This is a genomic window from Leptospira alexanderi serovar Manhao 3 str. L 60 (assembly GCF_000243815.2).
Lineage (GTDB): Bacteria > Spirochaetota > Leptospiria > Leptospirales > Leptospiraceae > Leptospira > Leptospira alexanderi.
Map to the genome: position 1 here is coordinate 127,501 of NZ_AHMT02000024.1, position 42,500 is coordinate 170,000.

The window sequence follows — 42,500 nt, forward strand, 5'->3', positions numbered from 1 at the left end:
AAAGAAATTCTCAAAGAAGAAACGATAGAAGAAATTCCTGAAGTTTTGCAGATTCTTTTTTGTAGTTGGATTTCCATTCTTCGCTTCCAAGAGGTCCGACTGTGTTTGTAAGCGCAAAGAATGAATGGAAAGGAATTCGAAAGTCGTGACAAACTTTGGCTAGTCCAAAACATTCCATGTTTTCAAATCCTATATCGTGTTCCCTTAGATATTCCAAAACTTTTCCGGAAACGTTCTCGATTGTGATCGAACCACTTGCGTTCGTTTTTGAAATCAGAATTTCTTCCTTGAATGTAAATTCGAAAGGATGAGGGAATTCGTACGAATCCGGAACGATTTCCGGGATTCGAATCCTTCGTTCTATTTTTCCCAGCTCTTGATTTTCGATTTGAAACGAAAATCCGAATCGATTCTTCCAAAAACTCGGGTGTAGCCAAGGATAAACTCCGGCAGAACCAACGAACAAAATCTGGGTAGGAAGAGCCAGATTTTTATTTTGATGTTCCAGGAGAAATTTTTGAAGACGCAGCCCCGCTTCTAAATTTCCGACTCCACAGAGAAGAATAGGGTATTTTCCAGAAATTGAAATCTGATCCAATTCTTCGGCAATAGCGGAACAGATGAGTGTTTTTGAAGGTTCAATCCTCATCGTTTTCATACAAAGATTGAATCACGTCGTGATATAAGGTAAAAATGACGTTACGTTTGAGTTTCATCGTCTCGGTCATTTCCTTTCCTTTTTCAAATTCTTTTGGAAGAATATAGATATGGGCGATCTTTTCGAAGGTTTTAAATCCGGCTTTTGTGGAGATTTTGTCTTTTACGATGTTTTTAAAAAATGAACTTACTTCTTTGGAAGAATTCCATTCCGTTGGATTTTCTGGAAGTTTTTTTCCTTGTGATTGAAATTCCTCGTAGACACGGTCGAAAAAGGGAACGATCAAAACCCCGAGATTCTTTTTATCCTGTCCCACGACGATCACTTGGTTGATGAATTCTGACTCTGTGAGTTTTGCTTCGATCGGAGCGGGCTCTAAATTCTCCCCTCCGGAAAGAACGATCGTGTCTTTCGCTCTTCCAGCGAATTTTAATTCTCCGGTATGGGTCCAAGTAAGAATGTCTCCGGAATCGAGCCATCCGTCTTGTAAGGCGTTGGCGGTTTTTTCGGGTTCCTTATAATAACCGACGGTTACGTGCGGTCCCTTATGCCAAGCGATCCCTTTTTCGCCGGGGGTCGTTACGATTTTACCATCTTCTCCTACAAGTTTGATCGCAGTTCCGGGTAACGGAGCGCCGATGGCGTCATTTTTCGGAAGAGGAAATTCTCCGATTGCTCCGATTCCTGTTGTTTCCGTCATTCCGTAAGTTTCAATGATTGGGATTCCTGCACTTCGAAAGAAAAATTGAATATGTGGGGGCATAGCTCCTGCACCGCATAATGCGAAACGAATTCTTCCTCCGAATAAATCTCTCACCCTTTGTAAAATTTTGTAGGAAAGAATTTTAATCGGATAGAGAAAAAGAAGAAACGCGCTCGCTACAAACCGATCGATCGTCTTTTGCCTTGGGTTTTCGATTTCGGTGGTTGTATAGGAATCTCGAATCGTATCCTGAAGACTCGTTGTGATCTCCGCCATTCTTACGGCAGCGTGAAATAACTTTTGTCTGAGCGGGGGAGCTTTTCGAACCGTGTCGTGGATTCTTTTATAAAGCCCTTCCCAAAGTCTCGGAACTGAAACGAGTACGGTGGGCTTTACCTTTTGCATATCCGCAGGAATTGTGGGAATGGAAGAACATGCCATAGAAGCTCCCCAAGCTATAAGGGTTGTCTCCAAAAGTCTTTCGGCAATATGCCATGGCGGAAGAAAAATAATGGTTCTATCGTTGCAAGAACATGGAACGAATTCTTGAAGTTGATGAATTCCCCAGGTAAAACTTCTGTGGTTCAACATCACACCTTTCGGCGCACCTGTCGTTCCGGAAGTATATATGATGGTCGCGAGATCTTTACCGATTAAAATCTCGCCTCTTTGAGTGTAGAGTTTGTCTCCTTTTTTAATTCGGGATCTCTCCCCTTCTAAAAGTGCATCTTCTAAAAAGAAAAATTTTACACCGGGAAGTGTAGTGCGGGCATTTTCCAGATCCTTCCATTTTGTGGGAGGATCTATGAGAAGAATCGTTTTTACATTTGAGAGACTAGACTTATCTTCCAGTAGCTTTTTTAGGACTTTCTCATTCTCTAAAAAGAGGAGTTTGGCTTCGGAATGTTTTAAAATATATTTCAGATCGTCTAACGTGGCATCGCAACCACGAGGAACATCCACACATCCGATCGTGACCAAGGAGAGAGAACAAAGAGACCATTCGTATCTATTATCGCAAATGAGTCCCGCCGTGTTTCCTTTCTGCATTCCAAGATTGATCAGGAACACAGAAAGATTCTTGAGATTCTCATACCAATCCTGATAAGAGATTCCACGAAAGTCGCCATCTTCTTGCCGAACCCAATACATAGGACGATCCGCATAAACGGAGGCTACGTCTCTGAGTAGATGGTAAAGACTCACTTTTTCCATAAAAATCAGGGGAATAATCCCAACATCTCCTTCGTTCCGGTCATGAGATTGATGTTCTGTAGGGCTTGTCCTGCGGCGCCTTTTACGAGGTTGTCCAAAGCGGAAACAACGACTAACGTATTTCCTCTTTTTCTTGCCGAAATATCCAAAAAGTTCGTATGTTGAACTCTTTTCAGTTCGATCTCTTCCGGAGTTTTTAAGATTCTAAGGAAAGGTTCGTTTTTACAAGAATTTTGTAGAACAGAAATCGGATCAGCGGAAGATTCGGTATCAAACTCTAATACGATCGTCGAAAGAATTCCTCTATAAACCGGTAATAAATGGGGAGTAAAAACGATTTCTGGTTCGGGAAGTCCCGAATTAGTGTAAATGTATTCTTTAATTTCTGGTTCGTGTTGATGGGAAAGAATCTTATAAGCTCGAAAGTTTTCGTACACTCCTGTATAGGAGTAACCGGCGTCTTCGGTTCTTCCACCCGCGCCGGAAATACCCGATTTGGAATCGGCTACGATCCGAGGTCTTAGATTTTTTCTGAGTTCGTTTAATAAAAATACAGGAAGAATTACGGAAGTGGAAAAACAACCCGGGTTGGAAACGAAATCTGCGTTTTTCAATTTGTCCCTAAAAATCTCAGGAATCCCGAAAACGGCCTTATCCACGTAGGAAAATTGAGTATGTTTTAATTGATAAGCTTTTTCAAAGATTTCTTGATTGTGAAGTCTATAAACCCCGGAAAGGTCGATTACTTTGTGGCCGGAGTCTAAAAATTTAGGAGCCGACTCGATTGATACATTGTTGGGCACAGCTAGAGCGACTAAGGATTTGGACGGAATGGTGGCCTCATGTTTGTGAAAGGTAAGATTTTTGGGAAAAGGAATTTCGGGAAAAACTTCGGCAAGTGTTTTACCCGCAAGTTTATCACTCGTGATGTGAACGACTTCGTGTTCCTTTTGGCGGGAAAGAAGCAAAAGTAGCTCCTTTCCGGTTAAACCGCCTGCTCCTAAAATGCTAATCTCTGCCATGATCTTTGTTGTCTTTTTAGCCCCTTATAGAAAGATTTTAATTTCTGGAAAATACTGTAATTAAAAAAAACGCCGAATGATTTCTCATTCGGCGGTCAAGGGTTCCTAAAAAGAAAGCCATTTAGTTTAGCCAACTGCCTGTTCTAATTTTTCCTCTTTGCGCGGCTTTTTGTTTTCCTGAGCCTGCAAGGGCAGGCTATTTAAATCTCTGATCATATTTTCAATGGTTAAGGCAATTTCGGGATTGTTTTTCAAGTATTCCTTGGCGGCTTCTTTTCCTTGTCCGATTTTTTCCGTATTATAGGAATACCAAGCCCCAGCTTTGTGAATGATATCATGCTTTACACCAAGATCAACCAGAGAACTCTCTCTGCTGATACCGGCGTTAAAGATTATATCAAACTCCGCCTGTTTAAATGGAGGGGCACACTTATTTTTGACGACTTTGACCCGAACTCTGTTCCCAACGGATTCTTCTTTTTCCTTGATCGTTTCGATTTTTCGAATGTCCAAACGAACCGAACAGTAAAATTTCAGAGCGTTTCCACCTGTGGTCGTTTCCGGAGAACCGAACATGACTCCGATTTTCATCCGAATTTGATTGATAAATATGACCACGGTTTTAGATTTCGCAATCGTTCCGGTAAGTTTTCTAAGAGCTTGGGACATGAGTCTTGCTTGTAAACCCATGTGCGAATCTCCCATATCCCCTTCAATTTCCGCTTTCGGAACAAGCGCCGCTACAGAGTCGATTACAATCAAATCGATTGCATTGCTTCGTACTAAGGATTCGCAGATTTCCAGGGCTTCTTCTCCATTATCCGGTTGAGAAACCAAAAGCTCGTCGATATTGACTCCGAGTTTTTTTGCGTAAGAGGGATCCAACGCATGTTCCGCATCGATGAACGCTGCGACTCCACCTCTCTTTTGAGCTTCCGCGATTGCTGAAAGAGTAAGGGTCGTTTTTCCGGAAGATTCAGGTCCGTAGATTTCCACAATTCTTCCAATCGGATAACCTCCGATTCCAAGTGCGATGTCCAAATCCAAAGAACCGGAAGGAATTACCTGAACGGTTTGTCTGGAAGTATCCGAACCCAATTTCATTATCGAACCTTTTCCAAATTGTTTTTCAATTTGGTTCATCGCTTGTTCGATCGCTAACTTTTTGGAATCGTCTACATTTTGAGCTTCTTCTTTACTTTTCTTCATAATACCTTCTCCCATGTTTTTTGCCTCCTCTCTTATACGGTTCTGAGAAGAAACACACCGTCAAAACAACGGTTATCTTTTTTAAGTATGGCTTCTGATCCGGACAAAAAGATGTCCTTTGGGTTCAAAAAAACGAGCCTGTTTCGATTTTTTTCACAAGCTCAGGTTTATGTCACCCGGTTTTCTGAAAACTAATGTAAAATATATGTAATTATTTGTATAGCAAAAATTTGAGTATTATTGAGAAAGAATCGATTTTTTTTCCTGATCCAAGTTTTTTTTAGTTTGGATTGCCTTTCGGAGTGTTTCTCGATTGCGAATCCAAAAATTTCGAAAGAAAAAAATAGTAAGGATGAAAGCGCAGACCAAAAGAAGAAAATTGATTCCGAGACGAAGCCAAAAGGAAATTCCCGACTGGGAAGGAAAGAAAAATAACGTGCCGTCGATCAATCGAATCTTTTCACAACCCTGGCAATTTGTATTTCGAGTTTTGAAAAAGGAGTTCAATTCTCCTAAAGTTTTTTCAGTTTTGATTTTCCATTCGGAAGATTCTTGAGAATAGAGAAGGGTTTCGTCTTCCGAGAAATAATAAAACGCACATGTTAAACCGGTTTTTAGGAATTCCACAGATGTAATTCCAGTTCGTCTTCCGAGATAAAAATCAACGTAGTAGCCTTGAATCGTAAAACTACGAATCTGGGAAAGATTCGGAAATTCTGCTCCGTAAGAAACCTGATAAAACAGAGTGGACTTTTGATTTCTAATTCGTATTCCGCCTAGATTCTGGATTTTTTTGAATTCGGTTTTGAGCTTTTCCTTGGTGGGGAAGGATGGATTTTTCAATTGGATAGAAAGAATTTTTTTTAAATATGCTTCTAGTCTGGATTCTTCCTCTTTTTTCCAAACGGGAATCCACTCGACGAGCCAAGATTTTTCCACGGCTGCCGGATCTCCTAACAGCCGTTTCATCGCTGTGATTCCACTTTCAATACGAAATGTTTCCGCAACTACCGATTGGTTCCAAAATAACAGGAAGGTGGATACAAAAAAAACCGTTTCATAAGAAGCCTCTGAATGATATTACGATAAAAAACTGTCCCAAAAGAAACTCAAGTGCCGTCGTTCTCTAAGGATCGCTTCCGCAGGTTTTGGGACGCGCTGTAAATTCAATTCTTGTCTCAAACCGGGATGGAAATGAAATTCAATGTTTATCCTAAAACTTAAAGAACGGAAATGAAGATGAATCAATGACCGTAGTAAAATCGATTTGTATAAGTTTATTTTTCTGAGATTTAAGGTTTCGTTTCAAGTACTTTTCGGTCGGTTGGTTTTGTCGGAAAAATGAAAAGGAGAATTGTTGTATCTATAGGTAAAATTGGAGTTCCCACAAATTACGTCCCGGGTGGTTTGAGCAAAGTCTTTTTCGTCGTTACATTCCTGTAGGAGTTCCTACAAAATAGGGTTTAAAATTTAGATTTCAGTAATTTCTCTTTAGAACTTGATTTTAGTTTTCAGCGTTTCGATATACTTTCTTCTTCGATACTGTTCTTGATTCCAAACAATCGGTCCAGAGTCGCTTAAGTTGTTCTGATCTTTTTTATATCCAATACGATTTGGTACTTCCATAGTTCGTTAAAACTGATAACTGTGAAGGCCGTTGTATTTTTGTCTTTTAAATTTTGTTGATTCTGTATTTCCTTTTTTTAGTTCAAAAAAAGTCATATGTTTCAAGTCTTTCTCCGCGAAGATATCATACTATCTAACATTTACCTGTGGCTTATATGTTAAAATCTTTCTATCGATCATTTTCTCCTATACAAGAGGAGAATCTTGGAAATTATTATAGAAACCAACTTTTAGGTTTTTACTATGTCCGAATGCCCGCTTTGTAAGTTTCATCGGTCCGGCGATCTCTCGGAAGTTCTTATGAGATTCGGAGAATTTTCGGTGCGCCACTGCGAGGAAGAAAAAAAACTCAAAGGTTATCTTTATATAGAACCCCGTTCTCATTGGACTTCATATCAGGATTGGACTAAGGATTCTTTTTCCGATTTTGGAAAAGCCTTAGAGTTTGCGACAAAATGGATCTATAAAAACCATGCTCCGATTAAGGTTTATACTGTGACGGTTTCAGAAATGGTTCCTCATATGCACTTTCATTTGATTCCAAGGTATTCTGACGATTTAAAAGGAATCGATTATATCCGGCTTGCATTGCAAGGAAAATTACCGGAACAAAATTATATTCGAGATTTATAATGGAATTTGTTTCAAGAATTTGAGGGAAGTATATGAATGTTTTGAAATCTAAAAGTATTCTCCTTTTGTTTTTCGTTTCCTTTTTATTGGGTGGTTGTATTTACAGAGATATACGTGTTCCAGGGCTAAGTACCAACTTCACTCAGTACGTTTTAAACTCGGACGATTTTCAAATTTTAGGGACCGTAGAAACCGAAGGAGTTTACACTTCTTGGCTCATGTTCTGGGTGACGGGTGAAACCGGTTACAGAGAATTGTTGGATAAGTCCAAGGCGCTCGGGGGGGACGAAATCATCAATTATCGTTTTGAAGTGGAAGAAACGAGTATTCTTTTGGTCGTCTGGAATCGAATCAAGTGGAAAGCAACCGCACATGCGATCAAATACAGAGAAAAAATCAAAAAGCCTTGATCAAAAAAGAACTACGGACTCTGAATTTCTTAGGAGTCTAAAAGGATAGAATGCAGACAAACAAAGCCCAACTCATCCTGGAAGCGGGACTTTCCAGAAAAGCGGATTTCGTAGAAATATTCGAGGAGGAGACAAGGTCTTCTTCCGTAAGTTTAAGAGATCAAAAGATAGAACAAAGTTTTGCGGGAATCGATTACGGAATCGGAATTCGACTCATCTATGGAACCGACGTTCTCTACGCACATACCAACAACGAAGACTCGGAACATTTGATTTCTCTCATAGACCTTTTAGCGGATTCCAGAGGAACCGCAAAAGGGAAAGGACAAACGCTCGTATTAAAAGGTGATTTGAAATCACCTTCGTTTCCGGCAAACGTAAGGGATCCTCGCAAAGTTTCTCCCCATGAAAAGTTGGAAATTTTATTTTGTGCGGATCAAAATGCCCGAAGCATCTCTTCGAACATAGTTCAAGTCAGCGTTTCCGCATTTGATTCCGTTTCCAAAATAGGAATCTACAATTCGGAAGGATTGTTTCTTGAAGATTTGAGAGTAAGAAGTCGCTTTAGCATCAACGTCGCCGCGGAAAAAGAAGGAGAAAGATTCGTTGCTTCCGAAAATCCAGGAGCTAGAAAGGGATTTGAATTTTTCAATACACTTCCCGTAGAAGAACTTTCTAAAACTGCGGCTGAAAGAGCTCTTTTGATGTTGTCCGCTGGATACATTCAAGGAAAGAAAATGCCTGTTGTGATGGGGAACGGTTTCGGCGGAGTTATTTTTCACGAGGCTTGCGGACATCCGTTGGAAACAGAAGCGATCCGTAAAAAATCTTCTCCTTTTGTGGATAAGCTCGGGGAAAGAATCGCGCAGTCCTGTTTGACCGCTATCGACGACGGAACGATTCCGGATTCTTGGGGAAGTATCTCTGTGGATGACGAAGGCTCGGCTCCTCAGAAAACCGTTTTGATAGAGAATGGGATTTTAAAAAGTTATCTCGCCGATCGAATCGGAGCGGAAGAAGTCGGAGTTCCCAAAACCGGAAGCGCTCGAAGAGAAAGTTATATGTATGCTCCCGTTTCTAGAATGAGAAACACATACATCGCTGCGGGAAAGGACTCCTTTGATTCCATGTTGTCCGGAATCGAATACGGACTTTTTGCTAAAAAGATGGGAGGTGGTTCGGTCAATCCGTCTACGGGAGAGTTTAATTTTTCCGTGGAAGAAGGATACGTTATCCGAAACGGAAAGATCACAGAACCGGTTAGAGGCGCGACGCTCATCGGCAAAGGAGACGAGATTCTCCCTAAGATCAGTATGGTAGGCAACGACTTGGAACTTGCGGCCGGAATGTGCGGCGCGGCTTCGGGATCGGTTCCGGTCACAGTGGGACAACCCTCCTTGAAAGTGGACGAGATTCTCGTGGGAGGTCGTTCATGAATCTGGATAGTTCCGTTGAATACGTGTTAGACGTTTGTAAGAAGAAAAGATTGGATCAATACGATCTCGTCGGTTCCGAGTCCAAAGAGGTGGGAATCGAACTTTTTCGAAAAAGAGTGAGCAATACCGAACTTTCCAATTCTAGAGGAATTGGAATCCGTCTCATCCAGTCCGGAAAACCGGGTTATTCTTACAGTGAAAAATTATCCGAAGAAGCGTTGTTTCAGATGGTGGAGGACGCGCTTGCGCAGGCTAAAATTTCGGATCCGCTTGATATTGATCTTCCGGGACCGTCCAAACTTCCCAAAATCAACATTCGTTCTTACGAGGAATCTTTAGAATCTCTCGGTTTTGAATGGTTGAAATCCACGGGTGAGAAGTTGGATGATCTTGCTTGGTCGGTCGGGGGTAAAATCGAGAATGTTCCGTATTCTTATGCAGGTAAAACTTGGAGCCGATTCATATTAGCAAATTCGAATGGACTTTATCATAGCGAAAAATCGAACCTGATTTCGGCGGGAGTTGCATTGGTCGCAACCGACGGAAAGACCAAAAAAATGGGGGGCTATACACGCTCCGGTTTGGATTTAGATCGTATTAGCCCTGAGTTGATCGTGTCCACGGCGGCGGAACGTTCTTTGGCTCTTTTGGGAGCAAGGCCTGTAAAAAGCGGCTCCTACAATATCGTTCTTTCTAATCGAATCAGTCCTCAAGTTTTTGGAATGTTTTCTTCTCCGTTTTCGGCGGATAGCGTGCAAAAAGGTCTATCTAGACTGGAAGGCAAAATCGGTTCGCAAATCGCATCACAAAATTGGAATGTGTTTTGCGATCCGCATATTTCGGATTATCCAGGTTCGAGACTTCTTGATGCGGAGGGGGTTTTGACGAGTAAAAAAGCAGTAATCGAAAACGGAATTCTGCAAACTTATCTCTATAATCTGGAATCCGCTAAAAAGGAGGGAGTCGTTCCTACCGGAAATGCGGTTCGTTCGTATGGGGGTAGGGTCGGCACTTCGTTTAACAATTACGTGGTACCCAAAGGAGATAAAACTCTCGAAGAATTATTGGGTAACTTTTCGGAATGTATTTACGTTTTAAAACTCGAAGGAGGTTCGGGATGTAGCGCGGTTTCTGGAGAAATCTCGATTGGTGTACAAGGGATCTATTATAAAAATGGAATTCCCGTTCATCCGGTGGATAGCATAACGATGAATCTGAATTTTTTTGATCTTCTTTTTAGAATCGAGGGAATCTCGAACGAGTACAATGATTCCTATTCTTCTATCAAGGTTCCGGATATTCTCATTAGGGAAGCAAGTATAGCGGGTTGAATTAGAGTTTTCACTTGCTTCTCTTTTTAAATTAGGATTTTTTGTTCGAAACAAACTTTTCTATTTTGGGAGAAACCTTTTGAACTCTTGGATCCGCCTTTTACAAGCTCAATTTCTTTTTTTACGAATCGAAAGCACTCGTGGAAAAAACTCCTTTCGTATTGGAGTAGTGATTCGGTTTTTAGAATCTATCCCAAAACTCAAAACAATTACAGCAATCCGCAGAGATTTTGTTAAAATCAGATGGTTTTGGGACATGCTTTTAATTAAGATCTATTTTCTTAATTTTTATTCTGATACGATCCAAACTCGGAAGCTCAATTTCGGACGTTTTAAAATTAAAAGACGGAAACTGTTTTATTTTCGAAACCTAGTAGAAAACTTTTTAAACTCTCTATATTCTTTCTTATGGAAGATTTTATCTCCTATAATTGGTCGGAATTTGTGTCAAATGCAACGATTCTTTAGGACGAATATCTTTGTATTTTTTTGGGGAATTATTTTTCTCTTTTTTGGGTTCTCCAGTTTAAACGCTCAAGTAAAGATCGAATTTAGTCCAATCGGAGAAGTCAAAAAACCTTCCCAAGTAAGAGCTCGTTTTTCTGAATCAATGATTCCTTTGGGAAACCCAAAATTTTCTTTGTATCCATTCGAGGTTCGTTGTCCTTTACAAGGTGTGCAACGTTGGGTGGATGATAAAAATTGGGTTTTTGAATTTACCGAACTTCTGCCCGGCGGAGTGGAATGTACTTTTGAAACGAAGAAGTTAAAATCGCTCGCAGGAAATTCTTTAGATGAGGGAGAAAAATTTTCTTTCAATACAGGAGGTCCCGAAATGGATTCTTCCTCTCCCTATGAAGGAGGGATCATCGACGAGGATCAGGTTTTTATTTTGGATTTGGATTCCGAGCCGGATTTTTCTTCCGCAAGCGAACATATTTATTTCGTGACCGAAGGCCTTAAGGATAAGATTGGCTTTAGCCGAGTCAAAGGTTCGATCGAAAGTGAAATTTTGAAAGCAAATTACAGGGAAGGAAAAACCGAAAAAACGATTCTTATCAAACCAGATCAGAAGTTTCCAAGTGGAAAAAAAGCCTATCTCATTTTGGAACAAGGTCTGAAATCAAAATCGGGAATCCCGAGAAGCTCTACAAGAAAAATTGAATATACTGTAAGGCAACCTTTCCAAGCGGAATTCAACTGCGATCGCGTCAATGCAAAGGCCGCTTGTATTCCCTCTTTGCCGTTGAGGTTGAATTTTAATTCTCCCGTATCCGTAGAAATTCTTCGAAAGATTCAGCTTCAAACAAGCGATGGGAAAAAGATTCCCTCCAAGGTTTCCTCCGAGAACGGAAATTATGACTATGGGGTTAGTTTTCCGGTTCCTCTTCCTCCAAAGTCCAAATTCCAAATCATCCTTCCATCTGGCATAAAAGACGACGCGGGACGACTTCTTGCCAATCAATCCTCGTTTCCCCTTGTGGTTTCCACGGACGATTATCCTCCTCTTTTGAAATTCTCTTCCAAGTTCGGAATTTTAGAAAGATTTCCGGAAGCGATTCTCCCTGTTACGATTCGAAATCTGGAAGCAGAGAATCCGGTGCGTCTCTATCAGGTGAAAACGAGTCCTGACACGGAGAGCGTTATCAAAGAACAATTCGATAAATTGAAAGAAAAGGGAAAAGAAATTTTCAACTGGGCTACCGGAAAGGGGGAAAAACCGAATCCCCCAAAACAATTTACTGGAAAAGAATTGATTCTTGGATCGGGACAGATCGCGGAAATCGTTCGATTCCTCAAAACGATTGAAAGTTTGGAACACCGCCATTCTATCTTTGATTCTTCTCAAAATTCGTCTTTCACGAACGAGATCAAACTCCAGAGCAAACAGGGAGTTCGTCGTTTTGAAGTTGTGGGAATTCCCTTGAATAAACCAGGTTTCCACGTGGTCGAAATGAAATCGGACGTATTAGGAAATTCTTTATTAGGAATCAATCAACCGTTTTATGTCCGTACGGCTGCTCTGGTGACCAACCTTTCCCTTCATTTTAAGTGGGGAAGAGAATCCTCTCTCGTTTGGGTGACAAAGCTGAATGATGCTAAGCCTGTACCGGGTGCCGACATTCAGATTTTCAATTGTAAGAACGAAAAAATTTTTGTAGGTAAAACGGGACCTGAGGGAATTCTCCTCGTGAAAGGAATTCCTCCCCGAAATAAAGTTCCATATTGCTCTTGGAAAGCGTATGAAAATGGTCTGCTTTTAACTGCAGCTTTCGAAGACGATTTTACTTTTACTCATACTCGTTGGCAGAATGGAATCGAAAATTGGAGATTCAATCTTCCGGGAGATTCTGGAGACAACAACGTTTTATTTCACCCGATTTTAGATAGAACCTTGTTTCGCGCCGGAGAAACCGTTTCCATAAAACTTATTTCAAGAACCAAAAGACAGCTCGGTTTCGAGGTTCCGGCACGAAACGAATATCCGGCGTTTGCGAAAATCGTTCATTCCGGTAGCGATAAAGAATATTCCATTTCCTTAAAATGGAACCAGGAAGGAACGAGTTCTATTCAATTCAAAATACCAAAAGAAGCCAATTTGGGGGTATATCGGATTTTATTAAGCGAATTTGCGAATAAGGATAGTGATTTGGTTTCCATCGGAGAATTCAGAGTGGAAGAATTTAGAATTCCGCTTATGAAAGCGGATTTTCAAGTTTCCGGTCCAAGTGTCGGTCCTTCCAAGTTAGGACTTTCCGGAAACGTTCGTTATCTTTCAGGAGGAGGAGCCGGTAAACTCCCTGTTCTTTTGAGAACCCGGGTTACCGTCGGGGGTGGAGTGTATTTTCCCGATTATTCCGATTTTTCATTTAGCAACGGTTTGGTGAACCGTAAATCCGAAGAAAGTGAAGAATCGACTTCGGCAGTTGGTTTTACAAAAACGCAACTCACTCTCGACGAAAAAGGTTTTTTTGAAACGACCGTGAAATCCATTCCGGAATCGAACACGACTCAAAAGCTCGAAGCGGAACTCGAATACAAAGATCCGAATGGAGAGATTCAAAGCGCATTCAGATCCTTTCCGATTTATCCTTCCGAATATCATATAGGAATTGCCCCTGAAAGTTGGGCTGCGGTTCAAGACTCGGTTCGGTTTAAGGTTGCGGTTCTTGATTTAAAAGGAACACCGGTAGAAGGAAAGAAGATAAATGTGGTCGCATTTACGAAAAAATATTACTCCAATCGTAAGCGTTTAGTCGGCGGCTTCTACAGTTACGAACATAAATACGAAGTGAACGAATTAGGGGAATTCTGTTCCGGTAAAACGAATGCGAAAGGGATTTTATTTTGTAGCGGCTCCGTAAATGCGACCGGAGAAGTATATTTCGAAGCTTCCCTTTCCGGAGAAGATGTAAAAGCGAATTCTTCCGTTTGGATCAGCGGTAAGGAAGATTTTTGGTTTGCGGCGAGCGATCACGATCGTATGGACCTTCTCCCCGAAAAAAAAGAATACCAGGCGGGTGAAAAAGCCAGGTTTCAAGTGAGAATGCCGTTTCGAGAGGCAACCGCTCTCATCACCGTGGAAAGGGAGGGAATTCTCAATTCGTATATCAAAACTCTCAGCGGTAAAGAACCGGTCGTCGAAATTCCGGTAGAGAGTTCGTTCGCTCCGAATGTGTTCGTTTCTGTTTTGGCGGTTCGTGGAAGAGTGGATAATCCGAAGGAAACTGCGTTTGTCGATTTAGCAAAACCTTCTTTTCGATTAGGGGTAGCTCAAATTCGAGTCGGTTGGAAACCTTTCGAGATTCCTGTTCGTGTGGAAACGGATAAAACCGTTTATGGGGCGAGACAAAAAGCGAAAGTAAAAGTTCAGATTAACCATCCTTCCGTACAGGTAAAAAAAGATTCAAGAATCACGTTAGTCGCTGTCGATCAGGGCCTTTTAGAATTAAAATCCAACGATACTTGGGATTTACTTCGAGCCATGATGCACCAGCGAGGAAACTCGGTGGAAACTTCCACCGCTCAACTTCAGGTAGTGGGTAGGAGACATTTCGGATTAAAAAGTCTGCCGCCGGGAGGTGGAGGCGGTGGGGCGACAACCAGAGAGTTGTTTGATACTCTTCTGTATTGGAAGCCGGATTTGAAACCGGACGGGAATGGATTTTTAGAAGTGGAAATTCCTCTGAACGATTCGTTGACTTCGTTTAAGGTCGTCGCGATCGTTCATTCTGGAAAAGATAAGTTCGGTTCCGGTTCGACTCAGATTCAAACCACAAAGGATGTTCTTATTTATCCTTCGATCGCTCCTTTTGTTAGGGAAAAAGATAATGTACTGAGTGGCATTTCTCTCAAAAATACGACGGAAAAAACCTTGGAACTTGAAATCAGTCCAAAAACTTTACCCGATCTTAAATTAGAAATTAAGAATATTCAATTGAAGCCGGGGGAATCCACAAACGTTCGTTGGAATCTTTCCATTCCGAGTAAAAAAGAAGAGATCGTCTACGAATTCCAAACCAAGGAAGTGGGAAACGGACCTTTTACGGATACGCTTCGTTTTCGCCAGAGGGTAGGGGAATCGGTTCCCGTTCGGATTTTGCAATCCACTTTTCGGCGTTTGGAAGACGGAACACTCAGCCTTCCGATTCAAGAGAATCAGGAAGCGATTTCTGGAAGCGGAGAACTTGAGATCAGTTTAAAATCTTCTCTCACCGGCGGAGCGATTTTTTCTTCCAGAGAATATATGAGTCGTTATCCGTATTCTTGCTTGGAGCAAAAACTTTCCAAAGCGGTTTCGGTCGGATCTCAGAATGATTGGGATCGGATTATGAATCAATTGAACGCTTATCTGGATGGGGATGGGCTCTTAAAATTCTTTCCGATGTCTTTGTATGGAAGCGAAATCTTAACGAGTTATGTGTTGATTCTTTCTTCCGAATCCGATTATAAAATTCCGGATTCGATTCGGGAAACTCTTTTAGAGGCGCTGAATCGATATACTAAAGGTCTGGTTTATAGGAACGGTTACATTTCGAATACGGATTTTCTTTTAAAAAAGATCATTGTCCTAGACGCGATATCCCGTTTTCAGCCGGTCGGAGACGATGTAATTCGATCCGTTCAGACGGATCCGAAAATCCTTCCTACCGATATTCTGATCAGCCTTAGAAATCTCTATTCCAGGTCCAATTCTTTTAAGAATCAGGTTCCTGCGTTAGACGTTCTTTTGAAGTCAAGATATAGAATCCAAGGAACCTCTTATAACTTTACGGACGAATCTAGTCTTTGGTGGCTTTTGTCTTCCAACGATTCGACCGTGATGAAAACGATCCTTTCCGTCGCAAAAGATCCAAGTTGGAAAGAGGATCTTCCTCGATTGATCCGCGGAGCGATCGCAAGGCAATCCAAGGGACACTGGGATATCACACCTGCAAACGCTCTCGGAGTTCTTGCGTTTCAAACATATTCGAAACAGTTTGAAAGGGATTCCGTGGAAGGAAACACTACAATCACTTTGGGAAACAATTCAAACACCTTGGAGTGGAAGAATAAAAAAGATCCCCCCACGATTTTGATTCCAATGCCGCAAAATACACAAAATCTAAAATTCGTCCAAAATGGAAACGGAAGACCGTACGCGATGATTCATACAAAGGCCGCCTTGCCTTTGAAGGAAAAATTGGAAAGCGGGATGAGAATGGAGAAAGAAATCCTGGATGAGTCCGGAAATAAGAAGTCTTCGTTTCGAGAAGGAGATTTGGTACGTGTTCGTCTGAAAATTTATACCGAGTCCGATTTATCTTGGATTGCCGTCAAAGATCCAATTCCCGCGGGGGCTAACATTTTAGGTACCGGACTCGGGAACGATTCAAGAATCAGCGCCGAACTTGCAAAGGACGATAACTCTCCTACTTTTGTGGAAAGAAAATGGGAAGGTTATACGGCGTATTTTGAGTATTTGCCCGCGGGTTCTGCGACTCTCGAATACGTATATCGAATCAATCATACCGGAAAGTTCGTCTTACCCCCTACTCGGACCGAAGCGATGTATCTTCCAGATCAATTTGCGGAAATTCCAAACCCGGATCAAATTGTGACGAAGGAATAAATTCCTGATGTATAAGAAGAATATATCCGTGTTTTTGTTTATTGGTATATTCTTTTATTCAAATGTAGTTTCTTCCGAAGAAGTTCCCTCCTATAGGGAAATTCGAGACTCGTATCATCCTTCTGACGGGACAATTTTGGATCTTCACGGAAGATTTTTGCAGACGATTCGGTTTAACGTTTGGGAAAGAAAACTTGCCTGGACGGAAGAGGGAGAAATTCCGGAAACCTTATTACTTGCTTTGTTTGCGCAGGAAGACAAACGGTTCTTTGAACATTCCGGAGTGGATCTACTTGCGATTTTAGGTGCAATGAAGGATCGAGTCTTAGGGAATTCAAAGAGAGGGGCAAGTACGCTTTCCATGCAACTCGCTGGAATTTTTCTCGGAACCAAACCGGGGCGTAGGAACATTTTCGATAAATGGGAACAGATGAGATTCGCTCAAAAGATAGAACAGACTTGGAGCAAGAACGAAATTCTCACGGGCTATCTCAATCTGATTCAGTTTCGTGGGGAGCACAAGGGACTCAGAGCGGCGAGTCGAGGGCTTTTTCAAAAGGAGCCTTCCGCATTGAGCGACGCGGAGTCCGTTCTTCTCGTTGCGATGCTTCCGTTTCCGGGAGCAAGTTCTTCCGCTTTAGTCAAACGAAGTTGTGTCCTTGCAAAAAAAATTCAAAGAGAGGAACTTTGCGAATTTTTTGAAAGTGTGGTTGATCGGATGACCACAAAGACAAGCGGTTTGCCTGCCATTGAAGGAATCGCGTTTCATGCGGCTCAAAAAATTTTTAGAGAAAATCCGGAATTTCTTTCCAGGGACGGGAAAGTCAAAACAACCTTGGATTTCGATCTTCAATGGAAGGTTACCGAACTTGCAAAAAACATTATAGACGGGTTGAAAAAACAAAACGTGGCTGAAACCGGAATTCTCGTTTTAGATAACTTATCTGGTGCAATTTTGGTTTACGTCGGAAATCTTCCAGATAGTTCCTCTTTTTATGTGGACTCGATCTCATCCAAAAGACAGGCAGGTTCCACGCTAAAGCCGTTTTTATACGGACTTGCATTTGAAAAGGAAGTGTTAAAGCCGAATTCCATTTTGGAAGATATTCCTGCTGAATGGAACGCGGTTTCCGGAATTTACAGACCTTCGAATTACAGCGATACGTATCATGGAAACGTGCAGGCGAAATATGCGCTTGCTTCTTCCTTGAACATTCCCGCGATTCACGTATTGGATCTCGTAAGCGTACAAGGATTTGTAGAAAGATTACGGGCCCTTGGTTTGAGCGGACTGAAACGGGCGGATTTTTATGGATCTTCACTGGCTCTTGGAAGCGCGGACGTTACACTTTTTGAATTGACCAATGCTTATAGAACTCTTGCGAACGGAGGGATGAGTTCGAGACCTACCTTTTATCCGTACGAAGCAAAACAAACGCTCAAAGAAAATTTCCGAGAGGGGAATTTTTGGAATAGAATTTATACGAAACAAGCCGCAGACACGTTATCCGAAATTCTTTCCGATCGAGAATACAGATCGTTATCCTTCGGTCTCAACAATCATCTCAGTACAAGATTTTTTACGGCGGTAAAAACTGGAACCTCCCAGGACATGAGAGACAATTGGTGTGTGGGGTATTCTAAAAATTATACGGTCGGTGTTTGGGTTGGAAATATGAACGGAAGCCCTATGTGGGACGTTAGCGGCGTTACGGGGGCGGCTCCTATTTGGAATGCGGTGATCGGCCTACTTCAGGAAAGAGAAAAACAACCGGATAATACGTTCTTTGAGGCCTTTCGTGATTCGCACGTACGTCAACTTGCGGAATCGTCTTTCATTCCTAGGATTTTGATTCCTGGAAACGAAACAATTTACGCGTTGGATCCCGATATTCCCGAAGGAAGACAGAAACTCTATTTTTCTGCGTCTGCGTTTATGCCCGGATTTCGATGGGTCTTGGATGGAAAAAAAATTCAGGAAGCCAAACAAAAGGATGTATTTTGGAAACCCGAGCGCGGATTTCATATTCTTTCCTTACAAGATAAGGATGGAAAAATCATTGATAGTGTCGTTTTCGAAGTCAGATAGAGAAAAAGTTTTTCTCTTGCAGGGAACCGCCTTCGCGTTAGAATCAATTCCAGACTTCTCATGAAACTATCCACTGAAACGTATCTTTTATCTCCCGCATTGGAAGAAGCGATCCTTCTCGCCGAAGTAACCTCTCGTCCTTTACTTTTAAAGGGAGAACCCGGAACTGGCAAATCTCTTTTAGCCGAATATCTCGCGGACCAAAGAAAACTTCCTCTATATACTTGGCATATCAAATCTATCACCCAGGCGAAAGAGGGTTTGTATTTTTATGACGCGGTTTCTCGATTGAATGATTCTCGTTTTTCAGAGGACTCCGAAAAAGTAAAGAATATAGAAAACTACATTCGGCTTGGTGCGCTTGGAGAAGCGTTTAGTCTGGATAAAAAATCGATCGTTCTCATCGACGAAATAGATAAGGCCGACATTGAATTTCCGAACGATCTACTTTTAGAGCTGGATCGAATGGAATTTTTCATTCCCGAAATTTCGAAACGTATTCAAGCAAAACATCGTCCTTTGACTATTATCACTTCCAATAACGAAAAGGAACTACCTGCGGCTTTTTTAAGAAGATGTATTTTTCATTATATAGAATTTCCGGATCCAGAATTTATGAAAAAGATCATTCTTTCTCATTATCCGGGGGTGGGTCATACGTTGCTCATCAAAGCTCTCGAGATGTTTTACCTCATTCGGAGAATGGACGATTTGAAAAAGAAACCGGGGACAAGCGAGCTTTTGGATTGGATTCAGATTTTAGTACACCAAGGAGCGGTCTTAAAAGACGAGATTCGAATTCCGTTTCTCGGTGCGCTTATAAAAAATGAGGAGGATCTGAGATTATTCAGAAATTAAAATGTTTATCCCATTTTTTTATAGGCTTAAGGCGGAAGGGATACCGGTTACGACGGGAGAATTTTTGGATTTTCTGAAAGTTGTGGATCATTATACAACTTATCAGAAGGTATGGATTGATCTGAACGAACTCTATCGCTTTTCCAGAGCTTGTATGGTAAAGGACATCAAGTATTTCGATTCCTTCGATCTCGTTTTTTCCGAAATTTTCGGGGAAAAGGGTGCGCTCAAACCCGAATTGAAACAAGATTTATTGGATTGGCTGAATCAGATATTTGATAATCCGAATAAACTTCCTCCTTCTCTGATTCCGCCGGATCAACTTTGGGAAGAATTTAAAAAACGTCTCGAAGAGCAAAGGGGAGAACATCACGGGGGAAGCAAGTGGGTTGGAACCGGAGGATCGTCACCTTTTGGACACGGAGGAAAAAATCCGGAAGGAGTCAGGGTGGGTGGGGAGGCGGGAAATCGTTCCGCGGTTTTTCAAGCATTAGAAAGACGTTATAAAGAATATAGGACGGACGAACAGCTTGATGTACGTCAGATCAAAACCGCTCTCAAAAAACTGAGAAACTTAAGAAAAGAGGGCGTATCCGAGTTTCATCTTCCAAAAACGATCGATTCCACTTGTAGAAATGCAGGTGACATTCAGATCGAGTTTGAGCGTTCCAGAAAGAACGGACTCAAGGTTCTTTTGCTGATGGATACGGGAGGAAGTATGACTTCCCATGCGGAAAGGGTCAATAAGCTCTTTTCAGCAAGTCATCAGATAAATCATTTCAAGGAATTTCATTATTATTACTTTCACAATATCATCTACGATGCGGTTTATTCGAAGGCGAATATGAGAACCCCGATTTCTCTACAGAAAATTTTTAAAAAGCACAGTGATGACACGAAGTTGATTCTTATCGGTGACGCGTACATGGCTCCTTATGAGTTGCTCGATCCCGCATATGGTTTTTATCACAGTCGATTCCGGATGGATTTTCGACTTCCTGAAAATCCGGAATCCGGCCTGGATTCCTTAAAACGAATTCGAAGACATTTTCGGGATTCGATATGGTTGAATCCGGAACCGATCAAATATTGGGACGCGCCTACGATTCGAGAAATCGGAAATCAAGTACCAATGTATTTTTTATCCTTGGACGGATTGGAGAAAGGAATTAAAAAACTTCTCAATTCGCTCTAAAAACTTGTCTCAAAGTCTGAAGAGCAATTAAATTAACGTGAATTCTGTATAACAAAATGCGAAAGCGATTATATGTTTCGATCGTAGAGAGCCGTAACCAACCCCACAAGTTAAGAAGGCTTTCGGGATCATAAGAATCAAAAACTGATATTTTTGGTAGTGTTCCGACAAGAATGAGGCTTTTTACTTGCAAAAAGTATGATTTTCTAATAGAGAAAAATCTCCCGAACCTTTCCACCTCCACCCCCACCCAAAAATAAGGGTGGGAACTAAGTTTCACAGAGGATTTGTCGGAATTCCGACAGATTTATCTTCGGATCCAAGTATTTGTGGGGTTGGCTATATTAGAGAGCAACACTTTAGTTTCTGATTCGCCCAAACTTTCTTAGGCCGAACTCACGTTAAATTACGATTTTTGAATTTATGAATGGGTTCCCGTTCGTAATTTCAAAAGAAAATAAAGGGTTTGAATGTGTGGAACTTCTAAACCTTTTTTCTCTCCGATTCGAATTGCGTTTCCGAGAATTGCTTCCAGTTCCAAAACCCTCCCAGCCTCGAAATCCAAAAGCATACTTGTCTTATATGGTTTCATCGTCTCAGTCATTCGGAGAAAAGTTTCTATTTGAATATCGGCTCCGGCCCCTAAAACTAAAATTTGAAACAATCTATTCGACCTATGAGAACTTTCTTTCTATTTTCTTTAAGATTTCCGTGATCGCCTGAACGTAACCGTCGTAAACTCCGCGGTCGTATTCTCCGAGAGAATGGTAATTCAGGCTTTGCATTTCTTTTAGATGGTTCCTTAATTCCTCGTACACGTAGTTCTTACGTATATAAAGAGTTTCAAATACTTTAGGATGCATCATTCACCTCTTTTTTAGAATATAAGAAAATCAGAAAATTCAATGTAAAATCATCGTTCGGTAGAATTCGGATTTTAGCCACGCATTCGCCCGTTTGTAATCCGAAAATTTTTTTTCGAATATTTTGAATTCCTTACTGTGGATAACGTTTCTTCCCTTTTTTCGAGTGACCGGAAAGTAAACGTGCAACAACTCGTGGAACACGATATATTCTAAAACGAAATTTGGGACGGACTCGAAGGATAAAATCGGGTTAATTACGATCATTTTATGTGTCGGATCATAGTGGCCGAGTCTTGTGGTCGACTTAGATTTTCCCCAAAAAATTTCGAGATCGGAAATATCTATCCTCAAATAGGATTCGTTGACGTTTTCTAGGATCAATCTTAGTTTTTGATTTTGAATAGGGGAACGTTCGATTCTCTTTTTGTTTTTGTTCGTACGATTTTTTTGTGTTGTATGACTTTCGTAAAATTTTCGGATCACGGATTCCAATTTATCCGGGATCGGTTGTTTTAGTAACTTATATAAAAGAAGGTCGATTACGGCTTCCAAATTTCCCGGTTCCGACTTCAAATAAAACGAATGAATTTTGAATTCGAGCTTTCCGGAAGAAATACGGATGGAACTTCCTAGGTTAGAATAGGGAAAAAATTTAGCTTCGATTTTTTTCCCCATTAAAAGTTCTCCTCTCGGAAGTTTACGAAATTCGAATGTTCTTTTTTCCAACAGATTTAGTGCAGCGGATTTTATAGATTCTTCGTCCAATTTTTCGAAAGTGGAAGACATGAATTTTAATTTCCGAAGTAATCTTGTATTCTAGAAAAAGAGTCGTTTACGGTTTTAGAGGACGAGATTTTAGTCGAAAAGAAATTTTGCGATGCGGATTTTCCGGGCATCAGTTTTAATTCGTAGACTTTTTCTGGAGATTGAATCTCGCTCAAAAAACGGGATAGTTTTGTATAATATGGCCCGGATCTGGAATGAGCCAGAGAAGGTCTTGTGAAATATAACTCTTTTCTGGCTCTTGTAATCGCCACGTAAAAAAGTCTTCTTTCTTCTTCGGTGTCGGTGTTTTTGCTCGAGGGAAAAACTCCTTCGGTTGCATTTAAAATGAAAACGAGATCGAACTCCAATCCCTTTGCGGAATGTACAGTAGATAAATGGAGTAGATCGGTTTCGGTATTATCCGGTTTGATTTTATCCAAACTTAGGGACGCGTGATCCATCGTAAGGTCCGATAAAAAATCCCCAAGCGAAGTATATTTTAAAGAAAATCCTAGAACAGAATCTAAATCTTCAGATCTTCGTTTGGAATCGTCGTAATTTTTTTCCAAAAGAACTCGGTAGTAGTCGATAAAATCCGAAGTGATCTTTTTTACCTCCGAATTGGTTTCCCTGTGTTTTTGATAGAGATGATAAAGGGGAGAAATATATTTATCGATTGCGGTTCCGTTTTCTTCTAAAAGAACTTCGAAAGAACCGGAGGATTTTCGGATCTTATCTAAAATACTGTTAGCCTTAGAATTTCCAATTCCGGGGATCAGTTTTAAAATTCGAACCCAAGAAACTGAATCCAGGGGATTGAGGAGCAGTTTTAAAAAGGAAAGCAGATCTTTGATGTGAGCTGTTTCTATGAACTTTCTTCCCCCGAATTTTACGAATGGAATATTCCGTTTCGCGAGAACAAGTTCGAGCTGATTCGAGTTCCATCCGGCGCGGAAAAGGACACACATTTTTTTAAAGGGAATACCCTCTTCTTTTTTTTGTAGAAGAATTTCGGTGATTCCTTCGGCTTCCTCCAATTCGTCTTCGAATTGTAGAACGCTCGGAATCGATCCATTTTCGTTGTCCGTAAAAAGGTACTTATCGTATTTTTCGGAAAAGTTTTGAAGGACTGCGTTTGCGAGGTTTAAGATCGCAGTTGTACTTCTATAATTTTTTTCCAAAAAAATCGTTTTTGTATTCGGAAATATTTTAGGAAAATCTAAAATACCGCGCACGGAAGCTCCGCGAAACGTGTAGATACATTGAGCGTCGTCACCGACTACCATCAAATTAGAATGTTCCGAAGCTAGAAGACAGGCGATATGTGCTTGGACCTTATTCGTATCTTGAAATTCATCCACCATGATGAATCTGTATTTTTCGGAAAGCGCGTTTCTGACTCCCGGATGATTGGTAAGAAGATCTCTAGTAAAATAGAGTAGATCGTCGTAATCCAAAAGGGATCGCTCTGTTTTATATGATTTATAGTCTTCGAAAATTTGGGAGATATCTTTTGTTCTTTGTAAAAATAAAGGATAATCTTTTTCTAATATAGATTGGAGAGTTTTTCCCGTGTTTTGAATTTCACCGTAAATGGAAATTAAGGTTTCATTGGAAGGAAAGCGGGATTTGGTTTTGCCAAAATCTTTTTCGTTTCTTAAAAATTGGAACACGTCTAAGGTGTCGGAGTCGTCCAAAATCGTAAAACCGGAGGATATTCCGAGAACCGGGGCAAATCTTCGTAGAACTCCGCTACAAAAAGAATGAAAAGTTCCGCCTTGAACCTCCGCACACCTTTTATCTCCGATAGAAGATGCTCTGAGAAGCATTTCTCTAGCGGCTTTGCGAGTAAATGTCAAAAGTAGAATGGATGATGTCGGAACTCCCGAGGAAACTAACTGCGCCAATCGGCTGACGATGGTTTTTGTTTTGCCGGTTCCGGCACCTGCTAAAACAAGCACCGGTCCTTCCTGGGTAAGGACCGCTTCCAATTGAGCGGCATTTAATTCTTCTTTCCAAAACATGAATGAATCGGTAACGACTCTCAATGGTGGTGGTGATGACCGCCTTCTCCGTGAACGTGTCCGTGTGAGATTTCTTCTTCGGTGGCTTCACGAATTCCAGTCAATTCGACGTCAAAAACTAGATTTACTCCTGCAAGAGGATGGTTTCCATCTACGATAACTGATTCTTCCTGAAGTTCGGTGATCGTAAAAACCTTATCCGGCTCGTCGGTTTGAAACATCATTCCTACTTGTAAATCTTCGTTGGGTGGGAATTGGGATCTAGGCACGTCAAAAACAAGATCTGGATCTTTTATGCCATAAGCCTTCTCTGCGGAAACGTTGATTTTTTTCTTTTCGCCGGTTTCCATTTTTTTCATCTCTTCTTCTAGACCGGAAATGATATGCCCAACTCCTTCCAGATAAGAAAGCGGAGCTTTACCTTCGGAAGAATCGATTAAGTTGCCTTCGGTATCGTGAAGGATGTAATGGAAAGTAATCACTCTAGTTTTCATAGATAGCTCCAAATGGGGATAAAATAAAAATTCTGGTAGGAATCAGTTAGAGAAAAATACCGGAATGTAGACCATTTTCAGAGTAAATTGAGTGCGGTTTAACTCAATCAGAATTTTATTTTAGAATTTGGAATCACAGTGAAAATTAGATTCATTTGTTCTCGTTCTCTGAGAAAGGTTTCGATTCGATTGGATAAAAAGAACCAAGAATCTTGAATGAAGATTTCATAAAACCTTGCAGAAAATGGAAGATAACCGTTTTCTGCAAGGTTTGAATCTCCAGTGTGATCTAAAAGTAGGTTATAGGAAATAATTAAAACATTTTTTTCAAAACCATAGGCCAAAGCGGTTTCTAAAACTTTCTGAGGTTCGTAAATTGGAATTTTTCTTTTGGATCCGTTTTTCGTTACAAATAAAAACGGCTGGTTTGACTTCGAGGAACTAATTGCGCCCGAATATATTTTCATACCGTTCTCTTCATCCTAAAAGCTAAAAATTCCGGGATGGAATCCAAACCCTCTCCTTTCGCAGAAAAAGATTGGATTCGGATTCTATCCCAGCAAACGAGCTGGCATTAAGAGATATCCGGAAGAGCGGAACAATTAATTTTCCGGAATTATTCTTTCCTGCAAAGCTGCCCGAATCTTCGTTAAAGAATGGATTAACTGTGTCTTTTTGATTTATTTTGAAATAAATTCAACAAAAATTTCTTATAATTTTACTGATATTTTATTTTTTTTAAATTTGGGTCTATTTTTGAATTCTGTATACTTTCAACTTGTAAACAGGTCTCTTTTTTGGGGGAATTTTTAGGTGCTTGAATTTCAAGTCCATCGGTTCTCAAGGCAATTTTTTCAGAAAAGAAACGAACAAGTCTTAAATTCTCGGATTTCTTCGCTAAAAACAAAACGAGCCTGGATAACTTCAAATCTCCGGGATTTTGGATCGAAGCCCTTGCGTATTGAAAACAAGCCTTTTGAAATTCTCCTTTTTGAAGGAATTTGCTCCCTTCTCGGACCAATGCTTTGCATTCGGAAAGACTTTTGTTGGAACCGGTTTCGAAACCGGTTTGAATTCTTAAAAAACTCAAGTCGTCCGAAAGAACACCTTTTTCAGTAATTTTAAATTCCAGATCTTTGGGTTCCGGTATGGAATGTCGGACCAACTCGAAAAATAGATCCGGAACCGAAGATTTTAGCTTTCGAGAAGAACACAATGGATCTTGCATATATAAATCTTCTCTTCCGTCCGAACCGTAAAGAATTGTGTCCTCCGGCAAAAGTTTGTAGTATTCGATTTTTACCTTTGTATCTGATGAATCGGGAAAGCCGATCTTTCGTATAATGGCTCTTTCGAAAATATAACTCGTTTTCCCGTTTCGAGAGAGAATGATCGGAGGATGTTCGCAATTGATAAAGAATAAGTCCCCGGTTTCGATTTGGTATAAGGAAAGAATTCCGGAAACGAGCATACTTCCATCAAAAGATTCGAAAACGGCCTGAAGATTGGAGTGGAGAAGAAAAAGCCAATTCTCCGGATTTCTGAATTCATAATCCTGAGTTTGTAGAAAACTTTTTACGACGGAACAGAAAATTAACGCTCCACTTGCGCCTTGAAGAGATTTTCCCATCGCGTCTGCGTTGATCAAGACTTGATACGGAATACCCGATATGAAGACCTGTTCGTTTAACACAATATCCCCTCCAATTTCGTAAGCCCGATTTTTAAATTGGAAACTCTTAAACTGTTTTCTATGAACATCAATCCGCGTGAGATCTGTTTTGAGGCTTTTGGATAGAAAGGGTTGAAACAGAAGGGTGATTAAAAAATAGTCCCCATCTTGTTGTTCTTTAAGACTTCGAATTTCCTCCAGACTCGAAGAAAGCTCTTGGGTTCTATTTCGAATCGCAGTTTCCAAAACCCGATTCCAAGACCTTAATTTTTCTTTCATTTTTACGAATTTGTTCGCGAGAATCAAAGTTAAAAAAAATAAAAACCCAGAAACTCCCAATCCGGAAAGACGAGCAATTTCGAACATTCCCCTTTGTGAAAATACGTCGATTCCTACGCAGATCAATAAAAATAGTATTCCAGAAAGAATCATCCTGGATTCGAAATTTTTTTTCAGATTAGGAAAGAGAATTTTAAAACTAAAGTAGACGAACCCGATCCAAGAAACCTGAAGAACATATCGGTTGATTGTATCTAAATGCGAGACAGTTTGTGCGAACAGGATCCAGATGAATATCACCAAGGTTCCGATTTCCAAAAGAGTGTGAAATCCGGTGCGTGCCTTTTTAAAAAGAGAGTTTAGAAATCTGCAAAAAAGGGGGAATAAGAACACAAGAAGAGAATATTCAATTTTCTTTAAGTAAAGAATTTTCCATTCGGTGAAATATTTTAAATCCGAAAGGAAAATTTGAAATAGGGCGAATAAAATCAAAAACAATCCGAAATAAAAATTTTCTTCTCTCTTTTTTTCTCTCAGGGAAAGAAATAAAAAAAATCCGCCGATTAGAAAAAAGGAACCTGACATCAAAAGCCCGCCGATTTCGCGAAGATAAAATCTTTTCCAAATTATCCCGGAGGGACCGATTTCAATCGGTCCGGAAAGAATCCCGTATTCATAGTCGAAGTAAGGTCGAACGAAAACGAGTATTTCGTTTTTTTGTAGGATTCTTTTTTCGGAAATTGAATAGATTCTGGTTCGATCGTAACCTTGAGGTGTTGAATTTTGATAATCCGCATACAACTCTTCTGAAAGCTCTTGTCCGTTCCATCGGACCTGCGCATGATCCGAAATTTTTCCTAAGGTAATAGAAAGTGGGAAATCGATGGAGGTCTTCAGTTCAAAACGTTTTCGAAGTACAATCGAATCCGTCGGAGAGTTTACGAAATTTTTTAGATTGGACGGAACGGAAACGGTTTTCCAAAGATCCAAATCGGATTCGTTTTTAAATAGACTTTGAGCGGAACCAGTATATATTTCCCAGGAGCCGGAAAGATCCTGAAAATCTTTCTCGTGAGTTGAAGATGCCAAATCGGAATAGCATTCGGCGAAAAAAGTTGAGATGGAAAGGACAAAGATAAGCTTGTAGAACAAGGAATTCTCCTCCTACTCGTAAACGGTTTTTGTCGACTTAAGAGGAGAACTAAAATGAAATGAAAAAAGTCGGAAACGGTAGTTTTAATTTACTCCGATTCCGATCGCCGCCTCAAATCCTTCCAACATCGCACGTTTTGCATCGATTCCGGAAGCATCTTTTGCACCTCCGATCAGATACGACGGAATTTCCGGGGATTTCTTCTTGAATTCTTCGTAAAGGGAAACCTCGCTGAGTTGTCCCGCACAAAGAATAATAGAATCGCATTCGATCGTGATCGGTCCGTCTTTTTTGGTTTCAACGACCAGTCCTTGATCCGTGACTTCTTTATAATTGAGAGAAGTGTAAAATCCAACATCTTTCGATTCCAATTCTTGAAGTAAGGCCCAGGCGGTTGTCGCTCCGAGTCCGGATCCGATTTTTCCGGATCTTCGAAAGATGGAGACCTTGCGATTCGGTTTTTCTTTTTGGATCTGTGCGTTCGTATAAGATTTTACATTGTAGCGATGGAAGTAGGAATCGATCGTAGGAGAATCTTCTTCCGTAAGCTTATGGGCTACGTCACAACCAATTCCTCCTCCTCCGATAATTGCCACTCGATTTCCCGGTTTGAATTTTCCGGAAAGATAATCTGCGTAGGAAGCCGTTTTCTTTTTTTCCATTCCCGGAAGGGAAAATTCCCTTGGTTTGACCCCAGTCGCAAAAATGACGGCGTCTGGCCTGAGTTCTATAATGCTGTCTAACGTGGCGTGATGACCGAATTGAATTTCCACTCCTAAGTTTTTAAGTTCGTTCTTGAAATAACGAATTGTTTCGAAAAATTCCGATTTCCCCGGAATTTGTGCGGCGAGATTGAGTTGTCCTCCGATCCTATCGGTTGCTTCCAATACGGTTACTTTATGGCCTCGGATCGCACTGATTCTTGCCGATTCAAGTCCCCCAGGTCCGGAACCGACTACCACCACGTGTTTTTTGTCCGCTACTTTCAATTTACCGATTTCAAGTTCTCTGTTGGCGGAAGGATTGACCAAACAGGAGACCAATTGTTCTTTGAATGTATGGTCCAAGCAGGCCTGGTTGCAGGCGATGCAGGTATTGATTCTTTCTTCTTGATCCGCTCGGATCTTGTTTACAATATCAGGATCTGCTAAAAAAGGTCTTGCCATGCTTAACATATCTGCTTCTTGATTTTTTAGAATTCGAGTCATAACTTCCGGCATATTGACTCGGTTCGATGCGATGATCGGAATATCCTTGATTTTTTCTTTGATCTTTCCGGAAATTTTTGCCCAGGCCCCTCTGGGAACGAGCATGGAAATTGTGGGGATTCTGGATTCGTGCCAACCGATTCCTATGTTCAGCGCATCGGCGCCTGTCGCTTTTAGTTTTTCAGCGAGAATGATCACTTCTTCAAAAGTCGGATTGCCTGGGATCAAATCAATTCCAGACATACGATAAATAACCGGAAAATCTTTTCCCACCTTTTTGCGTACGTTTTTCATGACCTCGATCGCAAAGTTCATTCTTTTTTCGGGACTTCCACCAAAGAAATCCTCTCTATGATTTGTAACGGGAGAAAAAAATTGGTTTATTAAGTAACCTTCGCTTCCCATCACTTCTACGGCACCGAAGCCTACTTCTTTCGCTTTGAGCGCAGAGTCTCCGAAATCTTCTACGGTTTTCCAGGCTTCTTCTTCGGAAAGGGCTTTTGGAATAAAGCGGTTGATCGGCGCTCTTAATGCAGAAGGAGCGACTAGGTCTCTATGATACGAATACCTTCCTGCGTGAAAGAGTTGAGCACAAAAAATTCCTTTTGGTTTGAGTGTGTTTGCCACGACGGATAGTTCTTTACAGTCCTCTTCCTTCTGAAAATTAAAGAAAATATTGGCTCCTCTTCCTTCGTGGTTGACGGCGATTCCTCCCGTCGTAATAAAACAAACGCCTCCGTCAAAACGTCTACCGTAGAATGCGATCATTCTTTCCACGGGCATCGGCATTCCTTCCAATCCCAAATGCATGGAGCCCATAATAACTCTGTTCGGAAGAGTGATCGAACCGATTTGGATCGGTTGGAAAATTTCTGAATATTTCATAACAAACCTTTTTTATGGAGAATCTTTCCTTTCTATCTTGAAAACGGATTCGAAAACGGGCAAGAGAATTATTTCACCATCGGTTTAATCTTTAAAAATCGTTTTCGATTTTTATGCAGATACATCACGGCATTTTATACCGATTTTATTTGATATCAAATAGCTTGTCTGAACCTTGTTCGGTGAGATGTATTTTTTTCGGATTAGGATCGGTGCCGATCGAAGCGCGAGAATCGGAGACGAGATCAATATTTGTATCTTATCGAAGTATCGGATAATTTTTTGAGAATTCGTCATCCGCATTAAAAGTTAGGTTTCTGTTCTGATATTAAGATTCGTTTCAGCAGGACGATTTCTTGCATGATAACTCTTTGTTTTTTTGCCACATTGACCATGAGATCCAAGCGAGTTCAAGTAGATCTTGCATATTATAAATATTGAATTTTTTGACAATCGTGATTTGACAGTTGATTATGTGGTTTTCAAGGTAAAGATTTTGTTCATTGTTTCTTTGAGTCTTTCAATTTGTATTTCTTTTGTTGCGTTCGTTTTGGGTTCTGAAAAATCTATAGAGAGAGGCGAGAGACTTCGATTTAATATTCTGATTAAATTTAGATGCATGTATGAATACTTAAGTAATTTATTATAGAGTATTTTTTGTTAAAATATTCAAAGTATGTAACTTGTTATCGGTTCGTTCATGGTCTATAATTTATTATAATTTCAATTATAGAGAGGTTACGCATGATTCAAACCGACTTGCATATAAAACAGGACTTTCTGACTCCAAACCCACATAGCAGACCGGGTGATAAAATAAAAGAAGTGAAAGGGATCGTGTTGCATTGGACGGCTTTACCGAAAGCTACGGCTCAGAACATTCGTGATTATTTTGAAAGTTTGAAAGCTCCGGAAGGTCGTTTTGCAAGCGCGCATTTTGCAGTAGGACTTGTTGGGGAGATTGTACAATGTATTCCTTTGGATGAAATCGCATATCATTGCGGTAGTAAAACTTACACTCCTGAAAAAGAAAAACGTTTAGGTCCGGATAGTCCTAATTTTTATACGATCGGAATTGAGCAGTGTGTTCAGGATATGATGGGAAAGTTTACTGAAAAAACTCTAGATAGTGCGGCTAGACTTACCGCTCAGCTATGCCTTAAATACAACTTAGACGTAAACGACCTGTGGACACATCAAGGTATAGTCGGATGGAAAGATTGTCCTCGCTGGTATAACACTCACCCGCAGGACTGGATTGGCTTTAAAAAAAGAGTGGACGATCTATTGAAAAAACGACATGAAAATTAAAATATAATGATTCATCGTAGTAGAGTATTCAAAAATAATTATTTTTGAATACTCTACGCTTAAAATCGATTCAGCGCAGAAATATAGGCTCTGGAGCAAGCCTCGATGATGTCCGTGGAGCTTCCTTTGCCGACGACCCGATCTCCTTTGTATTGCAAAGTCACGGAAGCTTCCGCCATTGCGTCTTGTCCTTCAGTGACGGGAGAAATAACGAGTCTGGAAACTTCCGGGTCCATTCCGGTCGTTTTCTGGATCGCTTTATAGATCGCGTCTACCGGGCCGTCCCCCGTAGAGGATTCTTCTCTGACATGTCCGTCGATCAAAATTCTCACACCTGCGGTTGGAGTACTTTTGGTTCCTGTGGAAACAGTAAAACCTTCCAATTGAAAACGGTCTCCCGTAGACTTTCTGGTTTCTTCGGAAAAAAGAGCGCGAATGTCTTCGTCATAGATTTCCTTTTTTCTGTCCGCAATTTCCAAAAACCTTTGGTAAGCGGCTTCTAGCTCTTCCGCTTGAGGAGAAAAGCCTAGTTTTACGATTCGATCTTTGAATCCTGCACGACCGCTATGTCTTCCAAGAACCATTCTGTTGGAAGAAAGTCCGACGGTTTCGGGTTTCATAATCTCGTAGGTTTCTCTGTGTTTGATGACTCCATCTTGATGAATCCCGGACTCGTGTGCGAAAGCGTTTGCTCCTACGATCGCCTTGTTCGGTTGAACCGGCATTCCCGTAATCGTCTTTACGAGATAGGAAGCCCGTGCGATTTCTTCCGTTTTGATCCGAGTCTGAATCCCGAACGTGTCTTTTCTAGTTCGCATTGCCATGACCACTTCTTCCATGGCGGTATTTCCAGCTCTTTCTCCGATACCATTGATTGTACATTCTATCTGGCGAGCACCGTTTTGAACTGCCGCCAAAGAGTTTGCGGTGGCAAGTCCTAAATCGTTGTGGCAATGTGCGGAAAAAATCGCTTTTTCAGCCCCTCTCACGTTTGTAAGCAAGAATTTAAAAAGACCGCCATATTCGGCCGGGGCGGTATAACCGACTGTATCCGGAATGTTGATCGTAGTTGCACCGGCGGCGATGACTGCTTCGCAGAGTTCTCTTAAAAATTCTGGTTCACTTCTGGTTGCGTCTTCGGGGGAAAATTCTACGTCGTCTACGAACTGTTTACAGAGAGTTACGGCCTCTACGGCCATTTTTAAAACTTCTTTGGGCTCTTTTCCAAGTTTGTATTTCATGTGGATCGGAGAGGAGGCAATGAACGTATGAATTCTTCTTTTTTTTGCGGGTTGTAGGGCTTTAAACGCGGCTTCAATATCGGCTTTCATGGCTCTGGCGAGAGCAGCAATGATCGGTCCTTCCGTTTCTCTTGCAATTCTTTCCACGGCTTGGAATTGAACGGGAGAAGAAATTGGAAATCCGGCTTCTATAATATCCACTTTCATCGCTGCAAGCTGAGCTGCGATTTCCAATTTTTCGTTTTCCGTCATCGCGGCTCCGGGACATTGTTCTCCGTCTCTGAGAGTGGTATCAAATATGCGAACGTGGTCCTCTTGATCTACTGCCATATGATTCTCGCAAAAAAATTCTTCTTCCAGTTTTTTGGGTTTTATTCCTTAGACAACCAATTAAACGAATAGGAATTCGCATTCTTTTAAAATGGAAATAATGAATTGAAAAATCGCGATTCCTTTTTTAGAATGATCGTCTTTCTTAAAAAAATGATCCGATTTTACGCTTCCAATTTTCAATCCACCGATTGTTCCGTTTCCGCAAACCTTTACTCTGAACTTTTCGGTTGGAAGATTCTTTCGAGTTCCCGTTCTCATGCAGAACTTGTCTGGATCGATTCAGGAATTTTAATCTTCAGCAAAGAGTCTAAAAATTGTCCCGTCAATCCCGGAACCTTAACGTTTCGAATAGGGAAAGGAGAATGGGAGAACGTAAAGGTTCTTTTACTTTCCAGAGGATTTACGATTGAGGTTCAGGATTCGAAGTATATTTCTGTTTTGGATCCTTGGAAAAATCGGCTTTGGTTTTATTTCGAAATGTAGGAGATTGGCTCTCCTTCGAGTTCAAGTGTATGTAATAAATTTCAATGTGGGTGGGAATGACCGTGTTCATGGAGTCCATGAGAATCTGCGAGCGGTAATCCTTGGATTTTTTCAGTTAGATTCGGAGTCTCGCACTGAATGGTAACGTAATCGATCCCAAATTCCGATTTTAAGATCCGGTTGGAATTGAAAATGATTTCTTCCGTATCTTTTATATCCACAACCGAAACTTTTAAAGTACAGGCATAAACTCCTCTGGTGATCGCCCAAAAATGATAATCCAAAATTTGATGGATTCCTTCGATTTCACGAATGTGTTCTAGAATATGCAGAATTTCGAATGTTTGAGGGGCAGATTCTAAGAGAATGGAAATACTTTCCTGAAAAATCACCCAAGCGGAACGTAAAATCAAAATCGAAATCAAGATGCTGATCAAAGGATCAATCCAGTTCCAGTTTGTAAGATAAATCAAAATGGAACCGATTAAAACACCCGCAGTTGAAAGAAGATCGTTTAGAACGTGGATATAAGCCGATTTGATATTGATGTTTTCGGCGCTAAAGCGAAACAAAATCCAAGCGCTGATTAGGTTGAGAACAATTCCTAAAACACTGTAAAAGATCATAGGAAAACTCAAAACATCTTTTTGATTTTGAAATCTTTCCGTGGCCTCGTAAAAAATATAAACCGAAATCCCGAAAATCAAAATCGAATTGAGAAGAGAAGTTAGTATTTCGATTCGATAATAACCAAAGGAAAATCGATGATTCGGTTTTTGAGAAGCGAGTAGTACGGCGATCAGAGATAAGGACAATGCGATCACATCCGTAATGATATGACCCGCGTCCGCAAGAAGGGCGATACTTCCGCTTTGAATTCCCCCGAACAACTCTACGAGAAAGATGGAAAAAGAGACTAGAATCGCAAGCAGGATCGATCTTTTCAGCCCTTTCTCCTGGCTTCTTTCCGCATGATGAAGTTGAAAAAAATCATCCATCAACGTGGAACGACTACAATATCCACTCTACGATTGAGAGCTCTGTTTTCAGGAGTGTCGTTGGACACGATCGGCTGGAATTCTCCATAACCCGCTAGAGAAAAGTTTCTAGGATCTAAAATTTTACTTTCTAAAAAGTAATGAAGTACGGAAAGAGCCCTTTCTCCGGAAAGTTGCCAGTTGTCGGAGAATTTTCTGGTTCGAATCGGAACGTTATCCGTATGACCTTCTATGATGATCAAATTTCCCGGATAATTTCCCAAAATTTCTTTGATCTTATCCAAAGCCGGGAGGATTTGTTTTTTTAAGTCGGCCGAGCCGGAATCGAAGGAAATTCTATCGTCGATATTGATGACGAGACGATTGTGAAATCGTTTGAGGCGGATTTGTCCTTTTTTGATTTCGTCGCCAAGTTTGTTTTCTAATTCGTTCGCCTGATCCGCCAGACGATCCAATTCTTTTTTCTGATTTTCCGAAAGATTCTTCAATCTGGAAATTTCGTCGTTTAATGCAAGAATTCTAGCTTCAAGATTCGTAACTTTTTTCTCGTATTCTTTTTGAAGAGCCTCGACCTTTTTTTGACAAGCGGCTTTTTCTTGTTCCAATTCATCCTTTAAGTTATCTAGAAGATCTCTGAATTTTTTGCCTTGTCTTTCACTTTCCTCGATCAGTTCTTTTTCTTTACTAGAACTTTTCGATTTTAAAACCGCGATTTGATTTTCCAATACCTTAAGTTTTTCTTCGTTCAGGTCGTTGTCCTTCTCTCTGAATTCCTTTTCTCTCGAAAGCAATTCGTCCAAAGATCGGATTTTAGAATCGAATTCCAAACGTTCTTTTTTGGAATTTTCGGTTTCGTTTCTGTATCTGGTTCTCAGAGAATCTAACTCGATTTCCAAGGCGATTTTCTCGTTATACACCTTGTTGTATTCCCAGGGATAATAAAACGCGTCCGCGGAAACTGGATTTATGGAAAGAATTAAACAGAAGAAAAAAAGGAAATGGAATTTCAGAAACGACTTCATCGTGATTGCACTTTCTTTCTAAGATGGGAGCGGTTTATGATCGGGTCAAATGAAAAACTCCTTTTTTGGGGCTTGTTTGGAAATTCATTGATCGGTCTGTTCGGTTTTCAATTCTGTTCACTAAAAACCATTCTTGGAGAGACGTTTATGGAAGAAAGAGGAATCGAACACGGATTATTTTCGGAAAAAGCGAATCCTTCCTCTCAGGAATGGATCGAATTTTTCTCGGAAAAAATCAAAGCCGGAGAAAATTCTTTTTTAGATCGTTTTCTCAAACGGAATCATCCCGCGGACATAGCGGAAGTTTTGGAAAAATTAGAGGAAGACGAGGCATTTTCCGTATTCAAACGGTGCGATTCCGAGTTGCAGAGTTCGATTCTCGTCGAGTTCGATGAGGAATTCCAAGCGGACTTAATCTCTCGTTTCCAAATGAAGGAAATTTCTCCGATTTTGGAAAATCTAGAGACAGATGAGTTATCAAGCCTGATCTCCGAATTTCCAAAAGACAAAGCCGAAGAAATATTAAATTCCATCGACGAAGAGGATTCTTCCCAAGTCAGAAAACAACTTACGTTTCGGGAATATTCCGCGGGACGTTTGATGAACACTTTGTTCGCTTCGGCTGTGGAAACCGATACGGTTCGAAAGGCGATCATCAAACTCAGAAAGATCGCGAGGGATACGGACGATATCTATCATTTATACATCACGGACGAGAATAACATACTAAAAGGTTACGTAAAACTAAAGAACTTATTTTTGGCACCGCTCAATACAAAAGTAAATCGTCTGATGAAAACCGGATTCACTTCGATTCATTACGATACCGATCAAGAGGAAGTCGCGAAGATGTTTCGTAAGTATGATCTGGTCTCTGTCGCGGTACTCGACGATCTCGGAAGAATTTTGGGAAGAATTACGGTGGATGATATTTTGGATATCGTTCATGAAGAGGCTTCGGAAGACATTCTTCGTTTGGGAGGAGTATCCGAAGAGGAGAGGTTATCTTCTTCCGTTCTTACTTCGGTGAGAAGGAGGATGGTCTGGCTTTTGATCAATTTGGGAACGGCTTCTCTTGCGGCATCGGTCGTTTCCTTTTTCGGAGGGACGATCGAAAAATACGTGCTCTTGGCTTCTCTCATGCCGATTGTCGCGGGTATGGGAGGAAACGCGGGAACACAATCGATCACTTTGATTGTGCGAAATCTGGCGACCGGGGATCTTACCACCGGAAATTGGAAATCCGCCATAAGAAAGGAAGGACTTGTAGGAATTCTCAACGGATTTATGGTTGGAATTGTTGCGGGTCTAATGGTTTATTTTTTTACCGGAAATTTCACTCTTTCTATGGTTATGTTTATGGCTTTGCAGGCGAATTTGACGATTGCGGCGGTAATCGGGACTTCGATCCCATTGCTGTTGCGCGTTTTGGGAATCGATCCTGCAATCGCTTCCTCGATTTTTGTAACTACCTTTACAGACGTGTTCGGTTTTTTCTGTTTTTTGGGATTGGCTACAATTTTCATTCAAATATTGTGATATTTTAAAATAAAGATAATCGGGGCTTGTCCTAGTCATATTCGAATTTTTTAATCAGAAGTCAGTTTTGGGGAAACAGAAATCAATGTCCATTTTAAAAAAAATAATCTTATTTTGGGGAACGAGTTTCGGTTTATTTTGGGTCCTTTCTTGTTCCAGCGCAGAAATTTCGGAAAACAAAAAGGTAAGATATGAATCGGTTCCAAATCCTGCCGGAGGAAACGAAATCGTATTAGACGAGGAAGGAAAAGAAGTTACTTTGAACACGGGTGATCCGGATTTTTTTTTGAGGCCCTCTAAAGATCCTCTGGAGTATTTCCGAGTCTATATTTCAAGCGATAGCTATCAATTGCGTCAATTGAGGGGTTCCAAATTTATCAAAAGAAAAGTGGATAAGGGCGGAGACGCCCTTATCAGCGAAGAGTTGGTCCGTTTTAACAAAATCAATTTTATAGACGATGGGATTATCATCGTCGTGTTAAATGGAAATACAGGGGCTTTTGAGACGATTCGTTTTAATACTAGGGTACCCAGAATCAACGACCTTGCTAAGATCGTTCAAAACGACGTGACTCGTTGGATTATGGAACATTCTGAAGAAAAGCCAGTCGTTACCAAGTTTCAGATCCACTATTCTTTGGAGTTAAAAAACAAAACGGGTAGCACTCGCGACGCGGTCAAAGAAGAACTAAAAAAAGAAGTTATTCGTAGGAAATAATTTTTTCAAATTACGTTTTAGAGAATTCTAAAACTCTAATATTCTTTGATTTTGCGAGATTTTTAAGTAAATTCTATGTCCGCGCAGATCGGATGTATCAAGTCTAACGGTTTGTTTTGATTGAATATATTCGAACGAAATCAATTTGGATTTCCATTGTATTTTTTAGTTTCTCATCTCAGTCCGATGATTTTTACGAATCTATAAATTCATCGAGATCGTTTCTAAACGTACAAACTCCGACGATCCTTGAAAGAGATTTTTTTCTTTATTTTTATCATTTTCGGGTTTCTGAGTTTAAAATAACCCTTAAGTAGAAAGTGAGTAATTCGGATTGTAGAAAGTTGGTTGAATAACGTAAGATTAACGTGAGCAGGGTCGTAAGAAAGTTTGGGCGAATAAGAAACTAAAGTGCAACGACTCCCTGAACTCAGGCGCAGAGCTTTCCTGAACTCAGCAAACACCTTCCTATGGGTCGGTGTTTAGGTCGCTCTGCGGGTCGTCGTCGCAGCTTGCGAATTTCATAGATAAAATAGCTCGCGACCGCGCTTTAACTCAATGTTGCTGCCTACGATCGCAACATAATGCTCCAATTCCTTCGGAATTTAACTCAATGTTTCTCCCTACGGGTCGAAACATATAATCGCTTTCGCATTTTGTTATATCGAACTCACGTTAAGATTATATTTTTTAAAAAAAAGTATACTAGCATACTGCAAAAATTTTTCGTTTTTTGTCTCTTCCAAAAGATGGAATCAGACACTTTATTTCATCTTAAAACGTTATTGCGCCTTAAATGGGATGAAATATTGAACTTTCGACGATAATTTCTTTCTAAAAATATATCTATCCGAGTATAGAAGATTATTAAGAATAAATTTTTTATTTTAGAAAAATTGACTTCTTTTAAAATAATTATGTTACACTTTTTTATTAAAACGAATCTAATTATAAATTTCAGTAAAAAGAGTTTGAAATTCCATTTAATTTTTGATACTTTTATGTCCTTATTGCCCGAGATAAAGTTGGGTGTGACTTTGAAGTGATTTCGGGATGGAATTAGAAATTTATGATGAATTCGACCGATTTAAAACAAGGTGAATATCGGCTCATTTTTGAGTCGCTTCCCGGACTTTATTTGATCCTTATTCCCGATCTTCGAATTGTCGCAGTAAGTGAATCATATCTGAAAGCAACAAATACAAAGCGGGACGAGATTCTCGGTCGGGGAATTTTTGATGTTTTTCCAGATAATCCTTCGGATCCGAATGCGGACGGCGCGGGTAATTTGTACGCTTCTCTTTCACTCGTTTTAAAGGATAAAGCTCCGAATACAATGGCAGTTCAAAAATACGACGTTAGAAGACCCGAATCGGAAGGGGGTGGATTTGAAGAAAAATACTGGAGCCCGATGAATTCTCCTATCTTCGACGAAAAAGGAGAAGTGATTTATATCGTTCATAAAGTGGAAGAGGTTACCGAGTTTGTTCGACTCAAGAACAAGGGGAAAGAGCAAAATAAACTCACGGAGGAACTTAAAAATCTGACGGCTTCCATGGAAACCGAAATTTACCAAAGAGCTCAGGAGATTCAGAATAACAATAAAAAACTTCTCAGGCTCAATGAAGAGCTAACTCAGAGAGAAAGAGAGATTCAGGAGGTTTACAAACGTTTGTTTGATATGGATCAATTGAAATCTCAGTTCTTTGCCAACGTGAGTCATGAGTTAAGGACACCTTTGACTTTAATCATAGGTCCGACTCGAACCTTGTTGAAAGATCAAAAAATTTCCGCGACTCAGCGTGCATTTTTAGAAACCATAGAGAGAAATTCCTATACACTTCTAAAACATGTAAACGATCTTCTGGATCTTTCCAAATTGGAAGCCGGCAAGATGACATTACGATATTCGAATGCAAATCTATCCGATATGATACAGGACATAGCTGCCCATTTCAATTCCGTAGCCAACGAAAGAAATATAGATTTTGTGTTGGATCTTCCTAAAAATTTTCCAATTCAAATAGACGTTCCTAAAATGGAGCGGATCATTTTAAATCTCATTTCAAACGCGTTTAAATTCGTTCCCGATTCCGGTAAGATCCATTGTACTTTAAAAGCGGAAAGTGCGATGGCTTTCATCTACGTTGCCGATAACGGTCCAGGAGTTCCGGTTCATCTGAGGGACCAAATTTTCGAAAAGTTCAGACAGGGAGAAGAGGGCGATTCCCGTTCTTTCGGAGGAACGGGGCTTGGGCTTGCAATTGCGAAGGAATTTGTGAATCTCCATCTTGGTTCTATAGGAGTTTTTGACTCTTTTTTTGGCGGGGCGCTTTTTAAGGTTCAGATTCCGATTTATGCTCCGATTCATGTCGAAGAGATTCAACAACCGATCGAAACGGAAGAATTGATTCCCGCCTTGATGAGTGATATCAATGAATTGAAGAAAAACAAGGTCGAAACGAAGGGATCGTCCACCATTTACAATCGTCCCAAAGTTTTGATTGTGGAAGACAACGCGGAAATGAGGGAGTACGTTTTCAATACGTTATCCTCTGATTTTAATCTTTGGGTTGCTTCGAACGGGAAACAAGGTTTAGAAAAAGCGATTCTTGAAAAGCCGGATGTTATCGTTACCGATATTATGATGCCCGTGATGAGCGGGGATCAGATGGTGAAAGAGATCCGAAAGATTCCGGAACTTTCCGGTACATATATTCTTTTTTTAAGCGCAAAGTCCGACCAAAATTTCAGGATCAAACTTCTTCAGGAAGGGGCGCAGGATTATCTTATCAAACCGTTTACTCCGGAAGAGTTGAGCATAAAAGTTCACAATTTTGCCGTATTAAAGAAAACGATCGAAGCTTTAGAAAACGCGAACAGAGATATGGAGTCTTTCAGTTATTCCGTATCGCACGATCTTCGCGCTCCGATTTTAGGGATAGAAGGTTTTCTCCAAATCGTCTTGGAAGATTTTTCCGAAAAAATGGATTCAGAAGCGTTAAGATTGCTGAAGACCGTACAAAAAAACGTGATCTTTATGGATAATCTTATCCAAGACCTTTTGAACTTTCATAAGATCTCTAAGGTAGATCTGAATACTAGAATCGTCGATATGAATAGGATGGTCGAGGAGGTGATCGCAGCCGTTCTTCAGAATTATCCGAAAAAGAGTTATTCGTTTCAATTGAATGAATTGCCGAACGCTCTTGCGAACGGAAGCACTCTCAAACAGGTATGGATGAATCTGATTTCAAATGCGGTCAAGTATTCGTCTACGAGAGAATGTCCTATGATCAAAATTGGTTTCGAGGAAGTCGATGGATTTAACGTTTACTTCGTAGAAGACAATGGGGTCGGTTTTAATAAGACTTATTCGAACAGATTATTCAAGGTATTTCAAAGACTGCATACACAGGAAGAATTTGAAGGGACCGGAGTTGGTTTGGCAATTGTAGCGAGAATCATACAACGTCATGGGGGACAAGTATTTGCAGAAGGAGAGGTGAACAAAGGTTCCAAATTTTCATTTACTCTTCCGAAACTTTCGGAGAACGAAAATATTTATGAAGGCATCATAAAAATATAAAAAAATGGTATAAACATGAATAGATGGAAATTCCTTTTTTTAGAAGACTCCTTAGTTGATTTGGAATTAATTCAAAGACAGTTGAATCGCGCTAAGATTGATTACTACCCGATTCATGTCAGCGATTCGGAAGGATTCTCACAGGCGATCCTGGATCAAAAACCTCATCTAATCCTATCCGATTTCAGTCTTCCCAAATACGATGGGTTTTCAGCCTTGAAGTTGGCTAAAAAAATCTGTCCTACAACGCCGTTCATATTCGTTTCGGGAACTTATGGAGAAGACGCGGCCATACAAACGCTTACCATGGGCGCGACTGATTACGTTCTCAAGGACAGAATCGAAAAACTTCTTCCTGCAGTACAAAGGGCCTTACACGAATTAGAAGATCATGAATTACGAATCAAGGCGGAAAAAGAAAGATACGAGTTGGAAGAACAGCTTAGACAAAGCCAAAAATTAGAAGCAATGGGCGTAATGGCGGGAACCATGGCGCATGAGATTAACAATCCTTTGATTGCGATTTCGGAATATGCGGCAATAATAGCAAAAGGGGAAGTGGACTCCGATAAAACAAAACAATTGGCTTCCAAGATTCGGGACGAAAGCGCGCGAATCTCTACCATTATGAAAAATCTTCTTCGATTTTCCAGAGACGATAAGGGTTCGCTTCGTCCCGTGGAAGTCGGCGAGATTCTTGTGAAACTGGAATCGATTACACAACAAATTTTTAAAATGAATCGAATTGACGTTTCTTGGAAAAACGTTGAACCGGGTCATTTGATTCAATGTAGGGAAGGGCAGATCCTTCAAATTCTTGTAAATCTTGTGAACAATTCCGTAGATAGTCTGAATCAAAAATATCCGGAATATGACGAAGAAAAGAGAATTATCTTAGAAAATTCCATCGTAGTAGAGGATAACAAGAAATATGCGGAATTTGCAGTTCAGGATTTCGGTACAGGAATTCCGATTGATATTCAAAAATCCGTTTTTAAAACCTTTTTTACTACGAAGGCGGCTGATAAAGGAACTGGCCTGGGTTTGTCAGTCAGTTTAGGAATCGCAAAGGAACACGGAGGGAATCTTAACTTTGAAAGCGAGCCTGGCAGATATACTCGTTTCTATCTAAGGATTCCGGTCTTTGACCCGAGCATCCAATAAGCTTTGTCAAAACATATTCTGTATTTCTTAAGCAAGAAAAACTTTTTCTTAAAACAGAAGTGTTCCCGCACTTTGGTGATTCAATTTGTGAGAGATTTACTGCTTTGCAACCGCTGGCAAGAGCGATTGTGCTTAAAAAACACAGATGAAAACAATTGATTGTAAATCAATTCCTTAACGACTTTCGATTAAAAATCGAAAAGAATTTGATTGCGAGTTTGTCTCTAACCCGTCGAGCGCTCATAGAAGGCGAGACGCC

Annotated in this window: 30 protein-coding genes and 1 pseudogene (1 of these 31 running past the window's edge); 15 read left to right on the forward strand and 16 right to left on the reverse strand. The window is 40.5% G+C overall.

The window, feature by feature from the left end:
• Positions 1–28 carry the end of a patatin-like phospholipase family protein gene (locus LEP1GSC062_RS08235; RefSeq protein WP_010578140.1) on the forward strand. The gene continues 1,745 nt to the left of window position 1, outside the view, so only the last 28 of its 1,773 coding nucleotides appear in the window; its start codon lies beyond the left edge, outside the window; its stop codon occupies positions 26–28.
• On the opposite strand, the gene LEP1GSC062_RS08240 is transcribed toward LEP1GSC062_RS08235, so the two are convergent.
• The 5 genes from LEP1GSC062_RS08240 to LEP1GSC062_RS08260 all read right to left on the reverse strand — a co-directional run bounded on the left by LEP1GSC062_RS08240 (position 11) and on the right by LEP1GSC062_RS08260 (position 5,776).
• Positions 11–649, reverse strand: a complete 639-nt coding sequence (locus tag LEP1GSC062_RS08240) for a nucleoside phosphorylase-I family protein (RefSeq protein WP_010578141.1) — start codon at positions 647–649, stop codon at positions 11–13. The genes LEP1GSC062_RS08235 and LEP1GSC062_RS08240 overlap by 18 nt on opposite strands.
• A complete protein-coding gene (locus LEP1GSC062_RS08245) occupies positions 639–2,576 on the reverse strand; it encodes a long-chain fatty acid--CoA ligase (RefSeq protein ID WP_020983890.1) in 1,938 nt (645 codons plus the stop codon). Before LEP1GSC062_RS08245 ends, LEP1GSC062_RS08240 begins: the two co-directional genes overlap by 11 nt.
• Before the next feature lie 5 nt (positions 2,577–2,581).
• Positions 2,582–3,598 carry an N-acetyl-gamma-glutamyl-phosphate reductase gene (gene argC, locus LEP1GSC062_RS08250; protein WP_010578142.1) on the reverse strand — a complete coding sequence of 339 codons (1,017 nt, stop codon included), beginning with the start codon at positions 3,596–3,598 and terminating at the stop codon, positions 2,582–2,584.
• Between the two features lie 126 nt (positions 3,599–3,724).
• The gene (gene recA / locus LEP1GSC062_RS08255; protein WP_010578143.1) at positions 3,725–4,822 is read right to left on the reverse strand and encodes a recombinase RecA; all 1,098 of its coding nucleotides are present in this window, start codon (positions 4,820–4,822) and stop codon (positions 3,725–3,727) included.
• A gap of 222 nt (positions 4,823–5,044) precedes the next feature.
• Entirely contained in the window at positions 5,045–5,776 is a 732-nt protein-coding gene (locus tag LEP1GSC062_RS08260) for a hypothetical protein (RefSeq protein ID WP_020983941.1), read from the reverse strand.
• A 900-nt stretch (positions 5,777–6,676) separates the two neighbouring features.
• Between LEP1GSC062_RS08260 and LEP1GSC062_RS08270 the strand changes: the two genes are divergently transcribed.
• From LEP1GSC062_RS08270 to LEP1GSC062_RS08305, 8 genes are all read left to right on the forward strand, one after another.
• The gene (locus LEP1GSC062_RS08270) at positions 6,677–7,066 is read left to right on the forward strand and encodes an HIT family protein (protein WP_010578144.1); all 390 of its coding nucleotides are present in this window, start codon (positions 6,677–6,679) and stop codon (positions 7,064–7,066) included.
• A 32-nt stretch (positions 7,067–7,098) separates the two neighbouring features.
• Positions 7,099–7,476, forward strand: coding sequence for an LIC11742 family lipoprotein (locus LEP1GSC062_RS08275; protein ID WP_010578145.1), 378 nt, complete (start codon positions 7,099–7,101; stop codon positions 7,474–7,476).
• 50 nt (positions 7,477–7,526) lie between these two features.
• On the forward strand, positions 7,527–8,912 hold the full coding sequence (locus LEP1GSC062_RS08280; protein WP_010578146.1) for a TldD/PmbA family protein: 1,386 nt from the start codon (positions 7,527–7,529) through the stop codon (positions 8,910–8,912).
• Positions 8,909–10,243 carry a TldD/PmbA family protein gene (locus LEP1GSC062_RS08285; protein WP_010578147.1) on the forward strand — a complete coding sequence of 445 codons (1,335 nt, stop codon included), beginning with the start codon at positions 8,909–8,911 and terminating at the stop codon, positions 10,241–10,243. Before LEP1GSC062_RS08280 ends, LEP1GSC062_RS08285 begins: the two co-directional genes overlap by 4 nt.
• Before the next feature lie 79 nt (positions 10,244–10,322).
• On the forward strand, positions 10,323–16,355 hold the full coding sequence (locus tag LEP1GSC062_RS08290; protein ID WP_020983963.1) for an alpha-2-macroglobulin family protein: 6,033 nt from the start codon (positions 10,323–10,325) through the stop codon (positions 16,353–16,355).
• Between the two features lie 7 nt (positions 16,356–16,362).
• Positions 16,363–18,444, forward strand: coding sequence for a penicillin-binding protein 1C (gene pbpC, locus LEP1GSC062_RS08295; RefSeq protein WP_020983923.1), 2,082 nt, complete (start codon positions 16,363–16,365; stop codon positions 18,442–18,444).
• Positions 18,445–18,504: 60 nt separating this feature from the next.
• Positions 18,505–19,302, forward strand: a complete 798-nt coding sequence (locus LEP1GSC062_RS08300; RefSeq protein ID WP_010578148.1) for an AAA family ATPase — start codon at positions 18,505–18,507, stop codon at positions 19,300–19,302.
• 1 nt (position 19,303) lies between these two features.
• Positions 19,304–20,497 (forward strand): hypothetical protein, encoded by a 1,194-nt coding sequence (locus tag LEP1GSC062_RS08305; RefSeq protein WP_010578149.1) that lies wholly within the window; start codon positions 19,304–19,306, stop codon positions 20,495–20,497.
• Between the two features lie 421 nt (positions 20,498–20,918).
• On the opposite strand, the pseudogene LEP1GSC062_RS08315 reads toward LEP1GSC062_RS08305, so the two are convergent.
• The 8 genes and pseudogenes from LEP1GSC062_RS08315 to LEP1GSC062_RS08350 form a co-directional block, all read right to left on the reverse strand.
• Positions 20,919–21,122 (reverse strand): annotated as a pseudogene (locus LEP1GSC062_RS08315) (ketopantoate reductase C-terminal domain-containing protein); the annotation flags it as partial.
• Between the two features lie 49 nt (positions 21,123–21,171).
• Positions 21,172–21,360, reverse strand: a complete 189-nt coding sequence (locus LEP1GSC062_RS08320) for a hypothetical protein (RefSeq protein ID WP_010578151.1) — start codon at positions 21,358–21,360, stop codon at positions 21,172–21,174.
• Between the two features lie 39 nt (positions 21,361–21,399).
• Positions 21,400–22,149 (reverse strand): SprT family zinc-dependent metalloprotease, encoded by a 750-nt coding sequence (locus LEP1GSC062_RS08325; protein ID WP_020983917.1) that lies wholly within the window; start codon positions 22,147–22,149, stop codon positions 21,400–21,402.
• A 5-nt stretch (positions 22,150–22,154) separates the two neighbouring features.
• Positions 22,155–24,152 (reverse strand): ATP-dependent helicase, encoded by a 1,998-nt coding sequence (locus LEP1GSC062_RS08330; RefSeq protein WP_020983929.1) that lies wholly within the window; start codon positions 24,150–24,152, stop codon positions 22,155–22,157.
• A gap of 20 nt (positions 24,153–24,172) precedes the next feature.
• Positions 24,173–24,646: an FKBP-type peptidyl-prolyl cis-trans isomerase gene (locus tag LEP1GSC062_RS08335; RefSeq protein ID WP_002631490.1), complete on the reverse strand. Its 474-nt coding sequence runs from the start codon at positions 24,644–24,646 to the stop codon at positions 24,173–24,175.
• A gap of 107 nt (positions 24,647–24,753) precedes the next feature.
• Positions 24,754–25,113: an LIC14007 family protein gene (locus LEP1GSC062_RS08340; protein WP_020983945.1), complete on the reverse strand. Its 360-nt coding sequence runs from the start codon at positions 25,111–25,113 to the stop codon at positions 24,754–24,756.
• A gap of 251 nt (positions 25,114–25,364) precedes the next feature.
• Positions 25,365–27,749 carry a SpoIIE family protein phosphatase gene (locus tag LEP1GSC062_RS08345; protein WP_020983930.1) on the reverse strand — a complete coding sequence of 795 codons (2,385 nt, stop codon included), beginning with the start codon at positions 27,747–27,749 and terminating at the stop codon, positions 25,365–25,367.
• Between the two features lie 84 nt (positions 27,750–27,833).
• Positions 27,834–29,843 carry an oxidoreductase gene (locus LEP1GSC062_RS08350; protein ID WP_039941560.1) on the reverse strand — a complete coding sequence of 670 codons (2,010 nt, stop codon included), beginning with the start codon at positions 29,841–29,843 and terminating at the stop codon, positions 27,834–27,836.
• 744 nt (positions 29,844–30,587) lie between these two features.
• On the opposite strand from LEP1GSC062_RS08350, the gene LEP1GSC062_RS08355 reads away from it, so the two are divergent.
• Positions 30,588–31,154 (forward strand): peptidoglycan recognition protein family protein, encoded by a 567-nt coding sequence (locus tag LEP1GSC062_RS08355; protein ID WP_010578153.1) that lies wholly within the window; start codon positions 30,588–30,590, stop codon positions 31,152–31,154.
• 59 nt (positions 31,155–31,213) lie between these two features.
• Here the strand turns inward: LEP1GSC062_RS08355 and LEP1GSC062_RS08360 are convergent, their stop codons facing one another.
• The gene (locus LEP1GSC062_RS08360; protein ID WP_020983898.1) at positions 31,214–32,725 is read right to left on the reverse strand and encodes a 2-isopropylmalate synthase; all 1,512 of its coding nucleotides are present in this window, start codon (positions 32,723–32,725) and stop codon (positions 31,214–31,216) included.
• Between the two features lie 153 nt (positions 32,726–32,878).
• On the opposite strand from LEP1GSC062_RS08360, the gene LEP1GSC062_RS08365 reads away from it, so the two are divergent.
• Positions 32,879–33,211: a hypothetical protein gene (locus LEP1GSC062_RS08365; protein ID WP_010578155.1), complete on the forward strand. Its 333-nt coding sequence runs from the start codon at positions 32,879–32,881 to the stop codon at positions 33,209–33,211.
• A gap of 41 nt (positions 33,212–33,252) precedes the next feature.
• On the opposite strand, the gene LEP1GSC062_RS08370 is transcribed toward LEP1GSC062_RS08365, so the two are convergent.
• The gene (locus tag LEP1GSC062_RS08370) at positions 33,253–34,209 is read right to left on the reverse strand and encodes a cation diffusion facilitator family transporter (RefSeq protein ID WP_010578156.1); all 957 of its coding nucleotides are present in this window, start codon (positions 34,207–34,209) and stop codon (positions 33,253–33,255) included.
• A complete protein-coding gene (locus LEP1GSC062_RS08375; RefSeq protein ID WP_020983921.1) occupies positions 34,209–35,231 on the reverse strand; it encodes an OmpA family protein in 1,023 nt (340 codons plus the stop codon). The genes LEP1GSC062_RS08370 and LEP1GSC062_RS08375 overlap by 1 nt, the downstream gene beginning before the upstream one ends.
• Before the next feature lie 147 nt (positions 35,232–35,378).
• Between LEP1GSC062_RS08375 and mgtE the strand changes: the two genes are divergently transcribed.
• The 4 genes from mgtE (at position 35,379) to lvrB (ending at position 42,241) form a co-directional block, all read left to right on the forward strand.
• A complete protein-coding gene (gene mgtE / locus LEP1GSC062_RS08380) occupies positions 35,379–36,770 on the forward strand; it encodes a magnesium transporter (protein ID WP_039941580.1) in 1,392 nt (463 codons plus the stop codon).
• Positions 36,771–36,855: 85 nt separating this feature from the next.
• Positions 36,856–37,488 carry an LA_2219 family laminin/E-cadherin/plasminogen-binding protein gene (locus tag LEP1GSC062_RS08385; protein WP_020983944.1) on the forward strand — a complete coding sequence of 211 codons (633 nt, stop codon included), beginning with the start codon at positions 36,856–36,858 and terminating at the stop codon, positions 37,486–37,488.
• A 1,069-nt stretch (positions 37,489–38,557) separates the two neighbouring features.
• Positions 38,558–41,077, forward strand: a complete 2,520-nt coding sequence (gene lvrA, locus LEP1GSC062_RS08395; RefSeq protein ID WP_020983951.1) for a hybrid histidine kinase/response regulator LvrA — start codon at positions 38,558–38,560, stop codon at positions 41,075–41,077.
• A 15-nt stretch (positions 41,078–41,092) separates the two neighbouring features.
• A complete protein-coding gene (lvrB, locus tag LEP1GSC062_RS08400; protein ID WP_020983926.1) occupies positions 41,093–42,241 on the forward strand; it encodes a hybrid histidine kinase/response regulator LvrB in 1,149 nt (382 codons plus the stop codon).
• The last annotated feature ends 259 nt before the right edge of the window (positions 42,242–42,500 follow it).

What these genes read in the sequence shown, in the direction of transcription:
- LEP1GSC062_RS08355 (WP_010578153.1), top strand. Translation starts at nt 30,588, where the DNA reads ATGATTCAAACCGACTTGCATATAAAACAGGACTTTCTGACTCCAAAC.
- pbpC (WP_020983923.1), top strand. Translation starts at nt 16,363, where the DNA reads ATGTATAAGAAGAATATATCCGTGTTTTTGTTTATTGGTATATTCTTT.
- LEP1GSC062_RS08285 (WP_010578147.1), top strand. Translation starts at nt 8,909, where the DNA reads ATGAATCTGGATAGTTCCGTTGAATACGTGTTAGACGTTTGTAAGAAG.
- mgtE (WP_039941580.1), top strand. Translation starts at nt 35,379, where the DNA reads ATGGAAGAAAGAGGAATCGAACACGGATTATTTTCGGAAAAAGCGAAT.
- lvrB (WP_020983926.1), top strand. Translation starts at nt 41,093, where the DNA reads ATGAATAGATGGAAATTCCTTTTTTTAGAAGACTCCTTAGTTGATTTG.
- recA (WP_010578143.1), bottom strand. Translation starts at nt 4,822, where the DNA reads ATGGGAGAAGGTATTATGAAGAAAAGTAAAGAAGAAGCTCAAAATGTA.
- LEP1GSC062_RS08245 (WP_020983890.1), bottom strand. Translation starts at nt 2,576, where the DNA reads ATGGAAAAAGTGAGTCTTTACCATCTACTCAGAGACGTAGCCTCCGTT.
- LEP1GSC062_RS08300 (WP_010578148.1), top strand. Translation starts at nt 18,505, where the DNA reads ATGAAACTATCCACTGAAACGTATCTTTTATCTCCCGCATTGGAAGAA.
- LEP1GSC062_RS08305 (WP_010578149.1), top strand. Translation starts at nt 19,304, where the DNA reads ATGTTTATCCCATTTTTTTATAGGCTTAAGGCGGAAGGGATACCGGTT.
- LEP1GSC062_RS08360 (WP_020983898.1), bottom strand. Translation starts at nt 32,725, where the DNA reads ATGGCAGTAGATCAAGAGGACCACGTTCGCATATTTGATACCACTCTC.
- LEP1GSC062_RS08385 (WP_020983944.1), top strand. Translation starts at nt 36,856, where the DNA reads ATGTCCATTTTAAAAAAAATAATCTTATTTTGGGGAACGAGTTTCGGT.
- LEP1GSC062_RS08330 (WP_020983929.1), bottom strand. Translation starts at nt 24,152, where the DNA reads ATGTTTTGGAAAGAAGAATTAAATGCCGCTCAATTGGAAGCGGTCCTT.
- LEP1GSC062_RS08350 (WP_039941560.1), bottom strand. Translation starts at nt 29,843, where the DNA reads ATGAAATATTCAGAAATTTTCCAACCGATCCAAATCGGTTCGATCACT.
- LEP1GSC062_RS08340 (WP_020983945.1), bottom strand. Translation starts at nt 25,113, where the DNA reads ATGAAAATATATTCGGGCGCAATTAGTTCCTCGAAGTCAAACCAGCCG.
- LEP1GSC062_RS08240 (WP_010578141.1), bottom strand. Translation starts at nt 649, where the DNA reads ATGAGGATTGAACCTTCAAAAACACTCATCTGTTCCGCTATTGCCGAA.
- LEP1GSC062_RS08260 (WP_020983941.1), bottom strand. Translation starts at nt 5,776, where the DNA reads ATGAAACGGCTGTTAGGAGATCCGGCAGCCGTGGAAAAATCTTGGCTC.
- LEP1GSC062_RS08325 (WP_020983917.1), bottom strand. Translation starts at nt 22,149, where the DNA reads ATGTCTTCCACTTTCGAAAAATTGGACGAAGAATCTATAAAATCCGCT.
- LEP1GSC062_RS08270 (WP_010578144.1), top strand. Translation starts at nt 6,677, where the DNA reads ATGTCCGAATGCCCGCTTTGTAAGTTTCATCGGTCCGGCGATCTCTCG.
- LEP1GSC062_RS08370 (WP_010578156.1), bottom strand. Translation starts at nt 34,209, where the DNA reads ATGGATGATTTTTTTCAACTTCATCATGCGGAAAGAAGCCAGGAGAAA.
- lvrA (WP_020983951.1), top strand. Translation starts at nt 38,558, where the DNA reads ATGATGAATTCGACCGATTTAAAACAAGGTGAATATCGGCTCATTTTT.
- LEP1GSC062_RS08280 (WP_010578146.1), top strand. Translation starts at nt 7,527, where the DNA reads ATGCAGACAAACAAAGCCCAACTCATCCTGGAAGCGGGACTTTCCAGA.
- LEP1GSC062_RS08335 (WP_002631490.1), bottom strand. Translation starts at nt 24,646, where the DNA reads ATGAAAACTAGAGTGATTACTTTCCATTACATCCTTCACGATACCGAA.
- LEP1GSC062_RS08320 (WP_010578151.1), bottom strand. Translation starts at nt 21,360, where the DNA reads ATGCATCCTAAAGTATTTGAAACTCTTTATATACGTAAGAACTACGTG.
- LEP1GSC062_RS08365 (WP_010578155.1), top strand. Translation starts at nt 32,879, where the DNA reads ATGATCCGATTTTACGCTTCCAATTTTCAATCCACCGATTGTTCCGTT.
- argC (WP_010578142.1), bottom strand. Translation starts at nt 3,598, where the DNA reads ATGGCAGAGATTAGCATTTTAGGAGCAGGCGGTTTAACCGGAAAGGAG.
- LEP1GSC062_RS08275 (WP_010578145.1), top strand. Translation starts at nt 7,099, where the DNA reads ATGAATGTTTTGAAATCTAAAAGTATTCTCCTTTTGTTTTTCGTTTCC.
- LEP1GSC062_RS08375 (WP_020983921.1), bottom strand. Translation starts at nt 35,231, where the DNA reads ATGAAGTCGTTTCTGAAATTCCATTTCCTTTTTTTCTTCTGTTTAATT.